54 protein-coding genes, 1 tRNA gene and 1 pseudogene (1 of these 56 running past the window's edge) are annotated in these 57,671 nt (G+C 50.5%); 44 read left to right on the top strand and 12 right to left on the bottom strand.

Annotation, left to right across the window (positions count from 1 at the left end):
- Positions 1-549 carry the 5' portion of an SDR family oxidoreductase gene (locus ACE5LO_RS11455; protein WP_375520157.1) on the bottom strand. It extends 525 nt beyond the left edge of the window, so only the first 549 of its 1,074 coding nucleotides appear in the window; it begins with the start codon at positions 547-549; the stop codon falls past the left edge of the window.
- Positions 550-761: 212 nt separating this feature from the next.
- Between ACE5LO_RS11455 and ACE5LO_RS11450 the strand changes: the two genes are divergently transcribed.
- A complete protein-coding gene (locus ACE5LO_RS11450; RefSeq protein WP_375520156.1) occupies positions 762-2,189 on the top strand; it encodes a helix-turn-helix domain-containing protein in 1,428 nt (475 codons plus the stop codon).
- 736 nt (positions 2,190-2,925) lie between these two features.
- Here the strand turns inward: ACE5LO_RS11450 and ACE5LO_RS11445 are convergent.
- Positions 2,926-3,444 carry a DinB family protein gene (locus tag ACE5LO_RS11445; RefSeq protein ID WP_375520155.1) on the bottom strand — a complete coding sequence of 173 codons (519 nt, stop codon included), beginning with the start codon at positions 3,442-3,444 and terminating at the stop codon, positions 2,926-2,928.
- 225 nt (positions 3,445-3,669) lie between these two features.
- Between ACE5LO_RS11445 and ACE5LO_RS11440 the strand changes: the two genes are divergently transcribed.
- From ACE5LO_RS11440 to ACE5LO_RS11395, 10 genes are all read left to right on the top strand, one after another.
- Complete coding sequence (locus tag ACE5LO_RS11440; protein WP_375520154.1) at positions 3,670-4,251, top strand: CGNR zinc finger domain-containing protein; 582 nt, start codon at positions 3,670-3,672, stop codon at positions 4,249-4,251.
- 220 nt (positions 4,252-4,471) lie between these two features.
- Complete coding sequence (locus tag ACE5LO_RS11435; RefSeq protein ID WP_375520153.1) at positions 4,472-5,434, top strand: metal ABC transporter solute-binding protein, Zn/Mn family; 963 nt, start codon at positions 4,472-4,474, stop codon at positions 5,432-5,434.
- Between the two features lies 1 nt (position 5,435).
- Positions 5,436-6,173, top strand: coding sequence for a metal ABC transporter ATP-binding protein (locus ACE5LO_RS11430; RefSeq protein ID WP_375520152.1), 738 nt, complete (start codon positions 5,436-5,438; stop codon positions 6,171-6,173).
- Complete coding sequence (locus ACE5LO_RS11425; RefSeq protein WP_375520151.1) at positions 6,170-7,084, top strand: metal ABC transporter permease; 915 nt, start codon at positions 6,170-6,172, stop codon at positions 7,082-7,084. Before ACE5LO_RS11430 ends, ACE5LO_RS11425 begins: the two co-directional genes overlap by 4 nt.
- A 1-nt stretch (position 7,085) precedes the next feature.
- A complete protein-coding gene (locus tag ACE5LO_RS11420; protein WP_375520150.1) occupies positions 7,086-7,961 on the top strand; it encodes a metal ABC transporter permease in 876 nt (291 codons plus the stop codon).
- 133 nt (positions 7,962-8,094) lie between these two features.
- A complete protein-coding gene (locus ACE5LO_RS11415) occupies positions 8,095-8,613 on the top strand; it encodes a DUF6886 family protein (protein ID WP_375520149.1) in 519 nt (172 codons plus the stop codon).
- Positions 8,614-8,650: 37 nt separating this feature from the next.
- On the top strand, positions 8,651-9,196 hold the full coding sequence (locus ACE5LO_RS11410) for a GrpB family protein (RefSeq protein ID WP_375520148.1): 546 nt from the start codon (positions 8,651-8,653) through the stop codon (positions 9,194-9,196).
- Between the two features lie 86 nt (positions 9,197-9,282).
- Entirely contained in the window at positions 9,283-9,534 is a 252-nt protein-coding gene (locus ACE5LO_RS11405; protein ID WP_375520147.1) for a hypothetical protein, read from the top strand.
- A 255-nt stretch (positions 9,535-9,789) separates the two neighbouring features.
- Positions 9,790-11,112 carry a stalk domain-containing protein gene (locus tag ACE5LO_RS11400; protein WP_375520146.1) on the top strand — a complete coding sequence of 441 codons (1,323 nt, stop codon included), beginning with the start codon at positions 9,790-9,792 and terminating at the stop codon, positions 11,110-11,112.
- 98 nt (positions 11,113-11,210) lie between these two features.
- Complete coding sequence (locus ACE5LO_RS11395) at positions 11,211-11,897, top strand: HAD family hydrolase (protein ID WP_375520316.1); 687 nt, start codon at positions 11,211-11,213, stop codon at positions 11,895-11,897.
- A gap of 27 nt (positions 11,898-11,924) precedes the next feature.
- On the opposite strand, the gene ACE5LO_RS11390 is transcribed toward ACE5LO_RS11395, so the two are convergent.
- From ACE5LO_RS11390 to ACE5LO_RS11370, 5 genes are all read right to left on the bottom strand, one after another.
- Positions 11,925-13,097, bottom strand: coding sequence for a YheC/YheD family endospore coat-associated protein (locus ACE5LO_RS11390; RefSeq protein WP_375520145.1), 1,173 nt, complete (start codon positions 13,095-13,097; stop codon positions 11,925-11,927).
- Between the two features lie 102 nt (positions 13,098-13,199).
- Positions 13,200-14,309: a YheC/YheD family endospore coat-associated protein gene (locus ACE5LO_RS11385; protein ID WP_375520144.1), complete on the bottom strand. Its 1,110-nt coding sequence runs from the start codon at positions 14,307-14,309 to the stop codon at positions 13,200-13,202.
- On the bottom strand, positions 14,306-15,676 hold the full coding sequence (locus tag ACE5LO_RS11380; RefSeq protein WP_375520143.1) for a YheC/YheD family protein: 1,371 nt from the start codon (positions 15,674-15,676) through the stop codon (positions 14,306-14,308). The genes ACE5LO_RS11385 and ACE5LO_RS11380 overlap by 4 nt, the downstream gene beginning before the upstream one ends.
- Before the next feature lie 62 nt (positions 15,677-15,738).
- Positions 15,739-16,905 carry a YheC/YheD family endospore coat-associated protein gene (locus ACE5LO_RS11375; RefSeq protein WP_375520142.1) on the bottom strand — a complete coding sequence of 389 codons (1,167 nt, stop codon included), beginning with the start codon at positions 16,903-16,905 and terminating at the stop codon, positions 15,739-15,741.
- 56 nt (positions 16,906-16,961) lie between these two features.
- A complete protein-coding gene (locus tag ACE5LO_RS11370; RefSeq protein ID WP_375520141.1) occupies positions 16,962-18,329 on the bottom strand; it encodes a YheC/YheD family endospore coat-associated protein in 1,368 nt (455 codons plus the stop codon).
- A gap of 254 nt (positions 18,330-18,583) precedes the next feature.
- On the opposite strand from ACE5LO_RS11370, the gene ACE5LO_RS11365 reads away from it, so the two are divergent.
- From ACE5LO_RS11365 to ACE5LO_RS11355, 3 genes are all read left to right on the top strand, one after another.
- A complete protein-coding gene (locus tag ACE5LO_RS11365; protein ID WP_375520140.1) occupies positions 18,584-18,928 on the top strand; it encodes a YlbF/YmcA family competence regulator in 345 nt (114 codons plus the stop codon).
- Positions 18,929-19,278: 350 nt separating this feature from the next.
- A complete protein-coding gene (locus ACE5LO_RS11360) occupies positions 19,279-19,545 on the top strand; it encodes a hypothetical protein (RefSeq protein WP_375520139.1) in 267 nt (88 codons plus the stop codon).
- 500 nt (positions 19,546-20,045) lie between these two features.
- A complete protein-coding gene (locus ACE5LO_RS11355; RefSeq protein ID WP_375520138.1) occupies positions 20,046-21,380 on the top strand; it encodes a DRTGG domain-containing protein in 1,335 nt (444 codons plus the stop codon).
- A gap of 33 nt (positions 21,381-21,413) precedes the next feature.
- On the opposite strand, the gene ACE5LO_RS11350 is transcribed toward ACE5LO_RS11355, so the two are convergent.
- Entirely contained in the window at positions 21,414-21,890 is a 477-nt protein-coding gene (locus ACE5LO_RS11350) for a sporulation membrane protein YtrI (RefSeq protein WP_375520137.1), read from the bottom strand.
- Between the two features lie 12 nt (positions 21,891-21,902).
- Complete coding sequence (locus ACE5LO_RS11345) at positions 21,903-22,229, bottom strand: YtrH family sporulation protein (RefSeq protein WP_375355353.1); 327 nt, start codon at positions 22,227-22,229, stop codon at positions 21,903-21,905.
- Between the two features lie 187 nt (positions 22,230-22,416).
- Here ACE5LO_RS11345 and ACE5LO_RS11340 point away from each other — a divergent pair, with 187 nt between their 5' ends.
- From ACE5LO_RS11340 to ACE5LO_RS11310, 7 genes and pseudogenes are all read left to right on the top strand, one after another.
- A complete protein-coding gene (locus ACE5LO_RS11340; RefSeq protein WP_375520136.1) occupies positions 22,417-26,049 on the top strand; it encodes a DNA polymerase III subunit alpha in 3,633 nt (1,210 codons plus the stop codon).
- A gap of 133 nt (positions 26,050-26,182) precedes the next feature.
- Positions 26,183-26,677: a phosphatidylglycerophosphatase A family protein gene (locus ACE5LO_RS11335; protein WP_375520135.1), complete on the top strand. Its 495-nt coding sequence runs from the start codon at positions 26,183-26,185 to the stop codon at positions 26,675-26,677.
- Between the two features lie 165 nt (positions 26,678-26,842).
- Positions 26,843-27,031, top strand: coding sequence for a glutamate decarboxylase (locus tag ACE5LO_RS11330; protein WP_355318100.1), 189 nt, complete (start codon positions 26,843-26,845; stop codon positions 27,029-27,031).
- A 158-nt stretch (positions 27,032-27,189) separates the two neighbouring features.
- Positions 27,190-28,083 (top strand): acetyl-CoA carboxylase, carboxyltransferase subunit beta, encoded by an 894-nt coding sequence (gene accD / locus ACE5LO_RS11325; protein ID WP_375520134.1) that lies wholly within the window; start codon positions 27,190-27,192, stop codon positions 28,081-28,083.
- Between the two features lies 1 nt (position 28,084).
- Complete coding sequence (locus ACE5LO_RS11320) at positions 28,085-29,077, top strand: acetyl-CoA carboxylase carboxyltransferase subunit alpha (protein ID WP_375520133.1); 993 nt, start codon at positions 28,085-28,087, stop codon at positions 29,075-29,077.
- Between the two features lie 112 nt (positions 29,078-29,189).
- On the top strand, positions 29,190-30,605 hold the full coding sequence (gene pyk, locus ACE5LO_RS11315; RefSeq protein ID WP_375355358.1) for a pyruvate kinase: 1,416 nt from the start codon (positions 29,190-29,192) through the stop codon (positions 30,603-30,605).
- Positions 30,606-30,717: 112 nt separating this feature from the next.
- Positions 30,718-31,405, top strand: a pseudogene (locus tag ACE5LO_RS11310) (aminoglycoside 6-adenylyltransferase).
- A 281-nt stretch (positions 31,406-31,686) separates the two neighbouring features.
- Here the strand turns inward: ACE5LO_RS11310 and ACE5LO_RS11305 are convergent.
- Positions 31,687-32,589, bottom strand: a complete 903-nt coding sequence (locus tag ACE5LO_RS11305; RefSeq protein ID WP_375520132.1) for a LysR substrate-binding domain-containing protein — start codon at positions 32,587-32,589, stop codon at positions 31,687-31,689.
- 182 nt (positions 32,590-32,771) lie between these two features.
- On the opposite strand from ACE5LO_RS11305, the gene ACE5LO_RS11300 reads away from it, so the two are divergent.
- From ACE5LO_RS11300 to ACE5LO_RS11275, 6 genes are all read left to right on the top strand, one after another.
- The gene (locus ACE5LO_RS11300; protein WP_375520131.1) at positions 32,772-33,719 is read left to right on the top strand and encodes a phosphate ABC transporter substrate-binding protein; all 948 of its coding nucleotides are present in this window, start codon (positions 32,772-32,774) and stop codon (positions 33,717-33,719) included.
- Positions 33,720-33,827: 108 nt separating this feature from the next.
- Positions 33,828-34,763: a phosphate ABC transporter permease subunit PstC gene (pstC, locus tag ACE5LO_RS11295; RefSeq protein WP_375520130.1), complete on the top strand. Its 936-nt coding sequence runs from the start codon at positions 33,828-33,830 to the stop codon at positions 34,761-34,763.
- Complete coding sequence (gene pstA / locus ACE5LO_RS11290; protein ID WP_375520129.1) at positions 34,763-35,659, top strand: phosphate ABC transporter permease PstA; 897 nt, start codon at positions 34,763-34,765, stop codon at positions 35,657-35,659. The genes pstC and pstA overlap by 1 nt, the downstream gene beginning before the upstream one ends.
- 19 nt (positions 35,660-35,678) lie before the next feature.
- Positions 35,679-36,434, top strand: a complete 756-nt coding sequence (gene pstB, locus ACE5LO_RS11285; protein ID WP_375520128.1) for a phosphate ABC transporter ATP-binding protein PstB — start codon at positions 35,679-35,681, stop codon at positions 36,432-36,434.
- A gap of 340 nt (positions 36,435-36,774) precedes the next feature.
- Positions 36,775-37,251, top strand: a complete 477-nt coding sequence (locus tag ACE5LO_RS11280) for an acyl-CoA thioesterase (RefSeq protein ID WP_375520127.1) — start codon at positions 36,775-36,777, stop codon at positions 37,249-37,251.
- 3 nt (positions 37,252-37,254) lie between these two features.
- A complete protein-coding gene (locus ACE5LO_RS11275) occupies positions 37,255-37,647 on the top strand; it encodes an FxsA family protein (RefSeq protein WP_375355365.1) in 393 nt (130 codons plus the stop codon).
- A 58-nt stretch (positions 37,648-37,705) separates the two neighbouring features.
- On the opposite strand, the gene ytvI is transcribed toward ACE5LO_RS11275, so the two are convergent.
- Complete coding sequence (gene ytvI / locus ACE5LO_RS11270; protein ID WP_375520126.1) at positions 37,706-38,824, bottom strand: sporulation integral membrane protein YtvI; 1,119 nt, start codon at positions 38,822-38,824, stop codon at positions 37,706-37,708.
- Positions 38,825-39,137: 313 nt separating this feature from the next.
- Here ytvI and citZ point away from each other — a divergent pair, with 313 nt between their 5' ends.
- From citZ to ACE5LO_RS11195, 15 genes are all read left to right on the top strand, one after another.
- Positions 39,138-40,250 (top strand): citrate synthase, encoded by a 1,113-nt coding sequence (gene citZ, locus ACE5LO_RS11265; RefSeq protein WP_375520125.1) that lies wholly within the window; start codon positions 39,138-39,140, stop codon positions 40,248-40,250.
- 145 nt (positions 40,251-40,395) lie between these two features.
- Positions 40,396-41,688, top strand: coding sequence for an NADP-dependent isocitrate dehydrogenase (gene icd, locus ACE5LO_RS11260; protein ID WP_375520124.1), 1,293 nt, complete (start codon positions 40,396-40,398; stop codon positions 41,686-41,688).
- Between the two features lie 11 nt (positions 41,689-41,699).
- Entirely contained in the window at positions 41,700-42,641 is a 942-nt protein-coding gene (mdh, locus tag ACE5LO_RS11255; RefSeq protein WP_375520123.1) for a malate dehydrogenase, read from the top strand.
- A gap of 135 nt (positions 42,642-42,776) precedes the next feature.
- Positions 42,777-43,199, top strand: a complete 423-nt coding sequence (locus ACE5LO_RS11250; RefSeq protein ID WP_375520122.1) for a hypothetical protein — start codon at positions 42,777-42,779, stop codon at positions 43,197-43,199.
- Between the two features lie 366 nt (positions 43,200-43,565).
- Entirely contained in the window at positions 43,566-44,435 is an 870-nt protein-coding gene (locus ACE5LO_RS11245; RefSeq protein WP_375355371.1) for an SDR family oxidoreductase, read from the top strand.
- Between the two features lie 221 nt (positions 44,436-44,656).
- Positions 44,657-46,468: a two-component system histidine kinase PnpS gene (pnpS, locus tag ACE5LO_RS11240; RefSeq protein ID WP_375520121.1), complete on the top strand. Its 1,812-nt coding sequence runs from the start codon at positions 44,657-44,659 to the stop codon at positions 46,466-46,468.
- A 104-nt stretch (positions 46,469-46,572) separates the two neighbouring features.
- Positions 46,573-47,304 (top strand): response regulator transcription factor, encoded by a 732-nt coding sequence (locus ACE5LO_RS11235; RefSeq protein ID WP_375520120.1) that lies wholly within the window; start codon positions 46,573-46,575, stop codon positions 47,302-47,304.
- Between the two features lie 180 nt (positions 47,305-47,484).
- The gene (locus tag ACE5LO_RS11230) at positions 47,485-48,663 is read left to right on the top strand and encodes a methyl-accepting chemotaxis protein (protein ID WP_375520119.1); all 1,179 of its coding nucleotides are present in this window, start codon (positions 47,485-47,487) and stop codon (positions 48,661-48,663) included.
- A 159-nt stretch (positions 48,664-48,822) separates the two neighbouring features.
- On the top strand, positions 48,823-49,602 hold the full coding sequence (gene pstB, locus ACE5LO_RS11225; RefSeq protein ID WP_375355377.1) for a phosphate ABC transporter ATP-binding protein PstB: 780 nt from the start codon (positions 48,823-48,825) through the stop codon (positions 49,600-49,602).
- A 29-nt stretch (positions 49,603-49,631) separates the two neighbouring features.
- Positions 49,632-50,291: a phosphate signaling complex protein PhoU gene (gene phoU / locus ACE5LO_RS11220; RefSeq protein ID WP_375520118.1), complete on the top strand. Its 660-nt coding sequence runs from the start codon at positions 49,632-49,634 to the stop codon at positions 50,289-50,291.
- A 207-nt stretch (positions 50,292-50,498) separates the two neighbouring features.
- Entirely contained in the window at positions 50,499-53,150 is a 2,652-nt protein-coding gene (polA, locus tag ACE5LO_RS11215; RefSeq protein ID WP_375520117.1) for a DNA polymerase I, read from the top strand.
- Between the two features lie 64 nt (positions 53,151-53,214).
- Entirely contained in the window at positions 53,215-54,051 is an 837-nt protein-coding gene (gene mutM / locus ACE5LO_RS11210; RefSeq protein WP_375520116.1) for a DNA-formamidopyrimidine glycosylase, read from the top strand.
- A 102-nt stretch (positions 54,052-54,153) separates the two neighbouring features.
- Complete coding sequence (gene ytaF, locus ACE5LO_RS11205; RefSeq protein WP_375520115.1) at positions 54,154-54,843, top strand: sporulation membrane protein YtaF; 690 nt, start codon at positions 54,154-54,156, stop codon at positions 54,841-54,843.
- Between the two features lie 201 nt (positions 54,844-55,044).
- The gene (coaE, locus tag ACE5LO_RS11200; protein ID WP_375520114.1) at positions 55,045-55,641 is read left to right on the top strand and encodes a dephospho-CoA kinase; all 597 of its coding nucleotides are present in this window, start codon (positions 55,045-55,047) and stop codon (positions 55,639-55,641) included.
- A complete protein-coding gene (locus ACE5LO_RS11195; protein WP_375520113.1) occupies positions 55,638-56,201 on the top strand; it encodes a lytic transglycosylase domain-containing protein in 564 nt (187 codons plus the stop codon). The genes coaE and ACE5LO_RS11195 overlap by 4 nt, the downstream gene beginning before the upstream one ends.
- A 59-nt stretch (positions 56,202-56,260) precedes the next feature.
- Here the strand turns inward: ACE5LO_RS11195 and ACE5LO_RS11190 are convergent, their stop codons facing one another.
- Positions 56,261-56,488: an alpha/beta-type small acid-soluble spore protein gene (locus tag ACE5LO_RS11190; RefSeq protein ID WP_375355386.1), complete on the bottom strand. Its 228-nt coding sequence runs from the start codon at positions 56,486-56,488 to the stop codon at positions 56,261-56,263.
- 107 nt (positions 56,489-56,595) lie between these two features.
- Here ACE5LO_RS11190 and nrdR point away from each other — a divergent pair, with 107 nt between their 5' ends.
- Together nrdR and ACE5LO_RS11180 are read left to right on the top strand one after the other, a co-directional pair.
- On the top strand, positions 56,596-57,063 hold the full coding sequence (nrdR, locus tag ACE5LO_RS11185) for a transcriptional regulator NrdR (protein ID WP_355318148.1): 468 nt from the start codon (positions 56,596-56,598) through the stop codon (positions 57,061-57,063).
- Positions 57,064-57,173: 110 nt separating this feature from the next.
- Positions 57,174-57,246, top strand: a tRNA-Ala gene (locus ACE5LO_RS11180).
- The last annotated feature ends 425 nt before the right edge of the window (positions 57,247-57,671 follow it).

Genomic DNA, 57,671 nt, shown 5'->3' with positions numbered 1-57,671 from the left:
ATTGCCCAAAGCAAATCCGCATACGACCGACGGACGCAGTGCTGACCAGGTCCAGCTGCTTCCAGGCTGCCGTTGTTCAAGGAATTGCTGCTGGTCTACATTAAACTCAGGTGGCATATGATAGGCATCTGTTTCCCGTGCCGGTGTTTTGAATGGTCCGAGATGTGCTCCGTACACCTTGTAGCCCTGCATAAGGCTGATATGCTGCAGATTTGGGGCCATCCGTTCGACCGCGTTTACGACATTCACAAGCATGGACAGGTTCGGCTCAACCAATTCAGCCCACGTCGGGCGATCCTGATATGCTGCGTAGAAAATATGAGTTACTTCGTTCAGAATGCCCAGTTTCTCTTGTGTTTCTTGTTCATTCAGTAAATCAGCCGCTACATACTGCAGCCGCCCTCTATCTTTCCCGCCGCGCCGTGACACCCCGATGATATTCCAGTCAGGGAGCGTCAAGAGATAATCAATGAGATTCCGTCCAATGACACCGTTGGCCCCGACTACCAGAGCAGTTCTACCGTTTTTTTCTGTAAGTTCCTGTTTCATTAAAGCTTCCCTCCTTGGCTTCTTCTATTTTAATTGTGAAACAAAGGAGAGAAACATAAAAGTACGCACTTTAAACTCACATAGTCACCTAAAAGTAATAATGGCCTGGGAAAGGCTTGGAGAAGAATTTTGAAAAAACACTTAAAAAAGATACACAAGCATTCCAGAAAGTGGTATACTTATACAGAGAAAGAACAGGAAATATTATACGAATGCAACAGATTAAGGGGTGGTTTATTTTGCACAATACAACCACGATTCGCATGGAATTGGAACGATTCATGAAACAGGGGGATTTAAACACTTCCCGTTTGGCCCAAATGGCTGGAATCAACGCGGGAACCATGAGCTCTCTCCTCCATGGACACAGGGTCATGGCTGTGACTCAATTGGACAGGATTACGGCGACTCTGGGTTTGTCCGAAGGTCATTTCTATGAACAGTATATTGAGGAGTATCTAAACGAGGCCGAACCGAACTGGCGCAGAATCAGGCCTTTCCTCTACCGCTGCGCAGCATTGGACAAGCTGGAATGCATCCGTCAGACTGTCGGGTTGTTATTGGATAATTTGACATACTCTCCTTTGTTATTTGAAGTTGCTGAAGACTTTTTTAAGTGTGATCAACGTGAAGCAGCAGCCGTGTTGTTCGAAAGCATAGCGATGAGTGAAAAGAGTCAGCATTCCGAGCGTCTGGCCCTTTGCCAATTTCGCTTATTTTCAATCCGGTTAGGCGAGGACCAGGAGCTCAACAATCAGGCTGCTATCCAGTTTGAGCCATACGTTGAACGTCTGGATGAAGTGGATCAGTTGGATGCCTTGAAAGAACTAGCGAATATATATCGATCATTGCGCAGATGGAATAAGGTTGAAGAAATGGCCCGGAAAATGGGGGAGAAAGCGAAGATTCATTATTTTACCTTCCAAAGGGATCGAGAGGAATTACAACTACAGAATAGGCTTAGCAGGCCGCCTTTTTTTTACTTGGCCTATTCGAATTTGCTTCTTGTAGGGGCTTGTGAAGAACGGGGAGATTATAAACAAGCTTTATATTACCTAGACCTATGTGCTGATTTAAGCTGGGTCAAAGAAGATGATGGGCATACCTTACATTGGAAAGGCCTCTTTGAGGAATGGGTAAAAGCCAATACCTATGTGGTCAAACTGTTTTCAGGGGAAATAAATGTAATTAATGATTATGTTGAATATTTTGAACGAAATAAAGGTGAGATTCTCCCTGGTTTATTGAATATCGTTGACGCAGCCAATCGGTTCCAAATCAATATTGATTCGATACTTCAACATTTCGATTTAGAAATCAAAGAGCACTTACAGCATCAAGAAGCAGTTGGCGAAATATACACTAAACAGCTTATTACCGAACAATCAGCACGTTTTTCCAATGAATTAGCTGAATATTATCTGAGAAATGGAGTTTTCACGGATGGGTATCAATGTTTAATACGCAGCTTAGAAATATCCACTATTATCAATAATAAAACCTGTATAATTAAATGTGTAGGTTTATTTGAAAGTTATAAACGAAACGCACCTACAGAAGTGATTACAACCTATGAAAGTTTAATTTTGGAGGTGTACGAGAATGAAAAGAAAATGGGGATTAATGCTATTAGCAGCTAGTATTGTGTTTCTACTGGTCAATTTTGATTTTACGATAATTAATCATTTTACAAACTTTGACATTCACGGTGGAGGTTAAAAAAGATAATTTATATAACTGGATCAGTATATAATGTTGAAATTATTATACTTAATTGGAAGTTAAAAACACATTAAGATCAACAACTGCGAACGACCTGGACTGCTTGGAAGGGAGCAAGGTGCTTTGCTTATCGGGATGGTGGTCGTCTAACTCATCATGTGCGTGTTCATCAACCGGAAGCTGAACAAGCAGAACATAATAAGACCACCGGCGGCATCGGCCTGTTGCTGATTTAAGTAGTCCACTGATAGTTACAAGAACCGGATCAGCACAAAAATAACCGCAAAAATGCCAACAATGATCAGCAGATTGACTACATTTCGCCAAAGGTTGTATCCAGCAAGATGCTGACGTTCAATCTCTTCATGTCTTCTCTTCTGTGCATCAGGATCATAATGATTGGGATCATTACTATAGTCCAGAATGGATAATGACCTCCTTTTGTATGATTTTTACATTATAACATATATTATCGCTAAGGAATGTTTGCATTGAAATCGTCGTAGATTATGGGACCATAAATAAGTATGGGAATCGTTCATGTGCCGAACGACTCCCATTTTTTTACCGGCTTGGCTTGAGATTGGAGCATTGTGTTCGCAGCAGGCCTCGCACAGCTCACGGATATGTGTCCGCCTGATTGGACAGGCTTGACTAGGCATGCTGGATATCCCAAAGTTTGCTGATCCGTTCCAATTGTCCGTATGTGTATGCGATATGGCAAAGATCGTGCACGATGACCCAGACAGAGGTGCGTCCTTCAGGAGGGACATCCCCCCAGCACAGTACACCATGGCTGAGATCGATCGGGCGGGGGAGCAGGTCCTTTTCAGATACACGTTCAAGTGTAAGGTTTATTTTGTCACGGGTATCCGCAAGCAGCTTCTCCAAATCTTCATGTGTGCCTTGGGCGCCAAACTCATTCGCCCGGACCCGGTCCGATGCAATGCCCCCGACGACATCCCCGATCCAATATCCGGCAGAGCCAAGCAAATGATTCACCAAAACATAAGGGCTGTTGTTCATCTGTGGCGGTGTCCAATTCAGCGCTTCGGCGGGCATCCGGCGAATGATTTTAAAAATGTCCTCCAGCAATCCGTCGGCGATGACCTGCAGGTCTTGTGCTACTTCCGTTGATGTACTTGAAAGCATGTTACTCTGTTTGTTTTTCATGGTTTCCCCCCGGGATTTATTTTATTGGAGAGCAAATGAGCTGTGATTTACTTTTCGTTTTGAACAAGAGGCTCATAAAATAACCCTTTATAATAGTTTAAAGGGTTATTTTAAATGAAGTTTACTTCGCTAACAACTAACCTGTCAATATACTTTTAAGGGTTATTTTTGTTTGAACAGCATTAAACGGTATAGTACAATGGGAAGAAAAAAAGGAACGATCTTATGTTCAGATTTCAATCGCAGGAACTGCCGCTTAACTTAATTAACACCCAGGAAATGAAGCGCGGGAAGCTTGTTGATCATCTTCAGAGCGTGGGCAACCTGAAATTATGGATAGAGGAAATGAACGCTAATCAGCTTCTGGAGGGGTACTGCTCGCATATATGGAAGGATACGGAGATAGCCCGTGCGTGGCTGGAGGAAGCGTTGCCCGTCATTCGGGATTTCAGGGCATTGCTGCGAAAGGGGCTGGAAGCGATTGCGGATCACGGAGCTCTGGGAGAGGGATGGGTTGCATCGCTGGAGGAAGCATTGGAGAAGGCGCCGCTTACCTTCAAATATTCCGGCTCAAGGCTTGACGCCATTCCCGTGGAGAAAGGGCCGCCTGGCCTCATTTCGGTCATTGCTTATCAAACGTTGACTCTCTACGCGGAAGGCAAGCTGCAAAGTGTCCGCCGCTGCTCCAACCCCAAGTGTATCTGGCTGTTCATGGACAGCACAGGCAAACGTAAGTGGTGTTCGATGAAAATTTGCGGTAACCGCATGAAAGCAGAGCGGCACAAGCAGTCTGTGCCAACCAAATAGTACCCAATCAAAACTGCTGGTCTGGCATTATACATTAACCGCTTCCGGTTTCATCTGGAGGCGTTTTTTTGTTTCTTAATTTTTCTCAAAAGCTATTGACAAAATGAACTCATTCAAATAACTTGTATTTAAGCACAATTGTTTCCTATAGGAAACTTATTGTACATAAGAAATTTTATTGTATATGTACAAAATATCATAAAGAAGGAGATCTTGAATAATGAAAAAAAAGCATGCTCAGAAGCGGAAGGTGGCTTTGCTTGGCTTGACCCTAGGATTGTCGCTGATACTCTCGGCCTGTTCTTCATCTGAGGGGAAGTCAGAGGCGCGTGACCCGGGGCAGCCCTTGCAAATCGTGACTACCATTGCGCAAATTTCCGAACCTGTCTCGAAGATCGGGGGTGACCGGGTGCAGGTGGAGAGTCTGATGGGTCCCGGAGTGGACCCGCATTTATACAAGCCTACGCCAGGAGATATCAAGAAGCTTGATAGCGCCGAAATGGTCCTGTACAGCGGTCTGCACCTGGAGGCCAATATGATCAAGGTGTTCGAGCAGATAGGGAAGAACAAGCCTGTAGTCGGGATTGGGGATACCATTCCGGAGGAACAACTGTTGAAGGATACAGGGGGAGCTATCGATCCGCACGTCTGGTTTGATATTGATTTGTGGAAGCAGGCGCTTGAAGCAGCAGCGGAAGAGCTGAAGAAGGCCTCACCAGCGGATGCGGAATACTTTGAAGCGAACAAACAGGCCTATTTTGCAGAGCTGGACCGCTTGAAACAGGAAGCAGAGGACAAAATGGCAGACATTCCTGAGGAAAAGCGCGTGCTCATCACCGCGCATGATGCCTTCGGCTATTTTGGACGCTTGCTGGATATTAAGGTGGTGGGACTGCAGGGGCTGAGCACGGAGGATGAAGTCGGGCTGTCGGATATCGAACGTACCGTCGATCTTCTGCTGGAGCATAACGTACCTGCGGTATTTGTGGAAAGCAGCATCAACCCGGCTTCCGTCAACGCGGTCATTGAAGGCGCCAGACAGAAGGGGCTGCAGGTCTCTCTTGGTGGCGAGTTGTTCTCTGATGCCATGGGGGCGGCGGGTACGGAGGAAGGCACGTATCTCGGCATGTACCGTCACAATGTGGATACAATCCATAAAGCCTTGAGCGGAAAGGGAGATTAACATGGACAGTGTATTGAGAGTAGATCATCTGACCGCTTCATACCGTAAAAATAAAGTACTGAACAATGTAAAGTTCAAGGTGCAGCCGGGAACCCTGACGGCGATTGTAGGACCAAACGGGGCGGGCAAATCCACTCTGCTGAAAGTCATTCTGGAGCTCCACCCCCGCTTGTCAGGAACGGTGTCATGTTTTGGTTCAACCTATGCACAGGTCAAATCAAGAATCGGTTATGTGCCGCAGCGGGGCACGGTAGACTGGGACTTTCCCACGAACGCGCTGGATGTCGTCATGATGGGGTTGTACGGCAAAATTGGCTGGCTGAAATGGCCCAAGCGCGAGCACCGGGAGCTGGCCATGTCCGCCCTGGAGGAAATGGGGCTGGGCAGTTATGCAGACCGCCAGATCAGTCAATTGTCCGGCGGGCAGCAGCAACGGGTATTTCTTGCGCGGGCGCTCGTGCAGGATGCTGACCTGTATTTTCTGGATGAGCCGCTCGCCGGGGTGGATGCGGCCACGGAAAAGGTCATTATGGATACTCTTAACACGCTCAAAAGCAAAGGACGGACGGTCATGGTCGTTCATCATGATTTGCAGACAGTTGAGGAGTATTTCGATCATGTGCTGATGCTGAACCGGACCGTCATTGCGCATGGGCAGACAGCGGAGGTATTCAATCAAGCCAATATCACGAGAACCTATGGCGGCGTATTACGCTGGATGGGGGATAAGCTGGGATGATGATACTTTCTGCCAACACGCAATGGGTGCTTCTGAGCACGATGATGCTGGGCATGGCGGCCGGTGTTGTAGGCTGCTTTGCCTATTGGAAGAGACAAAGCCTGATGAGTGATGCGTTATCCCATGCCGCTCTGCCTGGCGTAATCGCCGGATTTGCTGTCCTGGGGGCGAAAAGCCTGCCGTTCATGCTGGGCGGGGCGGCGGTAAGCGCCCTGCTTGGAGCACTGTTCATTCACTGGATCCGTACCTCAAGCCGAGTCAAGGAGGATGCGGCGATGGGCATTGTGCTGTCCGTCTTTTTTGGACTTGGCATTATGCTGCTCACGCTCGTCAACAGGATGCCGGGCGGGCAGCAAAGCGGACTGGACAGCTTTATTTTCGGCCAGTCCGCGTCTATGGTCAGGCAGGATGTATATACGATGATTGGCGTTACGCTGCTTGTATTCATTGCCGCCCTTGTGGGCTGGAAGGAATGGAAGCTGTTTTTGTTCGATCCGCAATTCGCCGGCGGGCTGGGGCTGTCCGGCCGTCTGATGAATACGGTGTATATGGTCCTGCTGGTGCTCGTGATCGTCATCGGGATTCAGGCGGCAGGCGTCATTTTGATGGCAGCCCTGCTGATTATCCCCGGTGTAAGCGCCCGTTATTGGACCCATTCCTATGCGGCGATGCTGGGTTTAGCCGCTTTGTTCGGGGGTGGCTCAGGCATTGTGGGTACGCTGATCAGCACACTGGGCGACGGATGGCCGACAGGGCCATTTATCGTTCTCTCAGCCACTTCCCTGTTTGTCGTTTCATTGGCATTTGGCTCACGTAGAGGGCTGCTTGTCACATTCCTACAGCAGCGTGCTCAAAAGATGGAATTGACGAGGCAGGCGCCTGCCCGTGAGTCTGTTGAAAGGGGAGGATAACATGTCTTATACCGGATGGATACTGATGACGGCCTCTCTGGTCGGGCTGTCCTGCGGTTTTATCGGCGTGCTTCTGATCCTACGCAGAATGGCTATGATGGCGGATGCGATCAGCCATACCGTGCTGCTGGGCATCGTGGTTGCCTACCTCGTTACGCGCGAATTAAGCGGGGTACACATGCTGATCGGTGCGGTAGCAGCGGGGCTGCTTACCTCGCTGTTTGTGCAATGGCTTCATGCGCGGGGAGTGCAGCAGGAGGCCTCCATTGGGGTTGTGTTTACAGCTTTATTCGCGATTGGGGTAGTTCTGATTGCCACACAGGTGGGCAATGCCCATCTGGATATACAGCATACGCTAATGGGGGAAATCACATTTATCCCTTGGGAGCTGATGGAGCTGCCGTGGATTGGGGAAGTGCCGGAGGCCGTATTTCTGCTTTCATTAGTCCTGATTACCATATTGGTGGCCATTCTCGCCTTCTATAAGGAGTGGAAAATAACCTCGTTTGACCCCGCGCTGGCGGCCAGCCTGGGCATTCCCGTCGTGCTGATGCATTATGTATTTATGTCGCTCGTCTCGATCACAACGGTGGCCGCATTTGATGCCGTTGGCGCCATCATGGTCGTGGCTATGCTGATTACACCGGCCGCCGCCGCTTATTTGTGGACAGACCGTCTGCTGCTTATGATGGGGCTGAGCGGGTTGTTTGGAGTGCTATCCGCATTCATGGGATATTATATAGCGCTGTGGCTGGACACATCGATTTCGGGCTCGATGGCGTTTTCGACCGGGATCGTTTTTATGGTCAGCTTTCTGTTCTCCCCACGCTACGGGCTTGCGGCCAGGCTGGTCCGGCCTGTGGATGCCGAGGCGTAAGGCCCTAACTTTTCCTTGACTTTGATACCGTTTTTAGTTCAAATAGAAGATACTAACACGTTTCCCATACGAGGCTGCCACAAAATGACGGCAGTCTCTTTTGTCCGTCAACCAACTGTTAGAGGTGGATATTATGAAGCTGTTTCATTTTAGCGAGGAAAGCTCGATTGATGTATTTGTACCCAGAGTGAAGGAAAACCGAAGAAATATGCCGCCCGTCGTCTGGGCCATCGATGAGGCCCATGAATTTACGTTCTTTTTTCCAAGAGAGTGTCCCAGAATCGTGTATCGAAGGACGGAGTATACGAGCGAGGCGGACCAAATTAAATTTTTCGGTGTGTCATCAGTAGATATCGTTGTCACGGTAGAAAAAGACTGGTATGAACGAATCAGGAGCACTATGATCTACAGGTACCGTTTTCCCGTTGAATCCTTCGAGTTGTTCGATGACAATGCAGGATATTACATTTCTCCTCAGACCATCATCCCACTGGAGGTAGAGCCTCTTGACCATCTGTTGGGCAGACTTATGCAGCTGCCGGTAGAGATCAGATTTACGGACAGCCTCGTTCCATTAAGAAATGAGCTCGTGAACTCCACTGTAAAATACTTTGGCATCCATAAGTTTGCGAATGCAAAAGACGGATTTTAAAATTTTAGCGTTGAAACGGCCTGAAAGGAGCGGAATCATGGAGGACCAATGGAGGATTTCACCCTATCAACCGGAGTGGAAACAGCTGTTTGCGGAGACGGCAAGCAAATTAAGAGAATCGCTGGGGGAGATGGCGGTGCGGATCGATCATATCGGCTCTACCTCCGTGACCGGACTGGATGCCAAGCCAATCATCGATATTCAGATTTCTGTTTCCGATTATGATGACTTGCCCGGCTACAGGCACAAGATTGAAAGGGTGGGCTTCATGTTAAGGGAAGAAAATCCGGACAGGACGAAAAGGTATTTTCGCGAGGTGCCGGGAGCACGTAGGACCCACATCCATGTACGGCAAGCAGGAAGCTTGGCGGAACAAGTAACCCTGGTCTTCAGGGACTATTTGCGGACACATCCGGAGGATGGCCTGAGGTATGCCCGGGAAAAACACCGCCTCATAAAGCTTTATAAGAATGAGCGCCCAAAGTATGTCGAAGGAAAAGGGCCTATAGTTTGGGATATATTACACAGGGCCTATCTCTGGTCACAAGCGGTTGGCTGGGTGCCGGGCAGGTCTGATATGTAAGGGATACATCGTTGAAAGAAATAGTGCCTAAATTTTTTTGAAATCAGTGCTTTTTTCATGGTTCAAAAGGAGGGATTGGGAAAAAGATGTCGAATACAGACATCAAAGGAAACGGGGTGATAGAAATGAACTCTACATACAAGATATTACATACAGATTTGGAATTATTTGCAGCTGTTGTAGCTCAAGTGAAGGTTCATGTAGTCATGCGGCTGGATCATATTTCAGATGTAGTTGTAAATAGTGGAGGGCCGATCGAGAAGTTTACTCCTGAAGCTGTAAAAATTAACGGAGGATTTTATTTCAGAGACCGATTTGAATTCAGAACGGAGATATGAGACTTTACCGCCCGCCGGTAGAGTCTTTTTTTGCAGAAAGCCCCAAAAAAACAGGGAGATTTTAGCCAGAAAAATGACCTGAAGGGTTATCAAATCATCCTATTAATGTTACCCTAGTAGAATAAGCCTATCCATTTTTTTCTCTGTTTGAAGGGAAAAGCTGCGTTTTTAAGCCCAATCATGAATTTTGGGCATCTGTATCTATCAAGCAGTAGGATGAGAGCAAATCTGATAGAAAAGGAGAAGACGACAGTCATGAAATCCAAGAAAAAAACCATTGCCCTGACCGCAGTATCCATACTTACCGCTTCCGGAGTAATTTTCAGCCAGTCTGCATATGCGGCCCAAGCCACCAAGACCCTTGAGGCGGTGTATAACAATATCGGCATTACATATAATGGTACTGCAATTTCTTATGATGCCGGAAGCGAGCCATTTATGATTAATGGCACAACCTATCTTCCGCTTCGCCTGGTAGGAGCGGCTCTGAATAAAAATGTAACCTGGGATGGGACCAATAAACGGGTTATTATCGCTGACAATGGGCCAGCCGGGACGGGGGATAATTCCACGCTAACGGCTTTAAACAGCCAGATTAACAGCTTGAACCAGGAACTGACCACCACCAAAACCTCCATTTCAAATAAGAATGCCCAAATCACGTCGCTGCAGGCAGATATTGAGAAGCTGAAAGCGGAGCAGAGCAAGACCGTCGACCTCGAGGATATGGAGGAAAAACTGAATGACAGGTACGGGGACTACAAAAAAACGGACGCCGAAATCTCCCTCAAAGGGGATGAAGACGATATTACCGTCAGAATTGATGTCAATAAGTCCAAATGGAGAGATTTGACCAGCAGCGTGAAAAAGGACTTCGTTCAGGACATTGTGGACGATCTGCTGAATGAATATAAGGACGCGGATATTTCCGGCGGCATTTATGATTCCGGCAAGCTGGAATCCTTCTCTGTCAGCAGCAGCGGCAAAGTCAGCCTAAGCGGCAGCTCGGCGATGGATCTGGACGAGATGGAGGACGAGCTCAAGGACGAATATGACAGATACAAAAAAACTTCTTCGCGGATCTCGCTGGACGGTGACGAAGACGATATTACCGTCAGAATCGATTTGAATAAAGACGGCTGGCGCGAGCTTTCGACCGCCACGCAGAGAAAATATCTGCAGGACATCGTTGATGATCTGCGGGCTGAATACGAAGATGCCAAAATAACGGGCAAAATCTACGATTCCTCCAAACTGTCGTCCTTCACTGTCAGCAGCAGAGGAGAGGTGAATCTGAGCTCCGATGTGGATGTTGAGGACATCGCGAGCCAGTTGGCCCATGATTTCGGCAATTACTATGGAGCAGCTTTCAGCTTTAAGCTGGAGGGGAGAGCGGATGATTCAATAACCGTAAAAGTGTACGTAACCAAGAAAGATTGGGACAGCTTGAGCTCCTACCGCCAATCGTCGTTCAAGTCTGACCTGCGTGATGATGCGTTCAAATTTTTCCCTGATGCGAATGTGTACGGATATGTTTACAACAAGGATGACACAGGCAGCTACTTCGACCGTTTCTAAGGCAGTCTTCTTCTTTAGTTTACACGGCTCTCCGTTTTTGCTTATGATTACAGAGGATGCTTACATTGTATGGAATACGGAAGGATGGATAAGTGAGAATGGAAACCGCGAAGCTCTTGAAGAAGCCGGAAGCGATGATTTTCGATATGGACGGCACCTTGTTTCAGACGGAAACCCTGCTGCTGCCGGCGTACCACAAGCTGTTCGATACGCTGCGCGCGGAAGGGCTGTTTGAAGGGGGGACCCCGCCGGAGGAGAGGATGCTGAACAGCCTTGGCATGCTGCTAAGTGATATATGGATGCGTGTGATGCCTGAAGCGAGTGACGCTGCCCGCGCGCGGGCAGATGAGCTGCTGCTGGAGCTGGAAATCGAAGGGCTGCAGCATGGAAGCCACCAGCTGTATCCACAAGTCAAGGAGACGCTGGAGGCGCTGCATGACCAGGGAGTCCGGCTGTTTGTAGCGAGCAACGGACTTGAGGATTATGTCAGAGGGGTGGCGGCTGCGCATGAGCTGGTGCCACTGTTTGAAGGCTTGTACAGCGCCGGGGAGTACAATACCCTTTCCAAGGTCCATCTGGTTGAACTGCTTCTGAAAAAGCATCGCATATCAAGCGCGTGGATGGTGGGAGATCGCTCCTCTGACGTGGAGGCCGGCAAAGAAAACGGACAGACGGTTATCGGCTGTGCCTATGCCGGCTTCGGCAGGGAAGATGAGCTGAAGGGCTCTGATGTGATCATTAACGATTTTACAGAGCTGCTTCGCCTGTACAAGAACGCGCAATGACTCTGTTTCCGGAGGAAGAGTCCCGTTTCAAGCGGGACCCTTTTTCTTTTTTCTCCCGATACCAGGTTTGAACGTTTTAATTCTTTTCCTTGGCAAGTTTGCAGCCGGATTTGAGCGATATACCCACAACGCATATTCAAGCGGCTGGACAATGGCCTTTCTGTAAGTATCCTTTTCCCCAATTCGCGCAAACACTTCCCGTGAAGGCTTGGGATTGACCTCAAGCAGATAGATCTGTCCTTCTTTATTAATCGCCAGGTCCAAAGCCAGTTCACATAGTCCGCCATAGATTGACTCAAGGAATGAAGCAATCTGAATGCCCAGCTTGCCTGCATTCTCCTCAACATGCCCGCGTAATTCCTCGTCTTTGATCCAGTGATCCAGCAGGGTCTGCATAGAAACGGCCCGGCCGCCTCCATGCAGATTGGAGGTGATGCTGCGCACCGGACCGATGCGCCCCGCACAGCCGGTCACTTCCCATTTGCCTCGGCTGTTTTTTTGTACAAGCATTCTGTAATCATGCACCCGTCCGCTTTCCAGCTCATTAGGTACGCCTTCCTGAATTAAATATTGATCCATATTCCAGTATGTTATCCAGGCTTGCAGTCGTGTCCGGTGGATGCGTTTGCGGGGAATGATCTGGCGTCTCATGTTCCGCCCTTGGATTATATAAAAGTTGTCATCTGTGCCCGCCTTTTCAATACGGAGAATTCCCCGCCCTCCGGTACCGTTAACAGGCTTTAAATATAACAGACGCGCTTTTTTTAGCATGACTTCTATATCTTTATAGCTTTTGTAAAGCACGGTTTCCGGCAGGTGCGGCTTGAAGGAAGCCATGCCGGAAAGCACCTCGTAAATCGTCCACTTGTTGCGGAGCGGACGGTTCAGGTAGATCAGGCGGCTGTGCTTTAGTCTGAATTCTTTCAGCTGCTGGAATCGCCCGCCCTTTTGAATCCGGCAACGGTCGTAGATCATATGGGGGAACTCGCGCCATTTTCGGGTCCATCTGCCTTTGAACGGCTCGTAAATATGTGCCAGCAGCAGCTTGCGTGTCGGATGGACATCCGCTGGTGTAAAGACGAAGACATCCAGGCCGAGACGGCGGCCTTCCTCAATCATTTTTTGATAAACCCGCCGGTCTTCGAACTGTTTCCTCTTGTTGAGGTAGAGTGTCATAATGCCTAAGACGGGCTGCTGCATAGCTATTCACCTGCCTTGGTACTGAATTCTACAGGGTACCATTCGTCGGGAGGATATCTTCTGACAGAAACGATGTGTATCAAGCTTGATCACCTCCCGGATTTAATCCTTATGCTGTTCGGCCAAATAGGAGCTAAAATAAAAAATCCGTTCCAGAGATTTCTTCCGAATGTCCGGTTCATCAAACTTCATCGGCTTGGCGTTGGCCTCGAAAAACCACAGGTTGCCGGCGCGGTCGATTCCGAGATCCATCGACATTTCTCCCACAATTCCGTTCGCGTTGCTTTCAATCTGTCGCGCAATTTGCAACGCCGCTCCCTGGACGCGCTGCAGGTGGGCATCAGTCATTTCCGCCCCGAAGAGGTTGGTCAGCAGCTTTTGCGGATCCTCAATGCTCCCTCCGCGCGGAACATGAGTCGTAATACTGCGGCTGCCAGCCAGCCGCGCTCCGACTCCGCTTATTCGCCAAATGCCTCTACGGTTCTTTTGGGCCAAAACTCTCAGGTCGAACGGACGGTTGTGGTTGGTAGCCAGTTCAATCCCCTGCTGGACAATGTATGGGGTGCTGCCTGTTTTACGCTGAATTCGTGACCACAATCTGTTGAAATTGGATGTTTTAAAAATAGCGCTTTTGCGGTTAGTCTGAGTTTTCAGCCGATAGGAAGTGGGAGTTCTCCTGCTGCAATTCACCTTCATAATGCCTTTTCCAGCCTTTCCGCTCTCCGGCTTGAGGTAGAGGCAGGGATAGGACTGCAGCATCTTCAGGAGAACTCCCGAATTTTGCAGCCTTTTCGTAGCAGGGACCAGCCCGCGCGTTTTCCCGGAAGTTTTTAATGCCTGAAACAAAGTCCATTTATTGAAGAAGCCGGGATTGTAAAGAGTGATGTCCCTGGTCTGCTGCAATTCCTCGATACGGCTGCGCACCCAGGGTTTATACTCATCCACCCGGTCGGGAATCCGATTGTATACAACCTGGGGGCGGGGGAAATACCCCGGCTCCCACTGTTTTGTAGATCTATTGTAGCTGTAGCCTCTCACGGAGGTTTTTCCCGGGTCAAGATCTTTGACAGTAACGACATAGACCAGATGGCCCATGCGCGCTCCAGTTTCCAAAATCTCCTGGAAATTTTCCTGGTTTCCGCGGAACATCCGTTTGTTATCATGCATGGTCAGAATGGCGACAATCGGTTTATCCTGTTTCTTGGTAATCACGATTCCTCCCTCCTACGGAACTTACTGAGATAGAGACAATGCTCAAGTATATGTTCAACGGACGACTTGCCTTCCGTACGCAGTGAAGGATGCTGGAAGATGGATCGTCCGGGCTTGGAGTTCGCTTCAAACATCCACACCTTCTCGGATTGATCAATGCCCAGATCAAAGCCGATTTCCCCGAGCAAATGGGAATGCTGGCGTTCAATCGCTTCCGCTAACAAGATGGCTGTCTTTTTGGCTTTTTCGAGCACCTCTCCGTGCCGGTCGCCGAAGGAACGGGAGAGAGCCCTCTCGGGCGTCAGAAGAGACCCCCCGTTTTTAATATGAGTGGTAACGCTGCCCCGGCCGGCCTTTTTGGCTCCGATGCCGACAACAACCCACTTGTTGGAGCCATTCTTGTGCATGTGAAACCGGAAATCGATCGGGCAGCCGTCGATTTCAATCAGCTGGATTCCCTGCTGAACAACATATCCGCGCATGGACGATCCCAGTTTTGCATGCAGCATTCTGTATAAAGAGTTAAAAGAGGTAAACCGGAGCAGCGCATTGCTTTTATTTTTGCGGTAGCGTGCGTAAAACCCACGCTGGGGAAGCATGGAAAGACGGTAAATTCCTTTTCCGAGACTGCCGGCGCTCGGCTTGTAGTAAACTACCTGATGCCGTTCAAGCATTTCCAGTATCATTTCCCTACCGGGATTCACGTGATATTCCGGAATATAGCGCGCGGCTACCTGATCTCTCTCCAGTATGCGGTAAATGTCGGATTTATTAAAAAAGCTCCAATTGAAAAACGGAATTTTCCGGCGTATAAAGCGCTCCCGCAGCAGATTGGTGGAAGCGGAGAAATCATATTTTCTGCTGGGAAGCCGATTGTATACGACATCAGGCAGAGGGACCGACTTACGGGTAAATGTCCCATTCTCTGTCAGAAAATAACCCAACACCGTCTCCGCCTGCCAGTTGATGTCCTTCGGTGTGAAAGCGAAGATGTAGAATTGTTTGCTTCCTGTCTTCAGAAGCTGCTTAATGAACCCGGTTCGTGTTCCGAAGGGGCTGGCGGAGGAGCCTCTGCCATCGGACAGTACACCGATCAGAGGTCCCAGCTGCACTACCCCGTCTTCATTCCTCAGATAGATGGCCCCTGCTTTGGGAATCCTGATTGCATTGCGTACACCGGAGGTCAGGTATAAATGCCTTCCCGGTTTATTAATCCGTTTGACGGTTGCCGGAATCCGGCCTTTCCCGAGCTTGAGCTGAACCGACTTGCTTCCCGAGAGATTTAAATTTTTATACAGCGCACTGGAGATATAAACGACTCGATCGGGCTGTGCCGTGAAATGAACATTACAAGGGGTCAACCTCATTTATTTATCCTCCTATCCCGGCCGGGCATGAACCTGCGGCCATGCATGCCAGCCGGGTCAGCTTAGCTGAAAACTTGGGATGTTGTAAGTGTGCCAGTGCGGATCGCAGCCGGGACTTGCCGTTGCATTAAATGCCGTGCATAGAGGAGCGGACGGGCTACTGCAGCAGCGGCACCCGCTTGATCTCCAATCTCTGTAAAAACGGCCCGCCCCGGTTTGGAGTTAACTTCCAGAATCCACAACTGCCCCGAACGGTCAATGCCAAAATCTATGCCCAGCTCACCGAGCCGGCCGTACCGGGACTCCAACACTGGCGGTATATACATGGACAGTTGATTAATTTTCTGCAGAACACTGCTTGCTTTCTCTGCGCCAAACTGGCTCTGCAAATAACCTGTAGCTTCCCGAGCCTTTCCTCCACCATGCAGGTTGGAAGTCAGGCCTCCTGGTTCACCTTCCCGGACAGCGATCCCGGTCAGTGTCCATTGACCCTTTCCGTCCTTCTGCACAAGAGCACGGACATCGAAAGGATGACCTCGGGAACTGTGTAAATTCAGCAACGGCTGAATAATATACGGCCGCTCCCGAATAAATGCGGCAATCCAGTCATATGCTTGATCAAAACTGGAGAAAGTGTGGAAAAATGGCCGGTTGTTGCGGTTACGTCCCCGAAGAGAGAGCGGAGCTTCACCGGAATTCTCCTGATTTTGCAAACAAAGCGTTCTTTTTCCCTGCATGCCGGATTGTGGTTTCAGAAACACACCCTGATATCTGGAAAGAAGATTCTGCAGGTAATCCTTGCTGAACTGTACAGTCAGGGGCAAACAGTCGGATAGCTGAGGATCCTGTCTTAGCGTAACATGAACCCGCCATTTGCCCGGGAGACTGCCGGATAGGAAGGTACATGGTCGTCCGAGTCTGGATGCCAGACGCCGCAGCCGGAACCGGGCCGTCCGTCCTTCCCGATAATTGCAGCAGCGGTTATAAATAATTTCCGGCAGGGAGAAGCTGCAGGTGTGCCAGGCCCCGTCACGGTGCACGAAGCCGTCGATCCGTCCGGCTTCCGGGTGAATGCCCTCTGCATTGAAGGCAGCAACATGTATACCGAGCCGTCTGCCCGCTCGGATCAGCCTACGGCAGAAGCCCGGCTCACCAATGGGGATGGAGCTCCTGGCCGTACTGACAAGCACGCCCAGCATCGGTTTGGAAACAGCATGTAAATCCAACATACGGAGTGCCTCCTAATCGGACGATTTTCCGAAAACGACGGACCGGATTACATAACTTAAAAACCGGTCAAATGGCAGGAATACTCCAGCAATTTCAGAACGGAAGGGCGAATCTTCACATCTCCGAGGGCGGTGTTGTCATTTTTGGACGGTTTGGAATTGACTTCAATCAGCCAGACGCGCCCTGAATGATCGACAGCCAAATCAATACCCAATTCACCGAAGTGAGCGGGAATCGCATGGTCGATCCCTGCCGCAATTTTCAGCGCTGCCGTCTTAAGCTTCGTCTGGGCATTTGTTTTGGCGGCAGCCGAAAGGGTGGTCTTGGCAATCGCATCCTTCACGGTGCTGAGAGTCCCCCCTCTGGCCAGGTTGGAAACAAAATGGCTGCCTCCGGCTATGCGCGCAACGATTGAGGTCACATTCCATGCGCCACTGCCGTTTTTTTGCACCAGGGCGCGAAAATCCACGGGCCGCGAATTATGGTGAATCAGCGTAAGCCCCTGCTGGATCTGGTAGCTGGTGGTCCGCATCTTGCCTGACAGGCTGGTATACATCTTGGTGGCGTTAGGATAGTTCTGTTTGAGCGGCGAGCCTGTGGTAGTGGTCAGCATGGTGAACGAACCGTCAGCATTTTTGTTGATACGTATAATCCCTTTTCCCAGGCTGCCGCGCACCGGTTTGACGAATACCTGACTGTACTGCCCGCACATCCGCTTGAACACAGCAAAGCTGTCCAGTAGATGGGATTCGGGTAAATACCGCCGCAGTAAGCCGCTGCTTTTTAACGCGTCAAAAACCTCGTGCTTATCGAGAAATTTTTCGTTAAACACATGGGAGCCGTAACGGGATTTTACTTCTTTCATGAATTGCTGTACGCTAGGTTTGTTCTCAAGCTTGCGGGAAGTCAGGCGGTTATTGACGACATCGGCTGACGGAAACTCAGTCTTTTTCCAGCCATTGCTGAATACCCAGCCCTCGACCCGGCCTGGATTGCCTAAAATATGAGCGGGTGTAAAAAAGTACACATATGCGCCCTGTTTGTCGCATGCACTGGACAATTCACGGCAAAATTGAGTGATTTTACCAAAAGGTTTGTCATATTGCTCGGGATAATCCTGGCTGATAAGGACGCTGATCAGCGGGCCCAGCCGGAGTATCCTGTCCTTCGGCCTATATTGGATGCGTACCGTACAGTCTGAGAGGATTCCCATACTGTGGGCGGTTCCGCTGCCGAGTTGTATTCCGTCATACCGTGGGACAGATATTGCCATTATTTCCCGGCGGAATGAGCCGAATACCAATTGAACAGAATCTCCTGTCTGAAGCTTCAACTGCTTCAGCAGTTTTTCACCAACCATAAGGACGTCATCCTGCAAGATGCCCGATCCCATAACCTGAACCGTTATTTTTTTTTTGGACATCATGGATCTCCTTCCGGGCTACAACTTCGATGTCTGAGGGAGGCAAGGGCTGCTTCAGTACATTGCATGTAGTTCATCATATGAGGACATATATCCCTTGGTGATTAGCCGCTATTTAAGATCTCAGAAAGTATAAGCCTCGAAGCACAAGCTTCCTGAGATCGCAAGAAAAACTTCCGTTAAATGGGGTCTGGCTTCTGTGAAAGTACGTCGATAGACGTTTTTCTTATAAAAAACTTGGAGGAATGCGAATTATGAACATTTATGACAAAGCCCACGATTTGGCCAAGGCACTGAAAGAAAGTACGGAGGTAGAGGAGATTACTTCCGCCATGAAGCTGATTGATGCGGATCCTGAAGCGAAGCGGATGCTGGATAATTTTCGGGGAAAGCAGATGGATATGCAGCAGCGTATGATGAGCGGTGACATGCCTGATCAGGAAGAGATGGAGAAGCTGGAAAAGCTGTTTGAGGTGCTGAGCATGAATCTGAGCATTCGCAGACTCTTTGACGCGGAACAGCGCCTGAGCGTCATTATTGAGGATGTCAACAAAATTATTACAGGCAGCATGCAGCATTTGTACGGACCTTCTATGTAGGTACGTGTTCAAAAAGTCAGGTTTTCAGCACCGAAGCGTATGCTTCCGAAGTGCGTTTTTTCAAAACGCTTGAGTTGAATGAAGCTAGGGACTGAGGAGCGGAGCGTACGTGGGGTACGTGAGCACCTGAAATGTTTCCGTAGGAAACATGCTTCGGAAGCATCCGCTTAGGCCCGGCTGAATTCAAGATTCGATGTCGAATCCGCTTCCTGACTTCCTTCGTGATCAAAAGATGACTTTTTGAACAACCTCTATAAGTTTGTCTCATATTTACGTTCCCTTCCTCATAGACTAGATACATAGATTCACACTCAGCCTGATTGTGATGTAAGGAAGGAGACCGGTATGGAATGAACAAGAAATGGAAGCATGGTGTATATGTGTTAATTGCCTTGGCCATGGTGCTGGTTGCCGTGCCGCGCATATCGTTGACCGGGGGCTTGAATCTTGTCAACGGGTTCGGGATTGTCTGGGTGCTGTTTGCGCTGATGGTCATTGGCGCTAATCTTCATTTCCTGCTTGGCGTAGACGACGAGAAGCGCAAAGCGCTGGAAAGAGTCCGCAGAGCGAAGCTGCAGCAGTGGCAGCTGCAACTGGACAAGGAGCGCGGAAGATGATGCGTGGGGGAGTCCTGAAAGGTCCTATTGACCTGGGGGACTCCTCTTTTGTGTGGGGAGAAGCTCTTGCGCTCCGAAGCGCTCCGAAGCGCTCCGAAGCGCTCCGAAGCGCTCCGAAGCGCTCCGAAGCGCTCCGAGAACGAAGCATTCCTCCAATCGCTGTTGACCCTCCGGGCCAAAGGCGAACGCTCCGCTTTTCCGGAATTGCTTCGTCCTCTCCGCTGACTGTGTGCTTATTCCCACTTGAAAAATAAGGAGTTGCTGAGGCGGTCAAAAATGGACTTCCAGGGACTTCTGCATCGGGGGTAAATGGTCAAGAACAAGGTGTAGATTTTTCCCTTGTTCTTGACTTTTTTACGTTCTTAAACCAAAAAGAAGAGGATAGTCTCCCAGAAGAAAAAATTTACTTTAGGGCAACCTTTCCTAGTTTTACTTCTGCTATACGGAGTGGTTATAATAGATACAGATTAATACAGATCGAGCGTGGGGGTGAAACAGTTGTGGAGGGTTATGATGAAACGGTAACGAAGCATGAGCAGCTTCTGCGGCATATTGAGGAGCTCAAGATCGGGTCCAAAATATCCGTGCGGAAGCTGGCCAGGGAGACTGGGGTCAGCGAAGGTACGGCTTACCGTGCCGTCAAGGAAGCGGAGAACCTGGGGATCGTTATCACGAAGGAACGGATTGGCACGGTACGTGTGGAGAAAAGGCCGCGAGGGATGTCCGAGCAGCTGACCTTTGCCGATGTGGTCAAAATTGTGGAGGGTCATGTGCTGGGCGGAAGCGAGGGGTTGGAGCAGCCCCTGCATAAATATGTGATCGGAGCCATGCGGGAAGAAGCGATGGCCCGTTATATCGATCCGGGCAGCCTCCTTATTGTGGGCAACCGGGATAATGCGCACTTCCTGGCCCTTGAGCAGGGAGCCGGGGTATTAATTACCGGCGGCTTCGGCACGACGCGCGACGTCAAGCTGCTGGCGGATAAGCTGAACCTGCCGATCATTTCTTCACGCCACGATACATTTACAGTAGCTTCCATGATCAACAGGGCGATCTTTGACCGGCTGATCAAGAAGAAAATTATGCTCGTTGAAGATATTACCGCCCACAAGCCTAAGCTGCACACCCTGAAGGGCGGCAGCACGGCGGGGGATTTCGAACGGCTGGCCCGGTCAGCCGGTGAGCACCGGTTTGCGGTTGTGGACGAATGGAACCGCCTCGTCGGTATCGTCAGCCGTGCCGATGTGGAGGGACTTACGCCGGAGCAGACGATTGACAAGGTGGTGATCCGCAATCCGGTTACAGTGTCTCAGCAAACCTCACTGGCTTCTGCAGCGCAGATTATGACGTGGGAGGGCATTCACTACCTGCCTGTCGTGGACCGCAGCCGCAAGCTGGTGGGTGCCGTTACAAGGCGTGAGGTGCTGGAGGCGCTGCGCAGCGCGCAAAAGCAGCCGCAGCTCGGAGAGACGTTCGATCATCTGATCTGGAACGGTTTTGTCGAGGAAAGGGGAGCGAACGGAGAACTGATGTTCCGCGGCTTTATTATTCCGCAGATGGCTACGAATCTTGGAACGATCTCTGAAGGCGTGCTGATCGACATGATGACCCAGGCGGCCTATCGCACAGCCAAGGATGTGACAGGCAGTGACCATGTGCTTGACAATATAACCACCTATTTTATCAGACCTGTCCAGATTGAGGATTCGGTGGTGATCCGTCCGGCTATTCTGGAAACGAGCCGCCGCTTGTGCAGGCTTGAAATTGAAATTTTGCGGGAGAACAGTCTGGTGTGCAAAGGAGTCATGACGATGCACTCCATCGATCCGGGCTGACAGCAGTTCTGTTTCAATGAAGGGACAGGCAGGTCAGCTCCGGATATAGGGACGGACTTCAATCCAGATTTGCAGCACGTTCTCCATGATCAGCATCGTTTTGATCTGGACGGCATACTCCTTTTCACGAACCGTATAGATTTTGCGGTTCAGCAGGGTGCGCACCAAGCGGCTGTCGCTGTCAATTTCGAAAATGTCCCTGCCGCGCAGCACCTCCATATCCTCATACAGCTGCTGAATGATTTCCTTGGTGTCGACAGAATCGATTTTTTCTGCGGAAGCCTGCTCGGCGGTAATTTTAATTTTTTTAATAACCGTTTGTCTGTCGCTGAGTTGCTGCAGTGTCTTGTTGTCCTCTTGCGCTTGCTGCAGTTGCAGCCGCAGGTCCTGATTCATGGCCCAGAGCTCATTGAAGCGATTCTGCCACACCGTATTGTAAATAATCGCTCCGAACACCATGCCGAGCACGATAAGGGCGGACGACCGGATTGCCTGTAATAATTTATTCATAAGCCACCCCGCTCAGCCGCGGCTGCTGCACACCCATTTGACCAGTTCGGTGCCCATGTGTGCGCCGAGAAAGGCAAAGATCAGATACAAAATCTGCTTGATGGCCGGGGACAGGTTCCCGTCCAGCATATTGCTCTCAATGACCCGCATGGGATCAATGGTGCCGCCGACGGCGGCCGCCAGCGCCCATATTTTAATGCGTCCGGCAACATCCAGCATGGTTTGCGTAGGAGGCTGGAGCGAGACAACCGCCCCCATTCCGCCCAGCAAGGCACCTCCCAGTACGATCCCAAACGCAATGAAGAAATCCAGAATGGCTTTGGAGATAAATGTGCTCATTCGGCCCGTGCTCCTTTCGACTTGGCGAAGCCAGTTTGATTCAGTCCCGGGATGCACACTTGTCCGCTCAGGGCTGTACTTTATTCTATGGGCGGGCTGTTGCAGGATATGATAAAATAGTTCCATTAAGCGGTTGAAAATCAGTGATAGACTTTTGCATATACAACGGGGAAAGGAAGAGAAGCGTATGAGCTCTTTTGTGCATTTGCACGTTCACAGTGAATACAGTCTGCTGGACGGCGCGGCTCGTACCCTGGACCTGGTTAAACAAGCCGCGGCAGGCGGGATGAAGGCGCTGGCCCTGACGGATCACGGGGTTATGTACGGCATCATCCCTTTTTACAAGGCCTGCATTGAACACGGCGTCAAGCCGATTATCGGGTGTGAAGCCTACCTGACCGCAGGCTCCCGCAAGGAGCGTGGCAGCCGCAAGGATCAGCCCATATACCATCTGATACTGCTCGCCAAAAATATGGCGGGCTACCGTAATTTAATGAAGCTTTGCTCCATTGGGCATTTGGAAGGCTTTCATTATAAGCCGCGCATCGACATGGAAAGCCTGGCGGCACATAGCGAAGGGATCATCTGCCTGAGTGCCTGCCTGGGCGGCGAGGTACCGCAACACCTGCTTCACGGTCGTGAGGAGGAAGCGCGGCGGGCTGCAGGACGCTACCTGGATATTTTTGGAGACGACTTTTATCTGGAACTGCAGGATCACGGGCTGCCTGAACAAAAGCGGGTGAATACGCTTTTGGTTGGGCTTGCCCATGATATGGGCATTCCACTTGTGGCGACCAATGACATTCACTATCTGACCCGTGAGGATGCGGAGGTTCAGGATGTGCTGATCTGCATTGGAACAGGGAAAACCGTGGAGGATGAAGGCCGCTTCCGCATTCCGACGGATCAGCTTTATTTCAAGAGCACGGAGGAAATGGCCCGGTTGTTTCCCCACATTCCCGAAGCGCTTGAGAACACGGTGAAAATTGCCCGTCAGTGCAATGTGGAGCTGGAATTCGGCAAATCGATCCTGCCGGCTTACCGCCCTCTGCCAGAGGGAATGACACCTGCGGCTTATTTACAGCAGCTGTGCAGTGCGGGCCTGGAGAAACGTTACGCTTCCAGCCCGCTATGGACAGACCCGGAAGGGCGGCGGGAACTGGATGTCAGACTGGAATATGAGCTTAGTACGATCGAAAGCATGGGATTCAGCGACTATTTTTTGATAGTATGGGATTTTATCGCATTTGCTCATCGGAACGGGATTGTAACCGGGCCGGGAAGGGGCTCCTCGGCAGGCAGCCTCGTTGCTTATGTGCTGGAAATCACGAATGTTGACCCCATCAAGTACAAGCTGCTGTTTGAGCGTTTTCTGAATCCTGAACGGATCACCATGCCGGATATCGATATTGATTTCAGCGACGAGCGGCGGGACGAAGTGATTGCTTACGTGGCAGAGAAATACGGACGTGAACATGTGGCCCAGATCATTACCTTCGGAACGCTTGCCGCCAGGGCCGCCGTGCGCGACGTGGGCCGGGTGCTGAATGTGCCGTACGGTGAAGTGGATAAAGCGGCGAAGCTGATTCCGGGGCAGCTTGGCATTCATATCCGCAGGGCGCTTGAGATCAGCCCCGAGTTGAAGGAGCTGTACGAGACAAAGACACAGACCCGTAATCTGCTGGATATGGCCATGAAGGTGGAGGGCATGCCGCGCCATGCCTCGACCCACGCTGCGGGTGTGGTCATTTCGCAATCTCCCCTGACGGATGCGGTTCCGCTGCAGGAGGGTGGGGAAGGCATTCCGCTGACCCAGTATTCCATGGAAAGTCTGGAATCGATCGGTCTGCTCAAGATGGACTTTCTCGGTCTGCGGACTTTGTCCATTATCGAGCGCTGTCAACAGTGGATTCGGGAGCAGTATGGCCAGCATCCCGATTTCAGCAACATCAGTGATGATGACAGCCTTACCTATGACATGCTGGGACGTGGAGATACGACAGGCGTATTCCAGCTGGAATCGGCGGGAATGCGGCGTGTTCTTAAGGAACTGAAGCCTTCAGGCTTTGAGGATATCATCTCCGTGCTGGCGCTGTACCGGCCGGGACCGATGGAGTTTATCCCGCGGTTCATCGAGGCCAAACACGGGAAAACGGAGGTTCAATACCCGCATCCCGATTTGGAACCGATCCTCAAGGATACGTTCGGTATTATCGTTTACCAGGAACAGATTATGCAGATCGCATCCCGGATGGCGGGCTTTTCACTGGGAGACGCCGATTTGCTGCGCAGGGCGGTGTCCAAGAAGAAGCGTGAGGTGCTGGACCGGGAGCGCGGACATTTTGTGCAGGGCAGTCTGAAGCAGGGATATTCGGAAGCCGAGGCAGAGGCTGTGTATGATATGATCGTCCGTTTCGCCGACTACGGTTTTCCGCGGGCCCATGCTGCCGCTTATGGTGTACTGGCTTTCCAGACGGCATACCTGAAGGCCCATTATCCGGTGCATTTCATGTCCTCCATGCTGGCCGCTGTGATGGGCAGCCACCGCAAGGTGGCGGAATACGTTGTGGAATGCAGGCGTATGGGCATTGAGGTGCTGCCGCCGGATGTCAATGAAAGCGGAGTGCTGTTTACGCCTGTGGTTCCGAACCGCCCGAACGACCCGGACGATTCGGCAAATGAGGGCATGTCCAGACCAGGCAACATCCGCTTTGGCCTTGCGGCGATCAAAAACGTTGGAACCCAGGCAATGGAAAGCATTCTGGCGGTCCGGGCCGAGAAGCCGTTCGGAAGCCTGCTGGATTTCTGCCGCCGCGTGGATCTGCGCGTCTGCAACAAAAGGGTAATCGAATCGCTGATTCAGGCGGGCGCGTTCGATTCTTTGCCGGGGCACCGTGCACAGCTTCTCGCCATGCTTGATGAAACGGTGGAGGCTGCCCTGAAATGGCGCAAGGAACGGGATGATCTGCAAATCCAGCTGTTTGATTTTGTGGAGACACCGAACTGGGACATCCCGTATCCGGAGGTGCTTCCATTCAGCGGAAGCCAGCAGCTGGAACTGGAACGTGAGCTGCTGGGACTGTATTTATCCGGCCATCCGCTGGACGATTTCGAGGAAGAACTGGAAGCGGCCGGTGCCGACAGGCTGATGGAGCTTGCTGAAGCAGAGGACGAGGCGATTGTGGTCACCGCAGGCATGGTTGTCTCGGTCAAAACGATCACGACGAAGCAGGGTAAACCCATGTCCTTTATCGAGCTGGAGGACCAGATCGAACGCTGTGAGGTTGTACTGTTTCCCGAGGTATGGCGACGCAGCCAGCGGCTTGTGGAAAAGGGGGCTTTGCTTGCCGTGCGTGCGAAGGTTCAGCAACAGGATGAGCATTTCAAGCTGCTTGCCGACGAAGTCGGACCGCTTGGCGGGGAGGAGCTTAAGCGGCAGCGGCGCCGGCTGCCCGGCGCTGCCGGGGCGCCAGCCGCAGGCTCCGCAAACGGTGCGGCACGAACCAATACGCGCCCGCAGGCCGGTAGTACGGCGGTCCAGACCGCGCCGTCCAGGGCTGCGGCTGCTGCTTCTGATCGTAGTGCCTCTGCCCCGCGTGTATTTGTCAAAATTACTCGGCAGGCCGAGGAGGATACAGAGCTGCTGGCGCAGCTCAAAGAGGTGCTGCAGGAGCACAGCGGACCGCTTGAAACCATATTGTTCTACGAGAGCAGCCAGAAGCTGCTGGCACTCAGCCAGGCATACAGAATTGAGCCGTCACATGAGTTGATCGGACAGCTGGAGGCGCTGCTCGGCAAGGAGACGGTCCGGGTTAAATGACTCAAATTGGATGATTCTAGAACTATTTGGCTTTCTTCCGCATACACTTGAGAACATTGGCAAACTGTTTCAAAATTTTTCGCTTGCTCGCAAAGCCGAACTATTGCGGCTGCGGTGAAACGGAGGGAGTCTAATGTCACAGGTGTATGTAGAGGAGCTGCTGAAACGCAGAGGGGTCGGGATCGAGTCTATTGCAGAAATTGTTTTTCATTTGCAGCATGGCTATTATCCAGATTTGACATTAGAGGAATGTGCCGAGAGCGTCAGGGCCGTCCTGCAGAAAAGAGAAGTACAGTATACGCTTTATACCGGCATCGCACTGGATGAATTGGCGGAGAAGAGGCTCTTGCCCCAGCCGCTGCAGGAGATGATGGAGGCTGACGAACCGTTGTTTGGGGTCGATGAAACCCTTGCTCTCGGCATCACCAGCGTGTACGGCATGATCGGCTTGACAAGTTTCGGATATGTGGATAAAGATAAAACAGGCATTATGAAGCTTCTGAACAACAAGGAGCAAGGCGTGCACGTCTTTTTAGATGATCTTGTCGCAGGCTTGGCGGCGGCAGCCTCCGCAAGAATTGCGCACCGGAATGCAGGGGCCAGGCACTATCCAACCCCGCTATCTTAATTTTTTTAAATAACGGCAGAGCGCGCTCGCAGCCTGTATTGCCTATGTTTATCGGCTTTAAGGGCCTCCCTTCACCAGGGGGGTCTTTCTTGCGGGAAAAAAGAAAGGTATGGTATCATTGTTTCATTATACGGACTCAGAACATAATACTTGGGGGGTTAAGAGGTGTGGACGGTGATCTATATTGCGCCTACGGCCAAGCTGGCCGAGAGGATCAAGCTTAAACTGTCCGAGGAAGGCTTTCTTGTGAAGACGCGTGCGATCAGCGCTTCTAAGCAGCAGTTTGAGATACTCGTCCCTTCCGGAGAAGTCGAAGAAGTTCAGGAAGTGCTTAATTCCATTTTGCACCCCTGAGTCCGAAACGGCGGCAGTGAGCATGAGAAGAGCATGGACAACGGTGACGCCTGCAGGCGTCGGCGGCTGATATCATATCGTAATTCAGGTGCCGCATAGGCGACACGATGACCTTTATCGGTTGCGGCCGACAAATTAACGGCTGGAGAGGTGTAGTTGTGTTTAAAGATTTATTTCAGAAAAAGAGGAAATACGCGACAATTCCGTCCGATAGGGCGCTGCACAGCGGCGACCAGGAGACACAGGAACGGCCCAAAAGGGAGATTCCCGAAGGCTTGATGACCAAATGCGGAAAATGCGGAACAATCCAATACAGCAAAGAATTAGAGAAAAATCTGAAAGTATGTCCGAATTGCGGTTACCACATGCGGCTGAATGCGCCAGAACGGATTAAAATGACATTGGACGAGGAAGGTTTTACGGAGTTTGACGCAGACATGATCTCAGTCGATCCGCTGGGATTTCCGGGTTACAGCACCAAGCTTGAGCAGCAAACGCTGAAATCGGGGCTGCGCGAAGCAGTGGTTACCGGGCGCGGAACGATAGACGGACAGCCTGTTGTCGCCGCTGTTATGAGTTTTGATTTTTTCACTGGAAGCATGGGTTCAGTAGTAGGCGAGAAGATAACCCGTGCTATTGAACATGCCATCGAACATAAGCTGCCGATGATCATCTTTTCGACATCCGGCGGCGCGCGGATGCAGGAGAGCATTCTGAGCCTCATGCAGATGGCCAAGACAAGCGCGGCCCTTGCCCGGCTGGACGAGCAGGGGGGACTTTATATATCTGTGATCACTGATCCGACTACCGGTGGCGTATCGGCAAGCTTTGCTACGCTTGGAGACATTAACATTGCTGAGCCTGGCGCTGTTTTCGGCTTCGCAGGCCGGATTGTCATCGAGCAGACGATTCGCCAAAAGCTGCCTGATGATTTTCAGACCTCCGAGTTTAATTTGCAGCACGGTCAGCTCGATATGGTGGTGCACCGCAAGGACATGCGCGCTACACTGGCCAAGCTGTTGGAACTTCACAGCACGAAAGGGGCGAACTAGATTGGCAGGAGAATTGCCTTACGAAAAACCTCTTGTGGAGATGCGGCAAAAGATTCAGGAGCTGCAGCAGTTCGGTCAGGAGAAGGGGATCGATTTCACAGAGGAAATCAACCGGCTTGAGGAGAGGTACCGCAAGCTGGAAGAAGAGATATACAGCAACATTACCGCCGCGCAGAAAATGCACCTGGCCCGGCACCAGCAGCGGCCGACTTCGCTGGATCTGATCGAGCTGGTGTTCACGGATTTCATGGAACTGCATGGCGACCGCCTCTTCGGTGATGATTTGGCGGTCGTAGGTGGACTGGCCCGTTTGAACGGGACGCCGGTCACGGTTATCGGGCAGCAGCGGGGGAAGGATACGAAGGACAACATCGCCCGCTTCTTCGGCAGCCCGCATCCGGAAGGTTTCCGCAAAGCGTTGCGTCTCATGCAGCAGGCGGACAAGTTCCGGCGGCCGATCATTACATTTATTGATACCAAAGGGGCATATCCCGGAAACACGGCTGAAGAGAGAGGTCAATCGGAAGCGATCGCCCGCAACCTGCGGGAAATGGCGAAGCTTTCGGTGCCTGTTATTTGTGTGGTCATTGGGGAGGGCGGAAGCGGCGGCGCGCTGGCCATGGCTGTCGGCAACCGGGTTCTGATGCTGGAGCATGCCATTTATTCTGCGATTTCCCCTAACGGCGCTGCCTCGATTCTGTGGAAAGACGCCTCCAAAGCGGACCAGGCGGCTGAAGCGATGAAGATTACCGCACATGATTTGCTGGACATGGAAGTGATCGAAGGAATTATTCCTGAGCCGCAGGGCGGCGCTCACCGGGATTATGAGCAGACTGCGCATGCGATTCAATCAGCTCTGGAAGTGCACCTGCAGCAGCTGTCGGCCATGAACGCCGAGGAGCTGAAGGAAGACCGCTACCGCAAATTCCGTAAAATCGGCGAGTTTACATTTGCGCAGAACCAAACGTCCAGTACGGTTGTGGATGAGCAATAATGGACAAACATTAAATATGACGAAATTCCTATACAAATAGAGAAAATTATAGTAGATTTAATTGTTGGAAAAAGATATAGACTGACCTTGTGAAAAACGGAGGAAACCTAATATGCGCAAAACAAAGATTGTATGTACCATTGGTCCTTCCAGCGAGTCGTTGGAAAATGTAAAGAAGCTGATTATGGCCGGCATGAACGTGGCCCGTCTGAACTTCTCCCACGGTGATTTCGAGGAGCATGGCAACCGTATCAAGAACATCCGCCAAGCCAGCCAGGAGCTGAACAAAAACGTTGCTGTGCTGCTCGATACAAAGGGGCCGGAAATCCGGACCGGGAAGCTCGAAGTTGAGCCGATTGAACTGGTTCAGGACGAATACGTCACACTGACGACGGAAGAAATTCTGGGCACGAAGGAACGCATTTCCGTTACGTATCGTGACCTTCCTTCCGATGTGACGCCTGGCTCCACGATTCTGATCGACGACGGTCTGATCGGTCTCACTGTAGTTGAAGTGGCGGGAACTGAAATTAAATGCCGTATTGTCAACGGCGGTACCATCAAAAGCAAGAAAGGCTGCAACGTACCGGGAGTCAGCATTTCCCTGCCTGGAATTACGGAAAAGGATGCCGCGGATATTGTGTTCGGCATCGAACAGGGCATTGATTTTATCGCTGCTTCCTTCGTGCGCAAAGCGAGCGACGTATTGGAAATCCGCGAGCTGCTTAAGAAGCATAATGCGGGCCATATCCAGATCATTTCCAAGATCGAAAACCAGCAGGGTGTAGACAACCTGGATGAAATCCTGGAAGCGTCCGACGGACTGATGGTTGCGCGTGGTGACCTCGGGGTTGAAATTCCTGCCGAGGAAGTTCCGCTCGTACAGAAGCTTATGATTGAAAAATGTAATATTGCCGGCAAACCGGTAATCACGGCGACACAGATGCTGGATTCCATGCAGCGCAACCCGCGTCCTACCCGTGCGGAAGCAAGCGACGTGGCCAATGCGATCTTCGACGGTACGGACGCTATCATGCTGTCCGGTGAAACGGCTGCGGGTAAATATCCTGTTGAGTCGGTGCTGACAATGTCGCGTATTGCCGAGAAAGCGGAATCCGCACTGAACTACCGTCAGTTGTTCAAGAAACAAAGAACGGCGCAGGAAGTCAGCATTACGGAAGCGATCAGCCAATCGGTGTCCATCTCTGCACTTGATCTGCATGCGAAAGCGATCATTACTTCCACCGAGTCCGGCACGACAGCTCGCATGATTTCGAAATATCGTCCGCAGGCCCCGATCATTGCTGTTACGACCGATGAGCGGACTCTTCGCCGGATGGCTCTCACTTGGGGTGTGGTGGCTGTTCAGGGAAGATCTGTGGATACTACGGATGAGCTCTTTAACAACGCTATTGAAGGCGGATTGAAAACCGGTCTTGTGAAAGAAGGAGACCTTGTTGTCATCACGGCAGGCGTTCCTCTTGGACGCTCCGGCTCCACGAACCTGATTAAAGTGACTCAGGTATAAGCGACAGGTAAATTATAGGCTGTTCCCGCTGCAGAATTTTTATTCTGCACTGAGGAGCAGCTTTTTTTATATGGGGCAGGTTTAAACAGTAAAAGAAGGGAGGCTGGCAAGCTTGAGAAGTGAACAGGACATGATGAAGCTGCTAGTGAGTTTTGCGGCGGAGGACGACAGAATCCGCTTAGTCACTTTGGAAGGCTCAAGAACCAACAAGAACATTGCCACTGATGCATTTCAGGATTACGATATTTCTTATTTTGTGACCGATATGGACTCTTTCAAGGAGAATGATGAATGGCTCAATCATTTCGGAAAGCGCATCATGATGCAAAAGCCGGAGGATATGGAGCTGTTTCCGGCGGAATTGGGCAATTGGTTCTCCTATATCATCCTTTTTGAAGACGGCAATAAATTAGATATGACGCTTATTCCGCTTGATGAGACAGAAGAGTATTTCAGCGGCAGCGATGGTTTGGTTGAAATTTTACTGGATAAAGACGGCCTGATTCAAAATGAAGTGCGGGCAGATGATCGCCAATATTGGATTCAGAAGCCAACGGTCAGAAAATTTGACGATTGCTGCAATGAATTCTGGATGACTTCGACATACGTAGTCAAAGGATTGGGAAGCGTTATTGTCAACCTACGCCGGCAATGGGGATGAGAATATGTGGCAGTCTTTATTCACCTGCTGCGGGCTGTTCAGAAAATACGCCAAAGCTGTGGCAGCAAGCCAGGGCTTCATCTATCCGGATTACGATGAAGCCATCACCGGATATACCATGAATATCTACAACTCATAGATACGATAAACGCAAGGAGATGTCCGCGAGTTTCGTTGGCCCGGGGCTCTCCTTTTCTTGACGAAATAAATTAGCTTGATTCTGCAGGGTTCGTGCCCCTGCACGATGCCTTGCACGATTATCCCTTTTGTTCAGGGAGTAGGAGGCTCTTCTCCTTAGCTTGTCTGTTTTTCTGTGACCTGATCAAACGGGATAATGATGCAAAGCGCTCGGACAGCGGATGTTAATCTGCCAACAAAACCACCGTTCTTCCCTGCCCTCAAGATTTTAACGCCCCTCTTTCAATTTCCCATCGTTTGCCCTGTTTGGCCGAGAATAAAGCTCTTAAATGCTTCTTTAGACTCAGACAGCGGATGATTGCCGTGCATCATATAAATTTCATAAAAAGCCGGCCGGGTGCCGGGCAGGGCATGCCATACCAGCCCTTCCTCCTGGCCGCGGATGCCGCATGCCGGAAAAAAGGAGATCATGCTGCCAGCTGACACTGCATGCTTGACCGCTTCCAAGGACCCGGACTCCAATACGACATTTACAGAGGCCATCGAGATGCTGCTTCGCTCAAACCATGTCTTTGCATAGCTGTGCAGAAACGATGGAGAAGAGGAGATCACGAATGCTTCATGGAGCAGCGTTTCTTTCAAAGATAAACCGTCCAAGCGAAGTGAATGCGATGCGGAAGTGATGAGTCCCATCTCATCCCGGAAAACAGGGTGACAGGTGATTGAATCGGACAGGAGCGGATCATGTACAAATGCAAAATCAATCTCTCCTTCCTGAAGCAGCCGGTTGATCGTATCCGCCGGGTGGATTTCAAGCAAAATATAGGTCCCTGGATTTATTTTGGTATATTCCGTTACCCACCCGGGAACGATATAACTCCCGGGAACAACATCAGCAGCAATTCGGATTCTCTTTCCCGCCCGTCCTGCATGATCAGCCAGTGCCTGCATGGCTGCGGTTTCCAGGGAAAGAATCTGCCTGGCATAAGGAAGCAGCTTTCTGGCGGCTTCCGTAAGCAGAATTCGACCTCTAGCTGCATGGAACAGCGGTGTCTGCATTTCCTTTTCCATGCTCTTCATATGGAAGGACACGGTTGGCTGCTTCATGTTTAATGCCTGTGCGACTTCAGTCACTTTATGATACTTGTCCATAAGTACCAGAATCTGATATTTGAGCAAATTCAAAGCTAATCCCCGCCTAAAATCAGTATAGATTTATTGTATACAAAAAATCGATAAAATCTATCGTTTTTTTATACTGTTTTTACAAAACTATGTTTTTAACCTAACATTCGAAACCTACAATGTAAAAGTAGTTGATGGAAAAATAAAAAAACCGTCACTTAATAAGGGGAGGACAATTTATCATGTTGAAAAAATGGCCGTTTGTTCTGATGACACTTACTCTGGTGTTCCTGCTTGCTGCATGTGGTTCAAGCAATAATGCTGCACAAGGCGGAGAGACAGGAGGAACAACCAACAACGGTGGTCAGACTACAGAAACACCAGAGGCACCAGCTCTGAGCGGAAATGTCCTGGCTGTTGGTTCGACTGCACTGCAGCCGTTGGTGGAGCAAGCTGCACAGAAGTTCATGGCTGAAGATCAATATAAAGGTGTTTCCGTCCAGGTTCAAGGCGGCGGCAGCGGTACGGGTCTGACCCAGGTATCCGGCGGACAAGCAGATATCGGCAACTCCGATGTATTTGCTCAAGAGAAGCTTGAATCCGGTGCAGAAGAACTTGTTGACCACCAGGTTGCTGTTGTAGCAATGGCTGCTGTAGCTAACCCAAAAGTTGGCGTGGACAACCTGACTAAAGAACAACTGGTAAGTATTTTCACCGGCAAAGTGAAGAACTGGAAAGAAGTTGGCGGTGCGGATCAGGAAATCGTGATCGTTAACCGTCCTAGCAGCTCCGGTACTCGTGCGACTTTCGAGAAATACGCTCTTGGCACAAAAACGGAAGATCTTCCGGGCTCCATCCAGCAGGATTCCTCAGGTACAGTTAAAAAACTGATTGCCGAAACACCTGGCGCCATCGGTTACCTGGCCTTGTCTTACCTGGATGACACCGTTACTTCCCTGAAATATAACAGCGTTGAAGCTACTGTTGAGAATGTGGAAAAAGGCGATTATCCAGTATGGGCTTACGAGCACATGTACACTAAAGGCGAGCCTCAACCACATGTAAAAGCTTTCCTGGACTATGTTCTGTCCGATGCAGTGCAACAAGCTGATGTTAAGGATCTTGGCTACATCCCTGTAGGCGGCATGCAGGTTACTCGTGACGTTGACGGCAACGTAACGAAAAAATAATAAACTCTTCATGAGCCGGACACATGTACGGTGAACAACTAGTCATCACTCGGAGAACAGAGGCGGACATGCGTCCAGCCTCTATTCTTCGGTTAAAAGGAGTTAAAGATGGAACCTATTGAAGGGAAGACTTACATGGAGCAAAGTAAAAGAACCCGTGGGATGATGAGAGAAAAGCACTACTGGGAAGAATGGACCGGCCGTATATTTACGTCGGTTTGTGTCGTTTTTTTGATTGCAGTTATTATATCGATCGTCTATTTTGTCGCTTCAAAGGGAGTGGCTACCTTTGCGTTTGACGGAGTGAGTCTGCGCGAGTTCTTCTTTGGCACAAAGTGGAGCCCGGACGGCCAACCGGCTTCATTTGGCGCTCTTCCTTTTATTACGGGATCATTTGCGGTTACTATTCTGGCAGCTCTGATTGCCAGCCCTCTCGGTTTGTGTGCGGCTTTATTCATGACAGAGATCGTACCTAAGTTTGGCAAACGCATATTACAGCCGGCGATTGAGCTTTTGTCGGGCATTCCTTCTGTCGTATACGGGTTCGTCGGTTTGACTGTGCTTGTGCCCTTGCTGCGCAATGTGTTTGGCGGTCAGGGTAACGGAATTCTTGCCGGCTGCCTTGTTTTGTCCCTTATGATTCTTCCTACGATTACAAGTATTATGGCAGATGCTTTGGCAGCCCTGCCCAAGGGCCTTCGTGAATCCTCATTTGCCCTTGGCGCAACCCGCTGGCAGACGATTGCCCGGGTTATCATTCCGACGACACTGCCGGCGTTGATGACAGGCATCATTCTCGGCATGGCCAGAGCATTCGGTGAGGCTCTTGCTGTGCAAATGGTTATCGGCAACGCTCCGCACATTCCGCATTCCCTGCTGGAATCAGCCTCAACGCTGACGAGTGTAATTACGCTCAGTATGGGGAATACCGCGATGGGCTCGCTCCAAAACGATGCTTTGTGGAGCATGGCGCTCGTTCTCCTGCTGATGACATTTGTATTCGTGCTGCTCGTTAGGGTGCTTGAAAGGAGAAACCGTATTTAATGAAAGCTAAATCCATAGATAAAGCCGCTACGTTGATTATTTGTTTCTTTGCCTTACTGATCGTCGCTGTGCTGATTGGTCTTATCGGTTTTATATTGTTCCGCGGCATCAGTCATATCAATTGGAATTTCTTGACCGCAGCTCCGCAAACGCTGCGTGCAGGCGGGGGCATCGGTCCCCAATTGTTCAACTCCGTATTTCTCCTTATATTGACGCTGATCATTACCATTCCCCTGGGATGGGGAGGCGGCATTTACATGGCGCAATATGCCAAGCCGGGGCGTCTTACGGATTTCATCCGTCTGACGGTTGAAGTGCTTTCTTCGTTCCCGTCGATCGTGATTGGTTTGTTTGGTTTGCTGCTGATTGTAAATACGTTTAATTTTGGCTTCTCGTTATTGTCGGGTGCGCTGGCTTTGGCTGTATTTAACCTGCCGCTGATGGTACGTACGACGGAACAGGCGTTCCGGGCCGTGCCGAAGGAGCAAAAAGAGGCAGGGCTGGCTCTGGGCCTGTCCAAATGGAAAATCATCACTTCCATCATGCTGCCGGTTGCGCTGCCAAGCTTGATTACCGGCACCATTCTGGCGGCCGGCCGTATCTTTGGTGAAGCCGCGGCTCTGCTGTTCACAGCGGGTATGACCACGCCTCCGCTTGATTTCACGGATTGGAATCCGCTCAGCCCGAGGTCGCCGATCAACCCGATGCGGCCTGCCGAAACGCTGGCCGTTCATATCTGGAAGGTGAACAGTGAGGGGATTGCGCCTGACTCCGCAGACATTGCCGCCGGAGCGTCAGCAGTGCTGGTGCTGCTTGTATTGGCATTCAATCTGTCGGCCCGCTGGCTTGGCAAGGTGGCATACAAAAAGATGACTGCTGCGAAGCGTATGGATTAAAAGGAGATGAATCTACACAATGGCCCAGCCTTTCAGTACCGAGGATTTAAGCATATATTATGGAACCTTTGAAGCTGTCAAAAAAATCAGTATGGAATTTCCCGCCGAAACGGTCACGGCCCTGATCGGTCCGTCGGGATGCGGAAAATCGACCTTTTTGCGTTCCCTGAACCGGATGAATGATGAGATTGCAGGGGCCTATGCGACAGGCCATATCTGGATGAACGGAAAGGATCTGAACGATCCGGGTACAGATGTCATCAAGCTTCGCCAGGAGATTGGAATGGTGTGGCAGAAGCCGAATCCGTTTTATAAATCGATCTACAATAACATTGCATTCGGACCTAGATACCGGGGCATCAAGAGGAAAAAAGAGCTGGATGAAATTGTGGAAACCAGCTTGCGCAAAGCGGCCCTGTGGGACGAAGTAAAGGACCGGCTGCACGGTTCGGCGCTTGCCCTGTCGGGCGGTCAGCAGCAGCGTCTCTGTATAGCCCGCGCACTGTCAGTCAATCCGAGCATTCTGCTGCTGGATGAGCCGGCCTCCGCGCTGGACCCGGTATCCACAGGCAAGATCGAAGAACTGATTACGGAACTGAAGCAGGAACTGCGCATTGTTATCGTTACTCATAATATGCAGCAGGCAGCCCGTATTTCTGATTTCACGGCCTATTTCTATGTAGGCAATCTGATTGAGCGCGGAAAAACGAAGGATATTTTCACGAATCCAACCAATGAGCTGACCCAGGAATATATCATGGGACGTTTCGGCTAAATGACAAGGCCGCCTTTCGAGGCAGGCCTTTTTTGTTCCTGTGGCTGAAATGTGGTTTAATGGAACTAGGACATTTTATTTTAAAGTGCGAGTTCAAAAAGTCAGGTTTTCAGCACCGAGAAGGTTGGATGCAGCAAGGGACTGAGGAGCGTAGCGTACTTGGGGTACGTGAGCACCTGAAATGTTTCCGTAGGAAACATGCTTCGGAAGCATCTGCTTAGGCCCGGCTGAATTCAAGATTCGATGTCGAGTCCACTTCCTGATTTACTTCGTGATCAAAAGATGACTTTTTGAACTACCTCTTCAAAGAAAGAAGTCCGGGACAGGAGAGAAGCACTATATGGCCAGAGAAAGGCAGGAAGCAGGACACAGCCTGTCATCCGTTCAGTTTCGCGTGCGTTATCCCGAATGCGATCAGATGGGTGTTGTGTACCATGCCAACTATTTGAATTGGTTCGAAATCGGGCGTACCGAAATGATCCGGCAATCCGGCTTCACCTACCGCAGCATGGAAGAGCAAGGATTGATGCTGCCGGTCATTGATGTAGGTCTGAAGTATCATAAACCGGCCAAATATGATGATCTGGTGAGCGTATATACACAAATTACGGAGCTGACAAGAATGCGCCTGAGCTTTGCTTACGAAGTAAGACGCATGGGGGCAGATGAACAGGAGCTGCAGCAGAGTGCACTGCTCGTTACAGGCTTAACACAGCATGTATGGTTGAATGGGGATTGGAAGCCGGCCAGACTTGATAAAGCAATGCCCGAAGTGTATCAGTCGCTGCAGAAACTGGTTGCAGATAGAAAGGAGTAAAGCATGCGCAGGCCCTACTGGCTATTACTATTATTAATTCCAGCATTGGAGCTGTATGGTTTTCTGTGGGTAAGTCAGCAAATTGGTGCGGGAAAGACGATATTATTGATTATCATGACTTCCATCATCGGATTTGCCATGCTGCAGTTTGAAGGCCGCAAGGTCATTGCCGATGCCAAGCTGCAAATGAACCAGGGGCAAATGCCGGGCAATAAAATGCTTGACGGATTATGTGTTTTCCTGGGCGGAAGCATGCTGGTTATTCCGGGATTTATCACCGATATCATCGGTTTTACTTTGATTTTCCCGCTCACGCGGCCTATTTACAGAAAGCTGCTGTACCGATGGATGGAGAAAAAAATGAAAAACGGCAGCATTACGTTCAGGCGGTTCTGACGTAATGCCGCCGTTTTTTCCACTATAAGTGACTTTTTGAACTACCTCTATAACAGCTTTATCTGATCCTGCCGGCGAGAATATAGTTGCGCAAATCGCGAAGCACGTTGGCACGGTTAAACGCATCGAGCACAACGAGGGAGACGGGTCCGATAATGAGCCCCAGTACACCGAACAGCTTGAGCCCGACAAACATGGCAATCAGGGTGGCCAACGGATCGAGTCCGACACTGCTGGCCAGCACCTTGGGCTCGGCGATCTGACGTGCAATCAGAATGACAATATAAAGGATGGAGAGTCCTAACCCAAGCGCAAAATTATCCGACATAAACGCATATATAGCCCATGGGATCATAACGATACCTACACCGAGATAAGGCAGCAGGTCAATCAGCCCGATCATCAGCCCGATGGTGAAAGCGGAATCCACCCGTAAAATGATAAGACCGACAATAACAACAACCGCGGTTATGGAAATGATAATGAATTGAGCCAGCAAATATCCGGACAGGGCCTTGCGCAGATCCAGCCAAATATCGGCGACCGTCTTGCGCAGACCTCCTGGGACAAGTCCGGAAAATGTGCGGGCATGCCGTTCCCAGTTTTTGCTGATGAAAAAAGCAGCCAGCACGATGACCATGAGAACGGCCCCCATATTCGGCAGAGCGGTGAGGAAGCCCAGAATTCCGTTGAGAAAACGGGTAACCAGATCGGTGACTGCGCTGCTTACGTTTTGTGTCGTTTTATCGATATTATTGTTGATGGTCTGTTGATAATCTGGATTTTCGCGGAGGAATTCATTCATTTCAATGATAATATTTTGTATGATATCACTCTTCGTCCAGGAGACGAACAGGCTCTTGAAGTGTTCAATATGAATGTCAAACGTTTTGGTCAGTTCAATAAGCTCCTTCACGATGCGTGTGACCGCGGCGGACAGCACCAGCAGAATGGCTCCGAGATATACAAACAGCGAAAGGGTGACTGCCAGCCAGTGGGGAAGCCTGGCCTTTTTGTGAAGAAACAGAACGAGCGGATTCATCGCGTAAGCCACCAGCCACGCCAGCAGGAAGGGATACACGAGCGGAAAGAGCCAATACACAGCAAGAAGGAACAATAGGATTCCTGTTATGACCCATAGTGCCCGTAAAATACGTTTTAGTATAAGTCGGTTCACCGTTCGATTTCTCCTTTTTTTGTTAGATGTATACCTGTATGCGACTGCCTCTGAAAATATGTCTCAAACCTAGAAAACTTTGAAAATGAAAAGGGTTTCAAAAAATGTTTATAGGACTGATAAAATATTTGAATGCGCAGGATTAGCTGATTGATGTTCACAGAACCGACAAAATCCGGTATAGTGATAAGAGATTAAAATTATTGACATATGACGTTAACATTTTTAAGGCGATCCCAAGTCATCTTTACTTTTGAAACTGTTTTCATTTGCAAGTCCTTTACAAAGCTTTTAGACAAAGGAGAGATGTAATATGACAGCGACTAAAGGTCTGGAAGGAATCGTGGCTGCGACTTCTTCCATTAGCTCCATTGTAGATGGCGTTCTCACTTACCGTGGCTATAACATTGATGATCTGGCCGTTAACGCCTCTTTTGAAGAAGTAGCCTATTTGCTGTGGTTTGGCAAGCTGCCGAGTGCGTCCCAGCTTAGCGATCTGCATGCCCAACTGAGCCGCTATGCCCCGATTCCCGATGAACTCATCTCGCAAATGAAGCTGTACCCGAAAGATATGAACACTATGGCGGCGCTCCGCTCCGCCGTATCTGCTCTGGCTCTGTTCGACAGTCAAGCGGACGATATGTCCCGTGAAGCCAATGAGCTCAAGGCGATTAAACTGCAGGCACAGCTACCGACGATTGTAGCGGCGATTGCACGTCTTCGTAAGGGATTGGAACCGATTCAACCGAAAGAAGGCGCTTCCATCGCCGAGAATTTTCTGTATATGATGGATGGGGAAGAGCCTTCCGCAACTGCTGTGAAGGCAATGGATCAGGCGCTGGTGCTTCATGCGGACCATGAACTGAACGCTTCCACGTTTGCCGCCCGCGTGACTGTAGCCACATTATCGGACATTTACTCTGGCATCACGTCCGCTGTGGGTGCGCTCAAAGGGCCGCTGCATGGTGGAGCCAACGAGGCAGTTGCCAAAATGCTGGACGAGATCGGTTCGCTGGACAAAGTGGAGCCGTTCATTCAGCAAAAGCTGGCTAACCGCGATAAAATTATGGGCTTTGGACATCGTGTGTATAAAAATGGCGATCCACGTGCGAAGCATCTGCAGAAGATGTCACGCGAGCTTGGCGAGCAGAATGGAAACACGAAGCTGTATGAAATGTCTGTGCGTATTGAGGAACTCGTCACTTCCCAGAAGGGTCTGAAGCCGAATGTGGATTTCTATTCCGCGTCAGTCTATACTCAGCTGGGCATCGAACGTGAACTATTTACACCGATCTTCGCTGTCAGCCGTGTATCAGGGTGGACGGCGCATATTCTTGAACAGTATGAGGATAACCGGATTATCCGTCCTCGTGCGGAATACACAGGTCCGACAAATCAGAAATACATTTCCCCTGAACTGCGGTGACATCCGGGAAATTAATCATGTACAATAGAGATGCGAGGGGCTGGGAGGCAATGATAAAAGTCACTCTTCCTGCCCCCTCTATGCTGGTTGCCCATTAGTCTGGGCAGAGGCGAACCATTAACGATACAAGGAGGAACTGGAACTCATGAAATTGGAAAAGTTTGATCTCCCTACAGAAGGCGAAAAAATCACAATTGATAACGGAAAACTGCAGGTGCCGAACAATCCGGTGATTCCTTTCATCGAGGGCGACGGTACAGGACGCGATATCTGGAAAGCTTCCAAGCGTGTGCTTGACGCTGCGGTTGAGAAAGCGTATGGCGGTTCGAAGAAAGTCGCATGGTATGAGGTGTTTGCTGGAGAGAAGGCATTTAATACATACGGGGAGTGGCTTCCGAATGACACGCTTGAAGCGATTCGCGAATACATCGTGGCGATCAAAGGCCCTCTTACAACTCCGATCGGCGGCGGTATCCGCTCGCTGAACGTTGCCCTGCGCCAGGAGCTGGACCTGTACGTCTGCCTTCGTCCTGTTCGCTATTTCGACGGTGTTCCTTCTCCGGTAAAACGCCCTGAGCTGGTGGATATGGTTATTTTCCGTGAAAATACAGAGGATATTTATGCCGGTATCGAGTACAAGGAAGGCTCCGAAGAAGTGAAAAAGGTCATTAAATTCCTCCAGGAGGAAATGGGAGTCAATAAAATCCGCTTCCCTGAAACGTCGGGCATCGGCATCAAGCCGGTTTCTTCCGAAGGCTCCAAACGTCTGGTGCGCGCGGCTGTCGAATATGCCATCACGCATAACCGCAAGAGCGTAACACTCGTGCATAAAGGAAATATCATGAAGTTCACCGAAGGTGCCTTCAAAAACTGGGGTTATGAAGTAGCTGAGCAGGAGTTCGGAGACAAGGTGTTTACTTGGGCCCAGTACGACGAAATCAAAGAAAAAGAAGGCACGGATGCGGCTAATGCTGCACAGCAAGCGGCTGAAGAAGCCGGAAAGATCATTATCAAGGATGCTATCGCTGATATTGCGCTGCAGCAGGTGCTGACACGTCCGTCCGAGTTTGATGTGATCGCTACCCTGAACCTGAACGGTGACTACCTGTCTGATGCGCTGGCTGCACAAGTAGGCGGTATCGGTATCGCCCCTGGCGCCAATATCAACTATGTGACAGGCCATGCCATTTTCGAAGCTACACACGGAACGGCTCCGAAATATGCGGATAAGGATGTAGTGAATCCGGGTTCCGTGATTCTCTCCGGCGTTATGATGCTTGAGCATCTGGGCTGGCAGGAAGCTGCTGACCTGATTTACAAAGGTATAGAAACTGCAATCAACAATAAAACGGTTACGTATGATTTTGCCCGCCTGATGGAAGGGGCTACTCAAGTAAAATGCTCTGAGTTCGCAGACAAAGTTATCAGCCATATGTAGGAGGCGGTACTGTGGCCATTAAACGGAGAAAAATCACTGTAGTCGGAGCCGGTTTTACCGGTGCAACAACTGCATTGATGCTCGCGCAAAAAGAGCTGGGCGATATTGTTCTGGTGGACATCCCGCAGTTGGAGAATCCGACGAAGGGCAAAGCCCTGGATATGCTGGAGGCAAGCCCGGTGCAAGGGTTTGACAGCAATATTATCGGCACCTCCGATTATGCCGAGACCGCCGGTTCGGATATTGTCATTATTACCGCCGGAATTGCCCGCAAACCAGGCATGAGCCGCGATGATCTTGTCAATACGAACGCAGGTATCGTGAAATCGGTGTGCGAGAATGTGAAGACCTACTGTCCTGAAGCCATCGTCATTATCCTCAGCAATCCTGTCGACGCGATGACCTATACGGCGTATCAAACGCTTGGTTTTCCTAAAAACCGTGTCATCGGCCAATCAGGTGTGCTCGATACAGCACGTTACTGTACATTCATCGCGCAGGAGCTTAATGTATCGGTAGAGGATGTGCGCGGCTTTGTGTTAGGGGGCCACGGTGATGATATGGTGCCGCTTGTCCGTTACTCCAATGTCGGGGGCATTCCGATAGACACGCTCATTCCGGCTGACCGCATTGAAGCCATCGTGCAGCGGACACGTGTCGGTGGCGGAGAAATCGTCAATCTGCTGGGCAACGGCAGCGCATATTATGCGCCTGCAGCTTCCCTTGTGCAAATGGCTGAAGCGATTCTGAAGGACAAGAAACGGATTATTCCGGTGATCGCTTACCTGGAAGGCGAGTATGGGTATGAAGACCTGTTCCTCGGCGTACCGGCTCTGCTGGGCGGTAGCGGCATCGAGAAAATATTTGAGCTTGAGCTGACTGCGGAGGAGAAGGCGGCGCTTGATCAATCGGCCGAATCTGTCCGCAATGTCATTAAAATTGTCTCGATATAATTCATAATATCGTCACAGGCTAGGAATCCTCTCTTTATGGGAGGATTCCTTTTTTGCGGATTGAGATTCTTGCATTCTTCCCGGTATAATAGTATACGTTTGGGATTCGGATTACAAAATAAGGGAGGTTATTACATGAGAGTTATCTATTTGCTGCATATCATCGGAGCTCTGGCTATGGGCTTTTATCTCATTCTGCCTTTCTTGGTCGGAAAGCTTAATAGCCTGTCAGCTCCCGCGCAGGAAGGGGCAGTAAGCACAGTGCGGACACTGAATCGGTTTGCGCAGTATGCGCTCATTATCCAACTGCTGACTGGCGGATATATGCTGACCGGCGAAGACTACTCTATTGCGTGGATGGTGATCGTCTTCTTGCTGCTTCTCATTATTGCGGGGCTGGGCGGCATGATGGGCAAACCGCTGCGCCTTGCAATCGAGGGAATCAGCAAGGGGAATGATATATCCGCTGAGAGGGCCAAGCTCAGAACATTTAGTGTTCTGCTGGCGGTCTGCATGCTGCTGATGCTGTTTTTCATGGTGTACCGTCGAATTATTTAATTCAGGGCAGAGAGCATTACGTATATAACTATTGTTTGATTTGAAAGAACAGGTTTGTGGAAGGGGTTCCACCAAACCTGTTCTTTTTCTTTTTTTAATGAAGGAGATGCACGAAGCAGCGGAAGGGACGAAGCAATTCCATAAAGCGGCAGCGTTCGCCTTTGGCCCGGAGGGCCAACAGCGATTGTAGGAATGGTTCGTTCCTGGAGCGTCTCAAAACAGCCGACAGTAGAATCTCCTGATCAACATGTTTAAGTCAAGCTGAGGCGTGGTAAAAGTACAGTGTCGGGCAGAGTTTTTATACAAAGTTATGTGCATCCTATGGGAAGATTCCATAATTCTGACTTTACGAAAGGAGAATGAATCATGTCCAAGCAGCAAAGCAACCAGCAAACCCTGCCGCCACAGCACCAGAACCAGCGTCCGGGGATTGAATCCAAAATGACGCCGCAGCCGGAATTCGAGACACCGGCTTACAAGCCGGCGGGCAAATTGACGGGCAAGGTGGCGCTTATAACGGGTGGTGATAGCGGGATCGGCCGCGCCGTTGCCGTAACCTATGCGAAGGAGGGCGCAGATGTAGCCATCGTCTACCTGAGCGAGCATAGTGACGCGGAGGAAACAAAGCGTCAGGTTGAGCAGGAGGGGCGGAAATGCGTGCTGATTGCCGGTGATATTGGAGACGAGAAATTTGCCAAGAAGGCTGTGCAACAAACGGTGGAGAATCTGGGCAAATTGGATATTCTGGTGAACAACGCAGCCGAACAGCATCCACAGCAGTCCATTGAAGACATTACTGCCGAGCAATTGGAGCGGACATTCCGCACCAACATCTTCGGAATGTTCTTCTTGACCAAAGCGGCCATGCCTCTGCTGAAGCAGGGCAGTACGATCATCAATACAACATCCATTACAGCGTACAAAGGCAACCCGCAGCTGCTTGATTACTCTTCGACCAAAGGGGCTATTACTGCTTTTACCCGTTCGTTGTCCATGAATTTGGTGGAAAAGGGCATTCGTGTAAATGCTGTTGCACCTGGACCGATCTGGACTCCGCTGATTCCGTCTACCTTTGATGAGAAGCAGGTAAGCCAGTTTGGTGCTACCCAGCCGATGAAGCGTCCCGGACAGCCCGAAGAGCTGGCTCCGGCATATGTATACCTGGCATCCTCGGACTCCTCCTATGTCAGCGGTCAAGTCATCCATGTCAATGGCGGTGAGGTCGTAAACGGTTGATGAACAGGAAAACAGGCTGCAAAGCATTGCTGATGTAATTCTATTTCATGAGGGACCGTTTTTCAGGCCAGCCGGTCGAGAGACGGTCCTTCATTTTATCCTGATTACACAAATCAAATTAATTTTAACGCTACGTTAACAGTACAGTATGGAAGGCAGATCGCTGATACAGTAAAATAAGCTTTACAATACGCACAGAGCATGCTGCTGAGGGAGAGCTTATGAAATCATTCCGTTTTCGACTGACCGCCATTATTTTGACGCTGATCGGAATTTCCGTGATTGCGGCAGGACTGACGATGGGGCAGATTTTCAAAGAATCGCATATCAAGGCATTGGAGGAAAATATGGCCCGGGAAATAAACCTCCTGCGCAGTACCTTCGAATTTTACAGTACAAGCAGTGAGTCGGCTGATGATTACACAGCTTATTACACGGAGAAAGCGAAGGAACTGGCTGGGTTGATCAATTCCCGTATAACTTTCATCAATAAGGATGGAACAGTTATAGGCGACTCGGAGATGGATGTTGGCAAGATGGACAACCATGCGCTGCGGGATGAAATACGTCTGGCAGAAGAAAAAGGTATCGGAAGCGCGATTCGTTATAGCGATACACTGAAGCAGAATATGCTGTATGTGGCGGAACCAGTCAGCACGGACAGCGGTTTTGACGGCTTTATTCGCGTCTCGATGAGTTTGCAGGCTATCGATGAAGGCATGCAGCGTGCCTGGATAGCCATGATTATCGGTTTGCTGTTGTTGTTCCTCGCTGCTTCTCTGGTCAGCTACCGTGTTGCCGGCAATCTGACTTCTCCATTAGAGCATATAACGAAGGTAGCGAATCGTATTTCAAAGCTTGATTATGATGCCAGGGTGGAGTTGAAGCGTAATGATGAAGTAGGACAACTGGCGGCAGCGATTAACGGAATGGCGGACAGCCTGCAAATGCAGATGAAAACGATCCGGGATAACGAGGATTTGCTGCAGCGGGTGATGAGTAACATGACAGGCGGTATTTTGATGATTGATGTGCAAGGCAAAATTGCGTTGGTAAACCGCGAGACAGAGCGAATGCTCGGAATCAGCAGCAGCCGGGTCACCGGCAGGCCTTATCATGAGCTGAAGCAGCATTACGGGCTGACCAAGTTGGTGGAGCACAGTATTCAAAACCGGGAACGCATGCATGAGGAAGTCAGTGTGTTCAACCCGGGGGAACGGCTCATTCTGCTCGACGGTGTGCCGATGCAGGATGAAGCCAGCTACCGTGGCATGCTCTTTCTGCTGCAGGATGTAACCGCGATCCGCAGACTGGAGAACATGCGCAGCGAGTTTGTAGCCAACGTATCGCACGAACTGAAAACACCGATTGCGGCCGTGAAAGGCTTTGCCGAAACATTACTTGGCGGCGGAGTGAAGGATGAGGAGACAGCCCGCTCGTTTATGCAGATCATTTATGATGAAAGTGAACGGTTGAACCGACTGATCGGGGATATTCTGGAGCTTTCCAAAATCGAATCCAAACGTTCTCCGTTGGAATGCGAGCCGGTTCACCTGTCCTCATTCTTTGATATGATTAACGGTACGCTGGCCAAGGTGGCGGAGAAGAAGCATATCAGCCTGCAGATGGAAGTGCCTGAGGAGCTATTCATAGAAGCAGATGAGGATAAATTAAGGCAAATATTCCTGAATTTGCTTTCCAATGGAATCAATTACACCCAGGAAGGCGGAATTGTGAAGCTGAAGGTCAAAGAGATTTCACATGATTATGAGCCGGAAAAAGTGGTGTTTACCGTCAGCGATACCGGCATCGGCATTCCGAAGAAGGATTTGCCACGCATCTTTGAAAGATTTTATCGTGTGGATAAAGGAAGATCCCGCAACTCGGGCGGAACCGGACTGGGTCTGTCCATCGTCAAGCATCTGGTTGAGCTGCATCACGGGAGCGTCTCGGTCGACAGCGAATTGGGGCTTGGCACGACATTTACGGTCGAACTGCCGCTGCTGCAGCAGGTGGAGGAGCAGCAAGAATGATTTTTTTACACCCCGTTAACAATGCCGTGATAAAATAAATTCGAGTCAGTCATATATGTGTTATTACATTAAGAAAGAATGTAACGGGAGATGGGGGATAGGACATGCCACAACGTCTTTTGGTTATAGAAGACGAGCCTACATTGGCCAGGCTGCTTACTTACAATTTGACACAGGAAGGTTATGAGGTAGAGACGGAGGATCATGGAACCGCCGGATTCGAGAAAGCCTCAAGAGAATTCTTTGATTTAATCCTGCTGGATCTGATGCTGCCTGGCATGAATGGCCTCGATATTCTGAACAAGCTTCGCACCCAGGGAGTGACCACACCGATCATTATCCTGACCGCCAAAAATGGAGAAGCTGAAGTGGTGCAGGGGCTGAAATCCGGGGCGGATGATTATATTACCAAGCCTTTTGGTGTGTCCGAGCTGCTGGCCCGTGTGGACGCCGTACTGCGTCGTTCGATGGGCGGGGATGAAGGCGTGCTGCCTGATCAAAGCGACGCTTCCAGAATCGTGCTTGGGGAGCTGGAGATTTACCCCGAAAAATATGAGGTGATTCTGGGAGGACAGTCCATCAATCTCAGACCGAAGGAATTCGAGGTGCTCTTGTATCTGGCAAGAAAACCTGGTGTTGTGCTTACGAGAGATGATCTGATGAACGCGGTGTGGGGCTTTGACTATATCGGCGGACAGCGGACGGTGGATGTTCATGTCAGCTCTTTACGCAAGAAGCTGGAACTGGAGCCCGAATCGGTGCATATCGACTCCATACGCGGTGTAGGCTATAAATTGGTTGTGAATAGAAAAAGAAGTCCCCAACATTTAGTATAAAAGGTTGGGGATTTTTTCTGCGGATAGGTATCAGGTTGGATTTTTGACGGAAGTATTGCAATCGTTTTACAAACAGTTAACACAATAGTCCCTTTCCGTTTACCGAATGCGTTTATGATGGTTCTATCGACCTATAAGATGAGCTGATCATACTAGTATTTAGCTGCAAAGGGGACTTTAATGATGATCATGGCACCAGAGCTGGAAACAACACAGAGGATAGAGACGATACAGACGGAAGACTTTTCGGGCGGTGATCATACCGGCCAGGCTGAAGAGAACGGCCATGCGGGTAAGCTGATCGAATATACGGCCTGCCGTTCTGTTCCCGTGATCGGAATGGAAGTTTCCTGCTTGGCTTTGCTGGACATACTTAGAGAGAATCCGGCGGCTCCCTGTGTTGTTCTTGTTCGCAACGAAGAGGAAATTGCAGGGGTCATTATGCGTGAAGCGTTCAACCGCCATTTGGCGGGCAGATTTGCCGCCGAGTTGTATTATGACAAACCTGCGGCCATGTTCGCCGATCCGGATGCACTGATCGTTGACGCAGCTGATTCTGCTGCGGAGGTGTTGAACAAAGCGCTGCTCAGGCCTGATGCAAAGTTTTATGACTGTGTAGCCGTGATGGACGAAGGGTGTCTTCTCGGCATATTAACCTTGCGGGATTTGATGGAGCTGTCCAGAAGGCTGCAGAAGGAAGCGGACGAAAGAAGCGGAACGGCCGTGGTGAAGAGCTCCGGCGGTGTCGCCAGAATCGGAGACAATGCGCTGCAGATGGCGCGGGAGGCTGCTGAAAGCGCAGAGGCGACGCGGGAAATGAGCGGACTGGCCGAAACGGGCAGAAGGCGCCTTGAGGAGGTCATCTCTTCCTATCAAATGATTGCGGAACAAATGAGGCTGCAATCTGCGCAGACAGGTGTGCTGGAACGGCACATCCATTCCATTTCCGGCATGGCCTCTTCCATCCGCAGCCTTGCGGATCAGAGCAGTCTGCTTGCTATCAATGCGTCGATTGAAGCGGCTCATGCCGGCGAGCATGGAAAGGGATTTCAGATTGTGGCGGGGGAAGTTCGCAAGCTCGCCCAGCAAACCCGCCAGTTTTCAGAGGATATCGCCTTGCTGCTGGGTGAAATCGGTTCGCTGGTTGGAGAGAACGTGTCCCTCACACAGTCAGGCCTGCGGGAAATTGAACTGGGAGCCGGGCACATTGATGCAGGCAGCGAGGCCTTCTCCAGGCTGATGGCTAATATGGAGAACGTCAATCGCCGCAGCCAGGGGCTGTCGCGCATGGCCGAAGATGCTGCTGCGGCAGCTTCACGCGTTTCCGATGAACTGGGAGCTATGCTCTCACAGCCATGATGTAGGACGCTGAATGGTTCGATATTTTACATTGCGTTAACAAATACAAAGGATTTCATTTACATAGATCATTTATAATTGCTCATATTGCCTGTGGGCAGATAGAGGAGCAGTGCAGGTACGGAAATCCAGATCTGTAAGTGAAGGAGATCAAATTCCATGACAGAAACCGCGATTAAGCTAAATGAGACTGTAATACGGATAGAAAATTTGAATTTGTATTATGAATCATTTCATGCGCTCAAAAATATAAATCTTGATATCCCCGACAAAACGGTAACCGCATTTATCGGTCCATCCGGCTGCGGGAAATCCACGCTGCTGCGGACGCTGAACCGGATGAACGATATGATTCCCGGCACCAGGGTGGAGGGGAAAGTGCAATTAGGCGATTTGGACATTTACGACAGTGGCATGGAGGTAGAGGAACTCCGCAAGCGGGTCGGCATGGTGTTCCAGCAACCGAATCCTTTTCCCAAATCCATTTATGACAATGTGGCCTATGGACCGAGATTGCATGGCATCCGCGATAAGGCGCGGCTGGACGAGCTGGTTGAGCAGAGCCTGCGCCATGCCGCTCTGTGGGATGAAGTGAAGGATTTCGTGAGACGTTCTGCGCTCAGCCTGTCCGGCGGGCAGCAGCAGCGTCTGTGCATTGCGAGGGCGCTCGCGGTGCAGCCGGATATTTTGCTGATGGACGAGGCGACCTCCGCGCTTGACCCGATTTCCACGGCCAAGATTGAGGAGCTTGTTCAGGAGCTGAAAGACCGGTATACCATTGTGATGGTAACGCACAATATGCATCAGGCGGCCCGTGTTTCCGGCAAAACGGTATTCTTCCTGAATGGCGAAGTGATTGAGGCTGAACCTACCGAAACCTTGTTTTCCACACCTCAGGATTCTCGTACAGAAGACTACATTTCCGGCCGGTTCGGCTGAGTGAAGCACAGAGGGAGGGGCATCTGCAGATGATCCGCAGAAAAGAATTTGACGAAGGGCTTGAGGAACTCCGCGTACAGTTGCGCCAGATGGGACAGCATGTATCCGAGGCGCTCGACCGCGCAATCACCAGTCTGAAGACTAATGATACGGAGCTTGCCCAGGAAATCATCAAGAATGACGCTGCTCTAAACCAGATGGAGGAGAATATTCTGGATATGGGATCCAGCCTCATCATTAAGCAGCAGCCGGTGGCAAAGGATTTAAGACGAATTATCGTCGCATTCAAGATTTCGACAGATCTGGAGCGGATGGGGGATCTGGCGTCAGATGTGGCCAAGGTTACCCTGCGGATGGAAGGACAGGAGCTGATCAAGCCTCTGGTTGACATTCCGCAGATGGCTGAAATCGTCAAGGATATGATTGATGATGCCATTACCTCCTATCTGGACGAAAATACAGATTTGGCCTACAAAATGGCTCAGCAGGATGACAAAGTCGATGCGTTGTACAGCAAGATGATCACGGAGCTTTATTCCTTTATGATGAATAGTCCCGCCCAGGCTTCACAGGCCATGCTGCTTCTGCTTGTCGGACGGTACATCGAACGGATCGGCGATCATGCAACGAACATCGGGGAGAATACGGTCTACCTTGTAACAGGCCATCGTCCGGATCTTAATCAGTAATTATTTTGCAAAACGGTTATTTTTGCTACCAGGGAAGGTGGGTGCATTCCATCCCTGATGCAGGATAGCCGTTTTTTCCTTTTCATCCCTGACCGGTCTGATCTTCGATGATTGGATGTAATCGGCAGGACGTTTTTTTTGGCTTGGCAGGGGATTGTGTTAAGATAAGGGAAGCAAATGTTTATGATGAACATGCGAGGTGCTGGAATGGACAAACTCATTCTTATAGATGGAAACAGTATTATATACCGGGCGTTCTTCGCCATGCCGCCGCTCACGAATTCAAGCGGGCAGCAGACGAATGCGGTGTACGGTTTTACGACGATGCTGCTGCGGCTGCTGGAGGAGCATAAACCTACACATGTCATGGTAGCTTTTGATGCGGGCAAGGTGACGTTCCGTCATGAGGGCTATCAGGATTATAAAGGCGGGCGGGAGAAAACTCCTCCGGAGTTATCCCAGCAGTTTCCGCTGCTGAAGGAGCTGCTGGAGGCGTTCGGCATTGCGCAGTTCGAGCTTGAGGGTTATGAAGCGGACGACATTATCGGAACGTTGACGAAGCGGGCGGACGAGTCGGGACGCAATGTGATCGTTGTTACGGGTGATAAGGATATGCTGCAGCTTGCTTCCGGTCATGTCACGGTCGGCTTGACACGGAAAGGGGTTACAGAAGTTGAAGTCTACGGTCCAGCCGAGATTCAGGAGCGCTACGGGCTGAAGCCGGAACAGATCATTGATCTCAAAGGCCTGATGGGTGATGCTTCCGATAACATTCCAGGCATTCCGGGAGTTGGCGAGAAGACGGCGCTCAAGCTGCTGCATCAATACGGCTCGGTTGAAGAGGTGCTTGTCCATACGGATGAGCTGAAGGGCAAGATGAAGGAGCGTATTGAAACGCACGCCGAAGACGCACGTATGAGTAAAAAGCTGGCCACCATATACCGCGATGTTCCCTTGGACAAGACATGGGATGACATTGTTTTCGGCGGTCTGCGTACGGAAAAGGCGGGCGCTGCGCTGGCCAAGCTGGAATTCAAGTCGCTGCTGGAGCGTCTGTCCCTGTCCGCTGAAAGCGGCAGCTCCGCCGGCATGGCAGAGGCGGTGGCGGACGTGCTGATTGTCCGCGAAGACAACCTTGAAGAAGTGGAAAAAGCGCTGGATGCCGTTGAGGTCGTTCACGTTGAAACCTATGGAGACAACCCTCATCAGGCGCAGGTTATTGCACTGGTGTTGGGCACACTGGATCGTCAATTTTTCATCCCGTTTGAACTGATGGCTTCGCAAGGGGCAGATCCGATCCGTTCCTGGCTGTCCGATCCGCAGCGCAAGAAACGCGGATATGACCTGCATCGGGCAGACCTGGCCCTGCACTGGCATGGAGTTGAATTTGCGGGCGCCGAATTTGACGTTCAGCTCGCAGGGTATCTGCTTGATCCGACAGATGCCAATCAGACACTGACCGGGCTTGCTGCCAAATACGGCCTGCCGTCCATACGTCCGGATGAGGAAGTTTTCGGTAAAGGGGCCAAGTACAAGGTGCCCGGGGAGGATGTTCTGGCGGATCACCTTGCGCGCAAAGCGGCGGTTATACAGGAGTTGATTCCATCCCAGCAGAAGCAGCTCGATGAGAATGAAATGAAGGAGCTGTTCTTCGGGCTGGAAATGCCGCTCTCGCGAATTCTTGCTGATATGGAAAAGCAGGGGGTTCTGGTCAATGTGGACGAGCTTAAAGCGCTGGGCAAGGAATTCGAAGAGCAGATTGCAAGGCTGGTTCAGGAAATTTATGAGCTTGCCGGGGTGGAGTTTAATCTGAACTCGCCGAAGCAGCTCGGGGAGATTCTGTTTGACAAACTGGGGCTGCCTGTCGTTAAAAAGACGAAAACGGGTTATTCAACGGATGCTGAAGTGCTGGAGAAGCTGGCACCTTACCACGATGTTGTGCAAAATATTTTACAATACCGTACGATTGCCAAGCTGCAATCTACCTATGTGGAAGGGCTGCTCAAGGAAATTTCGGACAAAACAGACCGGGTGCATACGTATTTCCGTCAGACGGTCGCAGCGACTGGGCGGCTTAGCAGCCAATACCCCAACTTGCAGAACATTCCGATTCGTCTGGAAGAAGGCAGGAAGCTTCGTAAAGTATTCGTTCCTTCCGAACCCGGCTGGTTGATTCTGGCGGCAGACTATTCCCAGATTGAGCTTCGTGTATTGGCGCATATCTCCGATGATGAACGGCTCAAGGAAGCTTTTCAGAATGACATGGACATTCACACCAAAACGGCCTCGGATGTATTCGGCGTTCCCCCGGAAACGGTTGATGCCAATATGAGGCGTTCCGCGAAGGCTGTTAATTTCGGCATCGTGTACGGGATCAGTGATTACGGCCTTTCCCAGAATCTGAACATTACGAGGAAGGAAGCATCCAGGTTCATCGATCAATATTTTGATGTGTTTCAGGGTGTACGCCGTTATATGGACGACATTGTAAAGGACGCCAAGCGTGAAGGTTACGTGAAAACGCTGCTGGAACGCAGACGGTACCTGCCTGAAATCAATGCGAGTAATTTTAATCTCCGCTCCTTCGCCGAGCGGACGGCCATGAATACGCCGATCCAGGGAACCGCAGCCGACATTATCAAGCTGGCCATGGTGCATATGGACCGGGCGATGAGTGAGCGCAAGCTGCGCAGCCGCATGCTGCTGCAGGTTCATGACGAGCTCGTATTTGAGGTTCCGGAAGATGAACTGGAAATGATGAAGGAACTGGTTCCGTCAATCATGGAATCGGCGCTGAAGCTGTCGGTGCCGCTGAAAGCGGAGGTAAGCTATGGAAGCAACTGGTATGAAGCGAAATAAACGGTACGGGCTGCTCAACATAAAGGCGGTTCTTCGTTATAATAAAGCATGAGGTGAAGTCAACATGCCGGAACTGCCGGAAGTGGAAACAGTCAAAAGAACGTTAAACGAGCTTGTTGCAGGAAAACAAATTGAACGGGTAACAGTCCATCTGCCGCGTATTATCCAGCGGCCTGACGATATTCACGCATTTGCCATGGAACTTGCCGGGCATACCGTGACCGGTGTGGAGCGGCGTGGCAAGTTTCTGCGTATTTTGCTGGATGGGCTGGTATTGGTGTCCCATTTGCGGATGGAAGGACGGTATGGGCTTTATCATCAGAATGAGCCTGTAGAGAAGCATACGCATGTCATCTTTCATTTTACGGATGGGACCGAGCTGAGGTATAAGGATGTCAGACAATTTGGTACGATGCATTTGTTCAAAACCGGCGAAGACCTGATTTCGGCACCGCTGCACAAGCTGGGCATCGAGCCGCTGGAAGAAGCTTTTACTGCGGAGGCGCTGTACGATGCAGTAGGAAGCAGGGCGACTTCCATCAAAGCTGCGCTGCTGAATCAATCATATATCGTAGGGATCGGGAATATCTATGTAGATGAATCGTTGTTCCGTGCGGGTATCCATCCTGCCCAACCGGCCAAATCGCTCAGTATGGAGCAAATCTCCCAGCTGTACAGGGCTATTGTGGACACACTGTCTGAATCGGTAGCTGCTGGTGGATCTTCCGTCAAGTCCTATGTGAACGGACAGGGACAATCCGGCTCCTTTCAGCATCAGCTGCAAATTTATGGACGAAAAGCAGAGCCCTGCGTCCGCTGCGGGACGGCCGTAGAGAAGACCGTCGTTGCCGGGCGGGGAACTCATTACTGTCCTGTCTGTCAGCCTGTGCCGGCAATGTAGCATGCACTTCCCGCATACCCACCCCATATACTATCCCTGAGATATGAGAGCGTGAGACCGGACCTGAACAGGGCCGGCTCCGTCACAGGGAGGTTTTCGGAAGTGGAATTTGCATGGTTTTCCCTGCTGCTGCTTGCCTTTGCGCTAAGTTTGGACAGCTTTGGTGTAGGGGTTACATACGGGCTGAGGAAGATGAGGATACCGATAGGCTCCATTCTGATCATTTGCCTTTGCTCCGGCTTGATTATTATGGTGTCCATGCAGGCCGGAACGCTGCTGACGCGGTTTTTATCGCCGGTCTTTACTTCACTTCTCGGCGCTGTCATTCTGATCGGTATCGGCTGCTGGTCGCTGATCCATTCGGTACAAAGCGGGGCCAATAAGGAAGAGGTCAGGGAAGATATCCTGCACGAAAAGGAATCGGAAAGCGAAGCTGCTGAGGGTTCGGGTACAATGCTGTTCTCCATGGAGCTGCGCAAAATCGGGCTGGTCATTCATATTCTGCGCAGCCCGTCTGCTGCCGATACGGACCGGTCCGGAAGCATCTCTGCGCAAGAAGCGATATGGCTAGGAATGGCCTTATCCCTCGATTCCTTCGGAGCCGGTTTGGGGGCGGCCATGCTTGGCTACAATTCGCTGCTCACGGCGCTAACCATAGCAGTATTCAGCGGTCTGTTTTTGATCATGGGCATGAAGGCGGGTTTCCGTTTGGCGGCATTCCGCTTTATGAAGGTATTCAGCGTACTGCCTGCATTGCTGCTAATTATTATGGGCATGATGAAATTGTTATAGAGGTAGTTCAAAAAGTCATCTTTTGATCACGAAGGAAGTCAGGAAGCGGACTCGACATCGAATCTTGAATTCAGCCGGGCCTTCCGGTGCTCACGTACCCTAAGTACGCTCCGCTCCTCAGTCCCTAGCTTCATCCAACCTTCTCGGTACTGAAAACCTGACTTTTTGAACACGCACTTATAGCCGAAAGCGGGTGAATACATGATTATTGGTTTGACCGGAGGCATTGCCACCGGGAAGAGCACGGTATCGGCGCTGCTGGCAGCCAGGGGTGCGCTGCTTGTCGATGCCGATGTCATTGCCCGGGAAGTGATGCTTCCGGGGCATCCTGTGTTGGAAGCTGTTGTCCGTCATTTCGGGCAACAAGTATTGAATCAAGACGGTACGCTGCATCGCAAGAAGCTGGGAGCGATCGTATTTGCCAATCCCACAGAGCGCCAAGCGTTGAATGATATTACCCATCCCGCCATTCGGCAGGAGATCATACGACGGATGAAAGCTTATGAGGCAGAGTTTCCGGACAAGCTAGTCGTTGTGGATACTCCACTCCTGTATGAGTCCGGGCTGGACAAGCTTTTTCATAAGGTAATAGTTGTTTATGTTCCGCGGGAAGTTCAATTGAAGAGGCTGATGGAGCGTGACGGACTGACGGAGGAGCAAGCCAGACAAAGGCTTGATGCACAGATGTCGATTGAGGAGAAGAAACGTCTGGCGGATATCGTAGTCGATAACAGCCGTGAAGTGACCTTTACAGAGCGGCAGTTGAATGAGTTGTGTGAGCGGAAGGTATTTTCATGACGATTATGCGTAAAAAAAGGGTTCTGCTTGTTTTGTTTGTTGCTTTTGTGCTTTTTTTATTTCTCAGCTCCAATTGGATGTCCTGGTTTTATCCGATTCAGTACAAGGATGAAATCAGAGAGCATGCCCAGATGTATGATGTGGATCCGTTCCTTATTGCCTCTATTATCCGTGTGGAGACCAATTATGAGACAAGCAGGGAATCACGCAAGGGAGCGCTTGGTTTGATGCAGCTGATGCCGGACACGGCGCAATGGATCATGGATACAACAGGTGCTCCCAAGAGTTCGCTTGAACTCATAAGGGACGAGCCTGATATGAATATAAAGCTCGGTACATGGTATGTACACAGGCTGGGAGAACAGTTTCAGAATAATCCGGTAGCGATGATCGCCGCTTATAACGCAGGCCCCGGAAAGGTCAAAGAATGGTTGCGGGAGGGGACTTGGGACGGCAGGGAACAGACGATCAAGCAGATTCCGTTCGGGGAAACAAGGCATTATGTACAACGGGTTATCCATTATTACAGGCAGTACACGAAAATATACGGTCACTTTTAATGGAAGAAAATGACGGGACAAGCCGTTTGACCTGTCCCGCCGTTTTAAGAGGTTAAGAATTAACGAAATTGACCTGCCAGTTGCTGCTCAGCGATTGTCACCAGACGTTTCGTGATGAAACCCCCGATCGAACCGTTCTCGTAAGAAGTCATGTTACCTTGGTAGCCGTCTTGTGGAATAGCGATACCAAGTTCCTGAGCAACCTCGTATTTAAGCTGTTCCAACGCACCGGAAGCTTGTTTCACCACCAGGTTGTTGGAGTTTCCGTTATTACCACCTTGTCCCATTGCTGTTCACCTCCTCCGTGTTGGTACAAGTATTATGTGTAGATAGACAGATTTTATTACTCCTGATAGCAGGGAAGTTATTGGTAAAAGGAAGTGAGCGAGTTTTTATGAAATGTCCATTTTGCGGCTATGCAGGCACCAAAGTGCTGGACTCGAGACCAGCGAATGAGAATAAATCCATACGTCGCCGCCGTGAGTGCGAGCAATGCAGTCGGCGATTTACCACCTTCGAAATGGTGGAGGAAACGCCGCTGATGGTCATTAAGAAGGACGGCAGCCGTGAAGAATTCAGCCGCGACAAAATACTGCGTGGTCTTATCCGGGCTTGTGAGAAGCGGCCGGTCTCTGTTGAGCATCTGGAGCGGATCGTTTCCCAGGTGGAGAATTCGCTGCGCAATACCGCAGCAGCCGAGGTGGAGAGCCGTGATATCGGCGAGCTGGTCATGGAGCAGCTGTACCCGGTGGATGAGGTGGCCTATGTCCGTTTTGCCTCGGTATACCGCCAGTTCAAGGACATCAATATGTTCATGAAGGAGCTGAAAACACTGCTCTCCAAGGACACGGCCGACGAATAAACGTCGGCCACAGGCGGTGAACAGGCGGTGAAAAAAGTATTGACAGCTAAGCTTGAATTTTATATGATATAGAAGTCGCCGCAAGCGGATGACAAATTGAATAAGAATTTGGGGCCTTAGCTCAGCTGGGAGAGCGCATCGCTGGCAGCGATGAGGTCAGGGGTTCGATCCCCCTAGGCTCCATAATTTACAGTCGATCTTGGTAGATCGGCTTTTTATTTTTTGGATAAGGGAGATGGCTTAAAGGTTTACCCGCTCGCAAGAAGTGAAAGGGAAGCTTCGTGAGAATGCATCAAACGGACGCATGTGGTCTGAATCTACCGCTAAAAATTCCATTGAATAAACTTCAGAGCTATTCATTCGAAGACTCGGACAGCCCATCACGGATAGCGAGCTATGCTCCCTTAAATATTTACGAAGGACATTTCGTCGGACAGACTCTTGGCCTATATCCTTGCGTGTACTGAAGCATTTAGCCTCAGGGTTTTGTACGAAAAAACGTACAAAAGAGGGCATGGGGTTGTTCGGTTCCAGGGTTTTGTACGAAAAAACGTACAAAAGAGGGCATGGGGTTGTTCGGTTCCAGGGTTTTGTACGAAAAAACGTAC

It is taken from the genome of Paenibacillus medicaginis (assembly GCF_042138635.1).
GTDB lineage: Bacteria > Bacillota > Bacilli > Paenibacillales > Paenibacillaceae > Paenibacillus > Paenibacillus medicaginis.
Note: the sequence above shows the minus strand (reverse complement) of the source record. Positions and strands in the feature narration are given on the sequence as shown.

What these genes read in the sequence shown, in the direction of transcription:
- ACE5LO_RS11450 (WP_375520156.1), top strand. Translation starts at nt 762, where the DNA reads ATGCAACAGATTAAGGGGTGGTTTATTTTGCACAATACAACCACGATT.
- ACE5LO_RS11445 (WP_375520155.1), bottom strand. Translation starts at nt 3,444, where the DNA reads ATGAAAAACAAACAGAGTAACATGCTTTCAAGTACATCAACGGAAGTA.
- ACE5LO_RS11440 (WP_375520154.1), top strand. Translation starts at nt 3,670, where the DNA reads ATGTTCAGATTTCAATCGCAGGAACTGCCGCTTAACTTAATTAACACC.
- ACE5LO_RS11435 (WP_375520153.1), top strand. Translation starts at nt 4,472, where the DNA reads ATGAAAAAAAAGCATGCTCAGAAGCGGAAGGTGGCTTTGCTTGGCTTG.
- ACE5LO_RS11430 (WP_375520152.1), top strand. Translation starts at nt 5,436, where the DNA reads ATGGACAGTGTATTGAGAGTAGATCATCTGACCGCTTCATACCGTAAA.
- ACE5LO_RS11425 (WP_375520151.1), top strand. Translation starts at nt 6,170, where the DNA reads ATGATGATACTTTCTGCCAACACGCAATGGGTGCTTCTGAGCACGATG.
- ACE5LO_RS11420 (WP_375520150.1), top strand. Translation starts at nt 7,086, where the DNA reads ATGTCTTATACCGGATGGATACTGATGACGGCCTCTCTGGTCGGGCTG.
- ACE5LO_RS11415 (WP_375520149.1), top strand. Translation starts at nt 8,095, where the DNA reads ATGAAGCTGTTTCATTTTAGCGAGGAAAGCTCGATTGATGTATTTGTA.
- ACE5LO_RS11410 (WP_375520148.1), top strand. Translation starts at nt 8,651, where the DNA reads ATGGAGGACCAATGGAGGATTTCACCCTATCAACCGGAGTGGAAACAG.
- ACE5LO_RS11405 (WP_375520147.1), top strand. Translation starts at nt 9,283, where the DNA reads ATGTCGAATACAGACATCAAAGGAAACGGGGTGATAGAAATGAACTCT.
- ACE5LO_RS11400 (WP_375520146.1), top strand. Translation starts at nt 9,790, where the DNA reads ATGAAATCCAAGAAAAAAACCATTGCCCTGACCGCAGTATCCATACTT.
- ACE5LO_RS11395 (WP_375520316.1), top strand. Translation starts at nt 11,211, where the DNA reads ATGGAAACCGCGAAGCTCTTGAAGAAGCCGGAAGCGATGATTTTCGAT.
- ACE5LO_RS11390 (WP_375520145.1), bottom strand. Translation starts at nt 13,097, where the DNA reads ATGCAGCAGCCCGTCTTAGGCATTATGACACTCTACCTCAACAAGAGG.
- ACE5LO_RS11380 (WP_375520143.1), bottom strand. Translation starts at nt 15,676, where the DNA reads ATGAGGTTGACCCCTTGTAATGTTCATTTCACGGCACAGCCCGATCGA.
- ACE5LO_RS11375 (WP_375520142.1), bottom strand. Translation starts at nt 16,905, where the DNA reads ATGTTGGATTTACATGCTGTTTCCAAACCGATGCTGGGCGTGCTTGTC.
- ACE5LO_RS11370 (WP_375520141.1), bottom strand. Translation starts at nt 18,329, where the DNA reads ATGTCCAAAAAAAAAATAACGGTTCAGGTTATGGGATCGGGCATCTTG.
- ACE5LO_RS11365 (WP_375520140.1), top strand. Translation starts at nt 18,584, where the DNA reads ATGAACATTTATGACAAAGCCCACGATTTGGCCAAGGCACTGAAAGAA.
- ACE5LO_RS11360 (WP_375520139.1), top strand. Translation starts at nt 19,279, where the DNA reads ATGAACAAGAAATGGAAGCATGGTGTATATGTGTTAATTGCCTTGGCC.
- ACE5LO_RS11350 (WP_375520137.1), bottom strand. Translation starts at nt 21,890, where the DNA reads ATGAATAAATTATTACAGGCAATCCGGTCGTCCGCCCTTATCGTGCTC.
- ACE5LO_RS11345 (WP_375355353.1), bottom strand. Translation starts at nt 22,229, where the DNA reads ATGAGCACATTTATCTCCAAAGCCATTCTGGATTTCTTCATTGCGTTT.
- ACE5LO_RS11340 (WP_375520136.1), top strand. Translation starts at nt 22,417, where the DNA reads ATGAGCTCTTTTGTGCATTTGCACGTTCACAGTGAATACAGTCTGCTG.
- ACE5LO_RS11335 (WP_375520135.1), top strand. Translation starts at nt 26,183, where the DNA reads ATGTCACAGGTGTATGTAGAGGAGCTGCTGAAACGCAGAGGGGTCGGG.
- pyk (WP_375355358.1), top strand. Translation starts at nt 29,190, where the DNA reads ATGCGCAAAACAAAGATTGTATGTACCATTGGTCCTTCCAGCGAGTCG.
- ACE5LO_RS11300 (WP_375520131.1), top strand. Translation starts at nt 32,772, where the DNA reads ATGTTGAAAAAATGGCCGTTTGTTCTGATGACACTTACTCTGGTGTTC.
- pstC (WP_375520130.1), top strand. Translation starts at nt 33,828, where the DNA reads ATGGAACCTATTGAAGGGAAGACTTACATGGAGCAAAGTAAAAGAACC.
- pstA (WP_375520129.1), top strand. Translation starts at nt 34,763, where the DNA reads ATGAAAGCTAAATCCATAGATAAAGCCGCTACGTTGATTATTTGTTTC.
- pstB (WP_375520128.1), top strand. Translation starts at nt 35,679, where the DNA reads ATGGCCCAGCCTTTCAGTACCGAGGATTTAAGCATATATTATGGAACC.
- ACE5LO_RS11280 (WP_375520127.1), top strand. Translation starts at nt 36,775, where the DNA reads ATGGCCAGAGAAAGGCAGGAAGCAGGACACAGCCTGTCATCCGTTCAG.
- ACE5LO_RS11275 (WP_375355365.1), top strand. Translation starts at nt 37,255, where the DNA reads ATGCGCAGGCCCTACTGGCTATTACTATTATTAATTCCAGCATTGGAG.
- citZ (WP_375520125.1), top strand. Translation starts at nt 39,138, where the DNA reads ATGACAGCGACTAAAGGTCTGGAAGGAATCGTGGCTGCGACTTCTTCC.
- icd (WP_375520124.1), top strand. Translation starts at nt 40,396, where the DNA reads ATGAAATTGGAAAAGTTTGATCTCCCTACAGAAGGCGAAAAAATCACA.
- ACE5LO_RS11250 (WP_375520122.1), top strand. Translation starts at nt 42,777, where the DNA reads ATGAGAGTTATCTATTTGCTGCATATCATCGGAGCTCTGGCTATGGGC.
- ACE5LO_RS11245 (WP_375355371.1), top strand. Translation starts at nt 43,566, where the DNA reads ATGTCCAAGCAGCAAAGCAACCAGCAAACCCTGCCGCCACAGCACCAG.
- pnpS (WP_375520121.1), top strand. Translation starts at nt 44,657, where the DNA reads ATGAAATCATTCCGTTTTCGACTGACCGCCATTATTTTGACGCTGATC.
- ACE5LO_RS11235 (WP_375520120.1), top strand. Translation starts at nt 46,573, where the DNA reads ATGCCACAACGTCTTTTGGTTATAGAAGACGAGCCTACATTGGCCAGG.
- ACE5LO_RS11230 (WP_375520119.1), top strand. Translation starts at nt 47,485, where the DNA reads ATGATGATCATGGCACCAGAGCTGGAAACAACACAGAGGATAGAGACG.
- pstB (WP_375355377.1), top strand. Translation starts at nt 48,823, where the DNA reads ATGACAGAAACCGCGATTAAGCTAAATGAGACTGTAATACGGATAGAA.
- phoU (WP_375520118.1), top strand. Translation starts at nt 49,632, where the DNA reads ATGATCCGCAGAAAAGAATTTGACGAAGGGCTTGAGGAACTCCGCGTA.
- polA (WP_375520117.1), top strand. Translation starts at nt 50,499, where the DNA reads ATGGACAAACTCATTCTTATAGATGGAAACAGTATTATATACCGGGCG.
- mutM (WP_375520116.1), top strand. Translation starts at nt 53,215, where the DNA reads ATGCCGGAACTGCCGGAAGTGGAAACAGTCAAAAGAACGTTAAACGAG.
- coaE (WP_375520114.1), top strand. Translation starts at nt 55,045, where the DNA reads ATGATTATTGGTTTGACCGGAGGCATTGCCACCGGGAAGAGCACGGTA.
- ACE5LO_RS11195 (WP_375520113.1), top strand. Translation starts at nt 55,638, where the DNA reads ATGACGATTATGCGTAAAAAAAGGGTTCTGCTTGTTTTGTTTGTTGCT.
- ACE5LO_RS11190 (WP_375355386.1), bottom strand. Translation starts at nt 56,488, where the DNA reads ATGGGACAAGGTGGTAATAACGGAAACTCCAACAACCTGGTGGTGAAA.
- nrdR (WP_355318148.1), top strand. Translation starts at nt 56,596, where the DNA reads ATGAAATGTCCATTTTGCGGCTATGCAGGCACCAAAGTGCTGGACTCG.